The organism is Vibrio sp. 661 (assembly GCF_033339315.1).
In the GTDB taxonomy this organism is placed as follows: domain Bacteria; phylum Pseudomonadota; class Gammaproteobacteria; order Enterobacterales; family Vibrionaceae; genus Vibrio; species Vibrio alginolyticus.
Genome location: NZ_JAWOUJ010000002.1, coordinates 344839 through 402509, shown reverse-complemented (window position 1 = coordinate 402509; position 57671 = coordinate 344839). Strand labels below are relative to the sequence as shown.

At 44.4% G+C, this 57671-nt stretch carries 51 protein-coding genes (2 of these 51 only partly in view); 27 read left to right on the top strand and 24 right to left on the bottom strand.

The genetic code is table 11. The features are described from left to right. Positions 1-747, top strand: the end of a protein-coding gene (locus tag R7P69_RS06120; RefSeq protein WP_017819913.1) for an AAA family ATPase. The gene continues 2427 nt to the left of window position 1, outside the view; the window shows 747 of its 3174 coding nt (coding positions 2428-3174); its start codon lies off the left edge, out of view; it ends in the stop codon at positions 745-747. A gap of 134 nt (positions 748-881) precedes the next feature. On the opposite strand, the gene R7P69_RS06115 is transcribed toward R7P69_RS06120, so the two are convergent. Next, positions 882-1355, bottom strand: a complete 474-nt coding sequence (locus R7P69_RS06115) for a DUF1842 domain-containing protein (RefSeq protein WP_005373450.1) — start codon at positions 1353-1355, stop codon at positions 882-884. A gap of 283 nt (positions 1356-1638) precedes the next feature. Here R7P69_RS06115 and R7P69_RS06110 point away from each other — a divergent pair, with 283 nt between their 5' ends. From R7P69_RS06110 to R7P69_RS06100, 3 genes are all read left to right on the top strand, one after another. Continuing rightward, positions 1639-3330 carry an FAD-binding oxidoreductase gene (locus R7P69_RS06110; protein WP_005373452.1) on the top strand — a complete coding sequence of 564 codons (1692 nt, stop codon included), beginning with the start codon at positions 1639-1641 and terminating at the stop codon, positions 3328-3330. Positions 3331-3417: 87 nt separating this feature from the next. Further along, complete coding sequence (locus R7P69_RS06105) at positions 3418-3744, top strand: hypothetical protein (RefSeq protein ID WP_005373454.1); 327 nt, start codon at positions 3418-3420, stop codon at positions 3742-3744. Positions 3745-4215: 471 nt separating this feature from the next. Next, positions 4216-5505, top strand: coding sequence for a linear amide C-N hydrolase (locus tag R7P69_RS06100; protein WP_238952732.1), 1290 nt, complete (start codon positions 4216-4218; stop codon positions 5503-5505). A 147-nt stretch (positions 5506-5652) separates the two neighbouring features. On the opposite strand, the gene R7P69_RS06095 is transcribed toward R7P69_RS06100, so the two are convergent. The 5 genes from R7P69_RS06095 to R7P69_RS06075 all read right to left on the bottom strand — a co-directional run bounded on the left by R7P69_RS06095 (position 5653) and on the right by R7P69_RS06075 (position 11478). Beyond that, on the bottom strand, positions 5653-6696 hold the full coding sequence (locus R7P69_RS06095; protein ID WP_005373458.1) for a GMP reductase: 1044 nt from the start codon (positions 6694-6696) through the stop codon (positions 5653-5655). 436 nt (positions 6697-7132) lie between these two features. Next, the gene (locus R7P69_RS06090; RefSeq protein ID WP_206970297.1) at positions 7133-8674 is read right to left on the bottom strand and encodes an NAD(P)H-hydrate dehydratase; all 1542 of its coding nucleotides are present in this window, start codon (positions 8672-8674) and stop codon (positions 7133-7135) included. A gap of 86 nt (positions 8675-8760) precedes the next feature. Beyond that, on the bottom strand, positions 8761-9198 hold the full coding sequence (locus R7P69_RS06085; protein WP_005373463.1) for a PAS domain-containing protein: 438 nt from the start codon (positions 9196-9198) through the stop codon (positions 8761-8763). Then, positions 9198-10202, bottom strand: a complete 1005-nt coding sequence (locus tag R7P69_RS06080) for a response regulator (protein ID WP_005373466.1) — start codon at positions 10200-10202, stop codon at positions 9198-9200. Before R7P69_RS06080 ends, R7P69_RS06085 begins: the two co-directional genes overlap by 1 nt. A gap of 367 nt (positions 10203-10569) precedes the next feature. Further along, positions 10570-11478, bottom strand: coding sequence for an aldo/keto reductase (locus tag R7P69_RS06075; RefSeq protein WP_005387688.1), 909 nt, complete (start codon positions 11476-11478; stop codon positions 10570-10572). Positions 11479-11573: 95 nt separating this feature from the next. Between R7P69_RS06075 and R7P69_RS06070 the strand changes: the two genes are divergently transcribed. Next, positions 11574-11987, top strand: a complete 414-nt coding sequence (locus R7P69_RS06070; RefSeq protein ID WP_318121493.1) for a helix-turn-helix transcriptional regulator — start codon at positions 11574-11576, stop codon at positions 11985-11987. Here R7P69_RS06070 and R7P69_RS06065 read toward each other — a convergent pair. Further along, entirely contained in the window at positions 11968-12582 is a 615-nt protein-coding gene (locus R7P69_RS06065; RefSeq protein ID WP_080996737.1) for a hypothetical protein, read from the bottom strand. The genes R7P69_RS06070 and R7P69_RS06065 overlap by 20 nt on opposite strands. Before the next feature lie 456 nt (positions 12583-13038). Here R7P69_RS06065 and clcA point away from each other — a divergent pair, with 456 nt between their 5' ends. Both clcA and R7P69_RS06055 read left to right on the top strand, forming a co-directional pair. After that, the gene (clcA, locus tag R7P69_RS06060; protein WP_258619314.1) at positions 13039-14442 is read left to right on the top strand and encodes a H(+)/Cl(-) exchange transporter ClcA; all 1404 of its coding nucleotides are present in this window, start codon (positions 13039-13041) and stop codon (positions 14440-14442) included. A 261-nt stretch (positions 14443-14703) separates the two neighbouring features. Next, complete coding sequence (locus tag R7P69_RS06055) at positions 14704-15651, top strand: TDT family transporter (protein WP_017819907.1); 948 nt, start codon at positions 14704-14706, stop codon at positions 15649-15651. Between the two features lie 44 nt (positions 15652-15695). On the opposite strand, the gene folE is transcribed toward R7P69_RS06055, so the two are convergent. Continuing rightward, positions 15696-16349 (bottom strand): GTP cyclohydrolase I FolE, encoded by a 654-nt coding sequence (gene folE, locus R7P69_RS06050; RefSeq protein ID WP_005373478.1) that lies wholly within the window; start codon positions 16347-16349, stop codon positions 15696-15698. Positions 16350-16636: 287 nt separating this feature from the next. On the opposite strand from folE, the gene moeA reads away from it, so the two are divergent. The 5 genes from moeA (at position 16637) to R7P69_RS06025 (ending at position 22379) form a co-directional block, all read left to right on the top strand. After that, entirely contained in the window at positions 16637-17872 is a 1236-nt protein-coding gene (moeA, locus tag R7P69_RS06045; protein WP_017635208.1) for a molybdopterin molybdotransferase MoeA, read from the top strand. 9 nt (positions 17873-17881) lie between these two features. Then, positions 17882-18631, top strand: a complete 750-nt coding sequence (gene moeB, locus R7P69_RS06040; RefSeq protein WP_054574696.1) for a molybdopterin-synthase adenylyltransferase MoeB — start codon at positions 17882-17884, stop codon at positions 18629-18631. A gap of 175 nt (positions 18632-18806) precedes the next feature. Further along, complete coding sequence (locus tag R7P69_RS06035) at positions 18807-20912, top strand: LruC domain-containing protein (RefSeq protein WP_318121488.1); 2106 nt, start codon at positions 18807-18809, stop codon at positions 20910-20912. A 12-nt stretch (positions 20913-20924) separates the two neighbouring features. Beyond that, a complete protein-coding gene (locus tag R7P69_RS06030; RefSeq protein ID WP_104976219.1) occupies positions 20925-21419 on the top strand; it encodes a hypothetical protein in 495 nt (164 codons plus the stop codon). Between the two features lie 129 nt (positions 21420-21548). After that, entirely contained in the window at positions 21549-22379 is an 831-nt protein-coding gene (locus R7P69_RS06025; RefSeq protein ID WP_258619312.1) for a sulfurtransferase, read from the top strand. Between the two features lie 165 nt (positions 22380-22544). Here R7P69_RS06025 and R7P69_RS06020 read toward each other — a convergent pair whose 3' ends face one another. Further along, positions 22545-23546 (bottom strand): sugar-binding transcriptional regulator, encoded by a 1002-nt coding sequence (locus R7P69_RS06020; RefSeq protein WP_005387670.1) that lies wholly within the window; start codon positions 23544-23546, stop codon positions 22545-22547. A gap of 466 nt (positions 23547-24012) precedes the next feature. Between R7P69_RS06020 and tal the strand changes: the two genes are divergently transcribed. Continuing rightward, positions 24013-24963, top strand: coding sequence for a transaldolase (tal, locus tag R7P69_RS06015; protein WP_005373488.1), 951 nt, complete (start codon positions 24013-24015; stop codon positions 24961-24963). Between the two features lie 125 nt (positions 24964-25088). Continuing rightward, a complete protein-coding gene (tkt, locus tag R7P69_RS06010; protein WP_258487907.1) occupies positions 25089-27080 on the top strand; it encodes a transketolase in 1992 nt (663 codons plus the stop codon). Between the two features lie 141 nt (positions 27081-27221). On the opposite strand, the gene R7P69_RS06005 is transcribed toward tkt, so the two are convergent. From R7P69_RS06005 to aroG, 3 genes are all read right to left on the bottom strand, one after another. After that, positions 27222-28784, bottom strand: a complete 1563-nt coding sequence (locus R7P69_RS06005) for a methyl-accepting chemotaxis protein (RefSeq protein ID WP_017819900.1) — start codon at positions 28782-28784, stop codon at positions 27222-27224. A 209-nt stretch (positions 28785-28993) separates the two neighbouring features. Then, complete coding sequence (locus R7P69_RS06000) at positions 28994-30166, bottom strand: MFS transporter (protein WP_021035943.1); 1173 nt, start codon at positions 30164-30166, stop codon at positions 28994-28996. 159 nt (positions 30167-30325) lie between these two features. Then, positions 30326-31378: a 3-deoxy-7-phosphoheptulonate synthase AroG gene (gene aroG / locus R7P69_RS05995; protein WP_017635200.1), complete on the bottom strand. Its 1053-nt coding sequence runs from the start codon at positions 31376-31378 to the stop codon at positions 30326-30328. 459 nt (positions 31379-31837) lie between these two features. Between aroG and R7P69_RS05990 the strand changes: the two genes are divergently transcribed. Continuing rightward, on the top strand, positions 31838-32830 hold the full coding sequence (locus tag R7P69_RS05990; RefSeq protein ID WP_017819897.1) for an OmpA family protein: 993 nt from the start codon (positions 31838-31840) through the stop codon (positions 32828-32830). Between the two features lie 88 nt (positions 32831-32918). Here R7P69_RS05990 and R7P69_RS05985 read toward each other — a convergent pair whose 3' ends face one another. Then, complete coding sequence (locus tag R7P69_RS05985; RefSeq protein ID WP_017819896.1) at positions 32919-33521, bottom strand: beta-phosphoglucomutase family hydrolase; 603 nt, start codon at positions 33519-33521, stop codon at positions 32919-32921. A gap of 76 nt (positions 33522-33597) precedes the next feature. Between R7P69_RS05985 and arfB the strand changes: the two genes are divergently transcribed. Both arfB and R7P69_RS05975 read left to right on the top strand, forming a co-directional pair. Next, positions 33598-34011 carry an alternative ribosome rescue aminoacyl-tRNA hydrolase ArfB gene (arfB, locus tag R7P69_RS05980; protein ID WP_238952734.1) on the top strand — a complete coding sequence of 138 codons (414 nt, stop codon included), beginning with the start codon at positions 33598-33600 and terminating at the stop codon, positions 34009-34011. Positions 34012-34111: 100 nt separating this feature from the next. After that, positions 34112-35881 (top strand): methyl-accepting chemotaxis protein, encoded by a 1770-nt coding sequence (locus tag R7P69_RS05975; protein ID WP_025767924.1) that lies wholly within the window; start codon positions 34112-34114, stop codon positions 35879-35881. Positions 35882-35970: 89 nt separating this feature from the next. On the opposite strand, the gene vmeZ is transcribed toward R7P69_RS05975, so the two are convergent. Both vmeZ and vmeY read right to left on the bottom strand, forming a co-directional pair. Beyond that, on the bottom strand, positions 35971-39123 hold the full coding sequence (gene vmeZ, locus R7P69_RS05970; RefSeq protein ID WP_238952735.1) for a multidrug efflux RND transporter permease subunit VmeZ: 3153 nt from the start codon (positions 39121-39123) through the stop codon (positions 35971-35973). Between the two features lie 8 nt (positions 39124-39131). After that, the gene (vmeY, locus tag R7P69_RS05965; protein WP_238952736.1) at positions 39132-40259 is read right to left on the bottom strand and encodes a multidrug efflux RND transporter periplasmic adaptor subunit VmeY; all 1128 of its coding nucleotides are present in this window, start codon (positions 40257-40259) and stop codon (positions 39132-39134) included. A gap of 419 nt (positions 40260-40678) precedes the next feature. On the opposite strand from vmeY, the gene R7P69_RS05960 reads away from it, so the two are divergent. Continuing rightward, the gene (locus tag R7P69_RS05960; protein WP_005373515.1) at positions 40679-41143 is read left to right on the top strand and encodes a dCMP deaminase family protein; all 465 of its coding nucleotides are present in this window, start codon (positions 40679-40681) and stop codon (positions 41141-41143) included. An 82-nt stretch (positions 41144-41225) separates the two neighbouring features. Here R7P69_RS05960 and pepT read toward each other — a convergent pair whose 3' ends face one another. After that, positions 41226-42455 (bottom strand): peptidase T, encoded by a 1230-nt coding sequence (pepT, locus tag R7P69_RS05955; protein WP_031781280.1) that lies wholly within the window; start codon positions 42453-42455, stop codon positions 41226-41228. Between the two features lie 170 nt (positions 42456-42625). Further along, positions 42626-43489, bottom strand: a complete 864-nt coding sequence (locus R7P69_RS05950) for a DUF6279 family lipoprotein (protein ID WP_054574706.1) — start codon at positions 43487-43489, stop codon at positions 42626-42628. A 261-nt stretch (positions 43490-43750) separates the two neighbouring features. Here R7P69_RS05950 and R7P69_RS05945 point away from each other — a divergent pair, with 261 nt between their 5' ends. Next, the gene (locus R7P69_RS05945; RefSeq protein ID WP_005373524.1) at positions 43751-43924 is read left to right on the top strand and encodes a hypothetical protein; all 174 of its coding nucleotides are present in this window, start codon (positions 43751-43753) and stop codon (positions 43922-43924) included. A 91-nt stretch (positions 43925-44015) separates the two neighbouring features. Here R7P69_RS05945 and R7P69_RS05940 read toward each other — a convergent pair whose 3' ends face one another. Both R7P69_RS05940 and narQ read right to left on the bottom strand, forming a co-directional pair. After that, positions 44016-44630 (bottom strand): response regulator, encoded by a 615-nt coding sequence (locus tag R7P69_RS05940; protein ID WP_031777156.1) that lies wholly within the window; start codon positions 44628-44630, stop codon positions 44016-44018. Between the two features lie 4 nt (positions 44631-44634). Next, entirely contained in the window at positions 44635-46371 is a 1737-nt protein-coding gene (narQ, locus tag R7P69_RS05935; RefSeq protein ID WP_238952802.1) for a nitrate/nitrite two-component system sensor histidine kinase NarQ, read from the bottom strand. Positions 46372-46618: 247 nt separating this feature from the next. Between narQ and napF the strand changes: the two genes are divergently transcribed. The 6 genes from napF (at position 46619) to R7P69_RS05905 (ending at position 51233) form a co-directional block, all read left to right on the top strand. Next, on the top strand, positions 46619-47104 hold the full coding sequence (gene napF / locus R7P69_RS05930) for a ferredoxin-type protein NapF (RefSeq protein ID WP_081107471.1): 486 nt from the start codon (positions 46619-46621) through the stop codon (positions 47102-47104). Positions 47105-47151: 47 nt separating this feature from the next. Then, positions 47152-47460 carry a chaperone NapD gene (locus R7P69_RS05925; protein WP_005373535.1) on the top strand — a complete coding sequence of 103 codons (309 nt, stop codon included), beginning with the start codon at positions 47152-47154 and terminating at the stop codon, positions 47458-47460. After that, positions 47457-49946 carry a periplasmic nitrate reductase subunit alpha gene (napA, locus tag R7P69_RS05920; protein ID WP_005389060.1) on the top strand — a complete coding sequence of 830 codons (2490 nt, stop codon included), beginning with the start codon at positions 47457-47459 and terminating at the stop codon, positions 49944-49946. The genes R7P69_RS05925 and napA overlap by 4 nt, the downstream gene beginning before the upstream one ends. A gap of 78 nt (positions 49947-50024) precedes the next feature. Next, positions 50025-50480, top strand: a complete 456-nt coding sequence (locus R7P69_RS05915; RefSeq protein ID WP_005389061.1) for a nitrate reductase cytochrome c-type subunit — start codon at positions 50025-50027, stop codon at positions 50478-50480. A 28-nt stretch (positions 50481-50508) separates the two neighbouring features. Beyond that, positions 50509-51087: a NapC/NirT family cytochrome c gene (locus R7P69_RS05910; protein WP_005373542.1), complete on the top strand. Its 579-nt coding sequence runs from the start codon at positions 50509-50511 to the stop codon at positions 51085-51087. A gap of 11 nt (positions 51088-51098) precedes the next feature. After that, positions 51099-51233 carry a TIGR02808 family protein gene (locus tag R7P69_RS05905; RefSeq protein WP_005373546.1) on the top strand — a complete coding sequence of 45 codons (135 nt, stop codon included), beginning with the start codon at positions 51099-51101 and terminating at the stop codon, positions 51231-51233. A 170-nt stretch (positions 51234-51403) separates the two neighbouring features. On the opposite strand, the gene phaC is transcribed toward R7P69_RS05905, so the two are convergent. The 4 genes from phaC to R7P69_RS05885 all read right to left on the bottom strand — a co-directional run bounded on the left by phaC (position 51404) and on the right by R7P69_RS05885 (position 55599). Next, a complete protein-coding gene (gene phaC, locus R7P69_RS05900; protein WP_017819891.1) occupies positions 51404-53179 on the bottom strand; it encodes a class I poly(R)-hydroxyalkanoic acid synthase in 1776 nt (591 codons plus the stop codon). Positions 53180-53245: 66 nt separating this feature from the next. Next, positions 53246-53593 (bottom strand): phasin family protein, encoded by a 348-nt coding sequence (locus tag R7P69_RS05895; protein ID WP_005373550.1) that lies wholly within the window; start codon positions 53591-53593, stop codon positions 53246-53248. Positions 53594-53637: 44 nt separating this feature from the next. Continuing rightward, entirely contained in the window at positions 53638-54846 is a 1209-nt protein-coding gene (locus R7P69_RS05890; protein WP_005373553.1) for an acetyl-CoA C-acetyltransferase, read from the bottom strand. 12 nt (positions 54847-54858) lie between these two features. Next, positions 54859-55599 carry an SDR family oxidoreductase gene (locus tag R7P69_RS05885; RefSeq protein WP_005373555.1) on the bottom strand — a complete coding sequence of 247 codons (741 nt, stop codon included), beginning with the start codon at positions 55597-55599 and terminating at the stop codon, positions 54859-54861. Positions 55600-56338: 739 nt separating this feature from the next. On the opposite strand from R7P69_RS05885, the gene R7P69_RS05880 reads away from it, so the two are divergent. Both R7P69_RS05880 and R7P69_RS05875 read left to right on the top strand, forming a co-directional pair. Next, positions 56339-56959, top strand: coding sequence for a LysE family translocator (locus R7P69_RS05880; protein WP_021035942.1), 621 nt, complete (start codon positions 56339-56341; stop codon positions 56957-56959). A 15-nt stretch (positions 56960-56974) separates the two neighbouring features. Then, positions 56975-57241 carry a hypothetical protein gene (locus R7P69_RS05875; RefSeq protein WP_017635186.1) on the top strand — a complete coding sequence of 89 codons (267 nt, stop codon included), beginning with the start codon at positions 56975-56977 and terminating at the stop codon, positions 57239-57241. Between the two features lie 58 nt (positions 57242-57299). Here the strand turns inward: R7P69_RS05875 and secF are convergent, their stop codons facing one another. After that, positions 57300-57671: the end of a protein translocase subunit SecF gene (gene secF, locus R7P69_RS05870; RefSeq protein WP_054577769.1), read on the bottom strand. Its footprint extends 531 nt past the window's final position; 372 of the gene's 903 nt are visible here — the last part of the coding sequence; its start codon lies beyond the right edge, outside the window; its stop codon occupies positions 57300-57302.

Here is a 57671-nt window from a genome sequence, read left to right as displayed (position 1 = left end):
TACATGCTGGCAACAGTGATGATCTATCAACTGCAATCTGACGAAGCACTAAAACAGGCTCAGCATGCCTCGAATCTTGCCTATCTCACGGCAAACCGCCGAGCAGAAATTGTTTCTAGGCTTACGGCTGCATGGATCTTTCTCGACCGTAATGTCTTGGTGCAAGCTGAAAACGAAATCTCGACCGCTCTACAACTTTCAAAACAGCTTAATGCTCATCGATTTGTCGCTTTTCTTTTGGAGTCCAGTGCAAGATTGCACTGGTATCAGGGAAAAGAGGAGAAAGCCCTTTCGGACATCGACACGGCTCTAGATCTTGTTCATATCAATAAGCTACACAATTTTATTGGTCCTTGGCTCGTATCTACCAAGGCACTTATTTGTGGCGATGAATCAACGGCCCTCTCCGCTTTGCGCACTGGTGAGGCTTGGCTAGAATCTACCTGTGTTGGTCATAACTATTTACGCTTTTACCAACAAGGAATCCAAGTAGCGTGGCAGTATAAGCAGCCTACGCTACTTCGAAAATATCGCGATAAGCTGTCTAACTTCACCCAAGAAGATCCGCATCCATGGGGTGATTTTTATATTGAACAAGCGAATCTGATGCTTGCCTTACTCGACCAGTCCAGCTCCGTCTCTGAGTTGTTAAACTTCAATCAGGCCGCGCGTAAGCATCAACTGAATCAGGCTCAAATAAGTGTTGATGAGCTCGACCATTGGCTCTCCACATCTACTCAACCATGAAATATTCAATAAACGAAGAAAGTCGATTAATTGCACCGTCAAGTCATCGTGTTTACTCGATTTACCTCGTCAAACACAGATATTCGAAACCATCGAATATCTGTGTTTTGGCACAGTGTCATCGCTGATGAGATTTATGCTGGCGCAAGATCATTTTGCTCCACCTTAAAGTTCTCGATGCTAGGAACATGCTCAGGCAAAAGTAGAGTAACGCGTTGATTTGCTGCTTCAATCCATTTACCTGAACTATTTTTATATCGATAGAATGCCACGCCTGACTTCCAATCATCATTAAGTAGGAGGTTGAGCGTTACGTTATGAAGATCAGCTCCTAAAGGAGCAATGCCTAGATAAGGCTGGTAGCCCTGCAACGTCACCATGATATGACAATCACGCATCGTGCATTGATAGTTGAAACTACCATTGAGATCAGACACCACATTTAACGGTGGGTTAACTGCCTGAAAGATATGTCCTTTACCCACTATTGATTTGTCTTCGCTGGCCACGAGTAGATTAACATCGAAGCTCACTCCTCCAGGTAAGCCGTTACCAATTTGATAATGAGCAGTAAAAATTGCTTGTGATTCTTTTGAGTCCATTTTCATTGTGTTCTCCAACTGAATTTATTGTCGTTAGTGACCCATTCAATGTAGATAACACGTCATTCTGGTTCAGTATCAATTTAGGCTCAGATCTACTTGACTACATAAATTATCCACGGTCACGCAGATGCCGATCGTTCTTTTCATCAACCAGATATTGTTGCTCTCTCGCTGATGCTTTTGGCGATTTGTACAGAACAACTGATACCAAACTGATATGGTGAATGTATGCATTTGGTTTAATATTTGAACAACTATTCAATACATAAGCCAAATGGAAAAAATAATGGAACATGAATGGATGCAGGGAACTAAAGAAAACCAAGTGGTAGAACAGCACCCTAACCCTCAAATACAACGCCTCGCTGTACTTAGCGCGTACTCAATCTCAGTCAATAATGCCAAACTGTTTATTCAGAAAATGGATAAGTGCGGTTTTCCTAAAGAACGATTACTGACACCTCTTGAAAACACGGTTTCACCGGTTCCCGGTTTGAACCAATATCAAGTCGAGTCACTCATCTTCAATACTCGCTATCAACACCAACCCTTTGTCATTGTCATGTGCGAAAGTACGCAAGAAGTTCAGCAAGCCTATCTAACAGCAACTCAATTCAATCTCCCGATTCGTGTTCGCTCAGGAGGGCATGATCACGCAGGTGAATGCAGTGGTGACAACGTCATTTTGATTGACGTGAGCAGAATTAAGACCTTCCAATTGTGTGACAATATTGCCACCATTGGTGCTGGCTATCGCTTCTATCAACTGACACCAAAACTTGCAGAGCATGATCGAATGATTGCACATGGAACCTGTGCCACAGTTGGGTTGACTGGCTATATTCAAGGCGGAGGATGGGGCCCTTGGACGCGAAAATACGGCATGTGTTGTGAGCACCTAGTGAGTGCAACCGTGGTATTGGGTGATGGTACGATCACAGAAGTCTCAGCAGAGTCCAACCCTCACCTATTTTGGGCACTAAGAGGCGGCGGAGGCATGAGCTATGGCATTGTTACCGAGCTACGCGTAAAAACATTCCCTTTACCCAAAGAGATCCACCGCTTCGAGCTTCAGTGGAACCTCTATCCAAAAATCAACGGTATGCTTCAGCCAATACCAACGCACCCTACCATAGATGTGCTAAAAAATTGGGAGCAGGCTATAAAAAGCCTCGATACGCCTAAACTTCTTGGCACCAACTTGCAAATTGATGCTCTGCCTGAATCATCTAACCACTGTGATATTGAAACCATCAGCCATCACTGCACCATGTATGGCTACTGGGAAGGAACAGAACAAGATCTTCACCAATTTATAGCCGTTCAATTTGGCGCTTGCTTCCCTGATTTAGTTCAAGTCTATGAAGCACATGGCACTGACTTTGACGGGAAGAAATACGATCACTCCCTGATGAGCACATGGGGGCGCGATTCTTTGTGTCAAAACGGTTCTCCTTTCCCTCCCGATTATGACGCCCCAGCACCTCACAAAATCACTTCGCGATTGGTGTCAGAGCGAGGTCTTAAACCAGAAGGCTATACTGCACTTTTGCAAAGCTTAACTTCACCTTTGATAAAGCCAGAAAACCGCGATCAAGGGCTATTTAGTTACGTAACCTTAGGGGCGATCACTGGCGGTTTTTATCATCACTCAGACGACCTTGAAGACATATCTTTCCCCTACCGCCAGTGTCAATATACAGTCCAATACCAAACCTGGTGGAATGAAGAGATAAAGCAAAAACTAGAACTACAAAATAACCCAGTACTTGTTGATGTAAACAGAGCCATGGACTGGATTGATAAAGCCAGAGAAGCTGATATACCGGGAACCTATGGTGCCTTCATCAGCTTTAAAGATCCGGCAATTCCGACAAGCGTTTATTTTGATCGAAGCTACCGCGACTTAATCGGTATAAAAGAAAAATATGCTAAGGATAAGTTTAATCACCTTAGAACTAATAAGACCATCATTTAACATCAATATGCATCTTAAAAAGCATATATTAACAGAACGCCATTTGGCCGTTCTATCACGTATAGAAATTAAAAAAGAGGAAAAATTATGACAACTAAGGGTTCATTTTACGTTAAAAATAACTCCAACGATAAAATCACCGGATATGTGAGATTTAAAGACTCTCCGGAAATGGAGGTTCATTTCGACTTGAATATTGGCGAACAATCTGAATCTGCTAGTTTTGAATCCGGTGCCGCTACCCATGACTCCTGGTATTACAGTTTCAAAAAGGCAGGTAAAACCTATACTGGGGACAAGTCCTGTGCATACTATGCAAAAGATGAAAATAAAGGCCCCGTCGTTGTAGAAATCTTTAATGATAATTTAAAAATATCTCCACCACTTAGCGGTTCTTGTGAGAAAACTTTATAGCTGCTCACCTGATTCATCACTTCGCCCGAGACAGTTGCACAACTTCTCGGGCAGTTTCATTTCTCGGTATTTGGATTGAAGACTCTCCCCATTTTCAATCACAATCTGAAATTGTTAACTTTATGTTCTCACTTTATATCACCACTGCAAGATAATCGAATAAATACAAATCACTTTTAAAATAAACTTTAAATCTAGAGTAACCAAGATTGAAAAAATAAATATATTATTAATTTCTAAGATCAAAGAGTTTTACTTAATACATCACTTTTTATTTTAACTCTATCAACTGATACTAAACTGCTACTGACGTTTTTTGATTGAATGCTTAACTTAATAGCATGCGCTTATCTCAATGGCTAAAACCATTACTAAAGCGCAATTCATCTATATCCACGTAATCTCTAAGCATTTGATTCAGAGGGTTTCTTGGATATTCATCATTCAAGATAAACAACGGAAAGCATGGCTATGTGTACAGATGTTAATATCAATTATGGTTGCAACAACCAAACCTTATCCGCTAGAACCATGGAGTTTGCAGTTAACCTTCAGACCGAGATTTGGTTTAGAGCCCAACAAACTTACCAAATTACGACCTTTACTTCCGACGGAAAAGCCGACCGTGTTTTCAATGGTCAGCCGCCAAAACTTCACAGTAAAGAATGTGAGTTTCGAGCAAATTGGCAGGGAGAGTTGAGCTTCATACACTGCAATGCCATTACCCGGTATAATAACCCTCTTTTAACAGCTGATGGCATTAATGAATCTGGCCTTTCTGTTGGGTCACTGTACTTGCCCATTCTCAATCAAAATGTATCGACCTCTCACATCCCTGATGATGCCTTTGCATTAGGCAGCGGCCTGTTTGGTACTTTTATCTTGTCTACGTTTAATACTGTGGACGAGATGGTGACCTACTTCACCACCCACCCCGTTTACGTGTTTAACTCGACTATTTCAACTGGTGAAACAGAGAGTGACAACATGGCTTTGGACCAGCATTTCGTGATTCACGATGCAAATAATGACAGTGCCGTCATTGAGTTTCTTAACGGTAATATGCATATCTATCGAGCATTCAAAGAAAGCGATATGTTCAGCAAAGAGGAAAATCAGCAAGCACGCTATCAATGTACCGAATACGACTTTGATGATTATAAAGTGGTTGTGGACCACTCCTACGTTGGAGTAATGACTAACTGCCCAAATTACCATTGGCATGTCAATCACCTCTCTTATTTTTCCAATTTGCGCAACTACAACCCAGAACCGAACAATGAAGCAACCATGCAACGTCATGTCCAAGTGCCTGGCCCACTTCAATCAATCAATGGCGCTGGCTTGATGGGTCTACCCGCCGACCCAACACCGCCGTCTCGATTTGTACAAACCTATGCAATTAAGCAGTTAAGCGAACAACCAACTAACTTCGACGAAGCCTTCTCACTCGGACAAAAGCTACTTAATCGCGTTGATATACCTTTGGGCATCATGGCGAATGAGTTTGAGACATCCGATAACCCTGAAGTCTTTTTTAGTGATATTACCCAATGGAGCGTTATTAGACATAACAGTCATCAATCACCCGCGTTCTATCTGCGTACTTACGGAGACATGACTTGGCGAGTCGCTAATGTCAAAGACTATATTGGGTTAAATAGAGACTGTCAGATTTCAAGCGTTTTACAGCTCATGCCAGTTACAACATCATTACCGTTTGAACAAGTCGAATCTCGACAAACTATTAAAATCGCTTAGAGTTAATTTTGAAGCGCAAACAAATGAGAAGCAAAAAGCCAGAGTAAGAAATCAATCTCACTCTGGCTCATAGCTGCATATAGTATAGTTTTATCTGCTATAGATATAACGTATGGTTGCTTTTTACACTTGTTACATACAGTCGATTTACTCTTTACCGAACACGTTGTTCTCTTGTTCTTGAACGCGGATGAATGTAGTACGCTTGGTTAGCTCTTTAAGCTTTGCTGCACCTACGTATGTACATGTTGAGCGAACGCCGCCAAGGATGTCTTGAATAGTGCCGTGAACGCTACCACGGTATGGCAATAATACGGTTTTACCTTCGGCCGCACGGTAGCCAGCGACACCACCTGAGTGCTTGTCCATCGCGCTCTTCGACGACATGCCATAGAATTTCATGAACTTCTCGCCGTCTTTCTCGATCACTTCGCCGCCTGACTCTTCGTGACCCGCTAGCATCCCACCTAGCATTACGAAATCCGCGCCACCACCGAATGCTTTCGCTACGTCACCCGCACAAGAACAGCCACCGTCACCGACGATCATGCCACCAAGGCCGTGGGCTGCATCACCACACTCGATGATTGCAGAAAGCTGCGGGTAACCAACACCCGTTTTTACACGAGTTGTACATACAGAGCCTGGTCCGATACCCACTTTAACGATGTCTGCACCAGCTAGGATTAGCTCTTCACACATATCACCAGTAACCACGTTGCCTGCAGAAATGACCTTGTCTGGGAACTCTGCTCGCACGCGTTCAACATACTCGACCAAATGCTCTGAGTAACCATTTGCAATATCGATACAAATGAAAATAAATTCATCTGAAAGCGCCATGATGTCTTTGGTTTTTTGGAAGTCTGCGTCAGATGTCCCAGTAGACACCATAACGTTATTCATGGTTACTTTATCTGCTGATTTAGCAAACTCAGCCCAATCTTCTACCGTGTAATGTTTGTGAACAGCGGTCATTACACCATGCTCAGCCAGCGCTTTAGCCATTGCAAAGCTACCAACCGAATCCATGTTTGCTGCGATTACTGGCACACCAGACCATTGACGACCACTATGCTTGAATGTAAAATCGCGGGTTAAATTTACTTGAGAACGGCTCTTAAGGGTAGAACGTTTCGGGCGAAACAGTACATCTTTAAAACCTAACTTAAGTTCTTGTTCGATACGCATTGTGTAATTCCTTGATTCATATGTATATGTGTCATTTCAGAGTGCGTAGTGATTTCGTTGGCAGACGAGTTCACTGTTCTTCGGACACAAAAAAACCGGAGCGTTGGCAGACGCTCCGGTTTTCAGCATTATAGGCTGTGATTTATTTCCTACAAGTCTGATATTTGAATTTTTTTTGTGATACCATCTTGAAAATCGCATATCAAAAACGCTCCCCAAGTCACCAAAACCTCTTATTATTTATAACTATCAACAACTTGAGAAAGCACTTAAGTTAACCCATTGCGCAAACCTTTGCGTCATATCTTAAAAATTAAAACGCATCACCTCTCAAATCTGCCTAAAACTCAATCACCTAATACTAAGATGCCCTGCTAATTCGTAAAAAAGTACTCAAAAAAATCGACCAATTTTCTCAAAAATGCATGAAATCTAATTAAACTCGATAGAGCTCTTGGGTGATAGCGGTACGAAGAGTGCTAACGACATCACTTGCCAAAAGACCAATTTGACCATGCTGACTCACGTTTATATCGGCAGCATGACTGTGAAGTACCACACCTAAACGTGCGGCAACAGAAATTGGTAAACCTTTGGCTAGTAATGCACCAATGACTCCAGATAACACATCTCCCATTCCCCCCGTCGCCATTCCGGCGTTACCCGCTAGACAGACGTACATTCTCGTTCCATCGTAAATAAGCGTCCCCGCGCCTTTTAAAACCACTACACCGCCATAACGCTCTTGCAGTTGTCTTGCCGCAGAGTATCGGTCACTTTCTATTTGTTGAATGGTTACATTTAGTAGTCGAGCTGCCTCTCCAGGATGCGGCGTGATCACTCGATGGTTGTCGCAAACCAGAGTGCCATCGCACCGCTGGCTCAACATCGCTAGAATATTGAGGCCATCAGCATCAACAACTTTAGGTTTCTGCTCTTGAGCCAGATATTGATAGGCTTGATAAGCCCACTCATCATCTCCAAAGCCAGGACCAAACACTAATACGTCAGCCCAGCGAATGCGTTTAGTTAAGTCGTTCTCAGTATCCCTGAGTAAGTCAGCGGTGATGCTCTGGCTCATTACTTCTGGGCAACCAACCTGCAGTGGAATAAGGCTACTCGTGTGAGTAATTGCGGCAGTTAAACCCGCTCCGGCTCTAATCGCAGCGGAGGAACATAAACGAATCGCTCCAGACATCCCTTGGTTGCCACCAACACAAAGCAACTTCCCGTTGTCACCTTTATGGACTGTTGGATTTGGCTTGGGCATTAATCTTGAAACAACCTGATGATCAATACCTAATGCACTTTCTACTTCGATAGTATCAAACTTAGTATTGACGCCTAAACCACAAAAGTAGAGCTCGCCAACGCGATCTCTCGCTTGTCCAGTGCATAAGCCTTGCTTAACCCCAATGAAGGTTACAGTATGCTCGGCACGAATAGCATCACCTAAAACTGCACCTGTATTAGCACACAGACCAGAAGGAACGTCGACTGCAATCACAGGGGCATGAATTTGATTAATTTGGTCAATATAGCGACGATACTCCGAACGAACCTCACCGCTTAAACCAGTACCTAACATGGCATCAATGATCACATCCGCCTCTAGCAATGCGGTATTCCATTCATCCCAATCATTGTTAACACCGTCGATTGACTGCCAATCTTGGTATGCGCGCAAAGCATCACCTTTTAGCGCAGATACATCACCAATTTGGAAAACATGTACATTGAGTTGAGCTTGTTTCGCAAGAGATGCAAATACGTAACCATCGCCACCGTTATTCCCTTTACCGCAAATCACTAAGATATTTTTTGATTTAGGATACAGATGTAAAAAGCGCTCATACACGGCCATACCAGCGCGTTGCATTAAGCTATACATAGAAACACCAGCCATTTGCGCAGCCAGCGTTTCACCGTTTTTTACTTGCTCTGCGGTGTAGAGTTTTAGGGCGAGATTAAAGTCCATATTCACGTTCTACGCATTGGGAAACACAATTATAAGTATACAAAAAAGCCAAGGCGGACCTTGGCTTTTGAGAAAGTTTTTTATCGCTATTGATTCTGAGACATCAGAGCTTCAGCCGTCGCGTCTTGTATAGACAAAAACAACGAGTTGATTTTTCCAGTCGGTGTGCGCATTGGGTTCAACGTAACATTCTGGTACATAAACTCCGCTTGCTGCGTGACTGGTCGAACATTGCGACAGCAAAATAAGTAAGGTCGTTGTCGCCATGTGATGAAGCTGCGACAGCCTAGGTCATACACTGGTTTTGTTTTTAATTTAAACCACTCCTGTGGGATTTCAGGGAAGATATCAAATATAGAACGACCTATCGCATCATGAGACTGCAAACCACTGTGATGAGTCATAAACCCATTCCAGACCTGTACATTGTAATCTCGATCAATGACCACTAAGCCCATGTCGACGTTTTGTACCATATCCACCATCCAATGGAATTGTTCAAACTCTGCTGGCATATTCAACATTAGAACTCCTCCATTAGATAAGACAGTTTGTTATCAAGCAGCGGCAAGGATTCATCCACAAACATAAACAACAAGTCACAACGAATCGACGTCCCTTCAATGTTGTAGCTCACTTCGAATGTCATCGTGCGGCTGAATGCTCCAGTTGTAGATTCAATGATCGAGTCAATTGAGATATGTTGACCAAGGAGTACTGGTGGACTTTGGAAGAATCGGACTTCAGACTGCTCGCCTAAACCATTTAAGAACGACCCCACCAAAATATTAGAAATATCCATTAGCAGCTCAAGCTCTTCTAGCTCTTCGCTGTCTGCTGGTACTTTCATCAACTTTTTGAGATCAGATACGCTTGAATCACTCAAAATCACTAGCGCTTCGCCAGCAATACCTTCGCCACAAAATCCCTGACAAACGCCCGATACGTTGTCATGCGACGCCAAGTCGCGTAGCGCCATGTGAAGTTCGCTCACTTCAAAGATATTGACGTTCGGCAGAGGTAGTTGCACAAACACGTCAAAGTGACGCGCCAACGCATCGGCTGCTCGACCAATTGAAACGTTAGCCACTTCCATGTAAATATCGCGACGACGTAAAATCGGTAACTCAATAGAGACAGGCGTGATAATTTGAGGACGAGGTTCTGGCTCGACCAACTCTTTAAGCGCCTTCTTGAGTTCATCTTTGGCGATCGGTTTTTGAATAAACGCTTTTGCACCCAGTGCGAACACGCGCTCTTTCGCTTTAGGTTGGATATCCCCCGACACAACAACCACCGGAGTTTTATCCCCCAACCGTTGCATGTGCTCTAGTGTTTCAAAGCCATCCATTTCTGGCATGGTCAAATCAAGAAACATCAATTTAAACTCGTTTTTTTCGAGTTCTTCTAGCGCGTTTTTTCCGTGGATAGCAAACGTAATATCGGCATTCAATGTGGCTGGTAGTGATCTCGCCATCTGTTTGCGTGCTAACGCTGAATCATCACAGATGAGTACGGGAAAAGACATTCAATCACCTTTTTATATTCCACAATCTGCGCCGGAGTCTAACAGATTGTTACAGCATGTAATACGAGAAAACTGACGAGTTTTTTATTTCTTTATTATTCAATAAGCATACGCAATATGAATGAATGAGTGAACAAAATGACTAAAAAGCAAGCATCACATTCGCTGTTTAGTGACATAAAACAAACATGGGTAAAACTCCTCCACCCAAAGTAAGCAAAAAGTTGCAGCTAACATCCAAAGCCCATTTTTGCTCGAATTTCATTCTTTCCATTTCCATAATGGGTAAACAGTAACGCGCTAAAACTAAAAAGGCACCCTGCTAGAGGATGCCTTTAATAACAATTTCATCGATAAGATATCAATTCTATGGCACACCATGACCTTTAGAAGCCACCCATACGCGATACCATTGCTCTCGAGTAAGTTCGATGTTCAATGCATTAACTGCAGTTTGCACACGCTCGATTTTACCAGAGCCAATGATTGGAATAGGGTTAGATGGCAAACGACGTACCCAGGCATAAATTACTTGGTCAATACTCGCTGCGCCCACTTCTTCACGAATTGCTTCTAATTCGTTACGGACACGAACAGCTTGCTCACTGTCACCACTAAAAATTGAACCTCCACCGAGGCAAGACCAAGCCATTGGTCGCGTACGCAACATTTGCATTTGGTCAAGCGTTCCATCGTGAGCAACCTCAAAGTTAAGTGGGTTGATTTCCACTTGGTTAGTAACCAACGGCTTACCTAAGCGAGATTGCAGCAGTTCAAACTGGCGTGGAGTGAAGTTAGACACGCCAAAGTGCTTCACTTTGCCGACTTTATGAAGCTCAGAAAATGCTTCTGCAACCTCGTCTGCATCCATTAACACGTCAGGACGATGAATTAAAAGTACGTCGATTTCATCCACATTCAAACGTTCTAGCGAGTTGTTCACCGATTGGTAGATATGTGCTGAGCTCGTGTCGTAGTGATTGATCTTACGCTCTGGCGTTTTATCGCCACACAAATTGATGTCGCATTTCGTCACGATCTGAATTTGCTCACGAACACTCTTGTCTAAAGCTAACGCTTCACCAAACAACGCCTCACACTCGTAATTACCGTAGATGTCGGCGTGATCGACTGTCGTAATGCCTAACTCAATGTGTTGCTTAAGAAATGACAAACGCTCTTGAGCCGTCATTCCCCACTCAACTGCACGCCAATATCCTTGAACCAGCTCTGAGAACTCTGGGCCTTTTGGTGCAGTTACTACTTTTGCAACCATGGGTTTTCTCCTTCAATTGATCTGCATTCATCGTAGTCTTGTTTTCGTACCGGCTCAACGGGTAAACTTTCGCAATTCGAACTGGAGTACGAAATATGTCTTTTGCCCAACGCCTAGCCACCCTGATCGGAGAAGAAAGCATCAGCGGGTTCGCACGACGCGTCGATGTGTCTGAAGCTTTAATACGCAAATACCTTAAAGGCAGTGAACCTAGCCTAACTAAAGCAAATCAAATTGCAATGCGCGCCAATTGCTCTCTCGAATGGTTAGCAACGGGATGCGGTTATTTATATCGCCGTGCTGAAGTCGTGGATATGGATGCGTACAAACTTGCCTTTCAACACATTATGAATCAGCCGTTGTCAGACGATGCAGAAGAGCTACACCGCAAGCTAATTGCAGGATATCAATACCTGCGCGCTCACAAAAAATCGGATGGTTTTTTGGATGAATCTGCAATGGCGACCTTCCTATCTCTCCATAAAGAATCTAAAAACGAGTCACTTTGACCTCGATAATTTCGCCATCACTGCGCAAGTGCACATTTAAGGACGGTGATGGCGTCAGAAACTCGTCCGGCTTTACCCAAAGCAAACTTCGAATCGTTTCTTGTGGATAGCGGTTCATCAACAAAATAACTTCTTTATCGACAAGCTCGGAAGATTTCTTTTCCAGAGCTTCAACGACATCATATTGCTCTTTTCCGATAGTGACTCTGCGTAAAACTAACCCATCCTTTCTTAAGTTGAGAAGTAAGTCATTCAGACGCTGCCACTCGTATTCAGTAAGAAACGAGAACTGAGCACTTTCTCTTCTCAAAATCACTTCACCATACAAGTGCTGCTGGTAGTACGAAAAATCATCCAAACAAAATGCGTTGATAAACGTTGAGTTGTCTCGCAACTGCACTTCGCAACCATACCAGCTTCCACTTTTTTCTATACGTTCTTTTAGATTGGAATATGGCATTGCTGACAACGTGTCTTGCCACCAGCTCGGCGTTGAAAGTGCCGGAAACGTTACCGAACAACAACATAAAGAAAGTAAGAGTCGAAGATAAAAGCGCATGCACTGCTCTAGTTGGTTGACATCGAACCAAGACATTACTAACTGCAAGAAAATGTTCAAGAGAAAAATAGTGGCAGGTGGTGATGAAAGTTATAACGCAGAAATTAAGAAGGCGCACATGTGCGTGCGCCTCTACCTCGTTACTCAATCGTGAGTGTGCGAATCGGCGATGTCTATTGATGCATCCCGAACATAAAACGAGGACTTACCGTAGGGTTTGAATCCATCCAAATTGTGTGTAAAACCTCACATCCCTCCTTCTGAAGCAGTCATGTTGCTTTACATTTAAAGCATGGTTCATTTTTCTCAAAAAACAAGTTTTTTATCCTAAATTATGAGAGCAATAGCACAATCTGAGTGAATGAATAATATCGCGACACTTCGAACACTCAATAGTGAAAAGCTAAATTGCATCTTTATTGATTAGGTCTAGACTCTGCGAAGCGTATACTTTCTTTCGTCCCTTCCCCCCAGCAACAGGAGAGCTTTTTAATGACCAAACGCGAGAGAATTGTGAAATCTGTGTTGGCGCACGTACCGAAAGATGCGATTAACCAGTTTGTCTCTCGAGGGTCAACATCATTTTCTGTTCTCATTATGGCCGCCATTGTGGGTACGTTGGCTGGTTTTGTCGGTACGTATTTCGAGCTTGCCGTTCATTTCGTTTCTGAAACACGAACAGAATGGTTAAGAAGCGAAATTGGTAATGTTCTACCATTGTGGCTGGCAGCGGTTCTCATTAGCGCACTTTTAGCTTTTATTGGCTATTTTCTTGTGCACCGCTTTGCGCCAGAAGCGGCAGGCTCTGGTATTCCTGAAATCGAAGGGGCAATGGATAATATTCGTCCAGTGCGCTGGTGGCGAGTTCTACCAGTAAAATTCTTCGGCGGCATGGGCGCACTTGGCTCAGGTATGGTGCTGGGTCGTGAAGGCCCAACCGTTCAAATGGGGGGCGCTGTTGGTCGAATGGTGACCGATATATTCCGGGTAAAGGATGACGATACCCGCCACTCCCTGCTCGCTTCTGGTGCTGCTGGCGGTTTGGCTGCGGCTTTTAATGCCCCACTCGCAGGCATTATGTTCGTTGTGGAGGAAATGCGACCTCAGTTTCGCTACTCTTTGATCTCAATTCGCGCAGTGATCATTTCTGCCATTATGGCGAACATAGTGTTTCGCGCCATCAACGGGCAAGACGCCGTTATCATTATGCCGCAATACCAGTCGCCAGAGCTTCAAACTCTATGGCTGTTTTTATTGCTTGGCGCATTGTTTGGCGTGTTTGGCGTGATCTTCAATAAACTGATTACCGTGGCACAAGACAGTTTTGTCGCAATTCACAAAAACGATCGTAAGCGCTACTTGATTGTGGGTTCGCTACTGGGAGGCGTGTTTGGTTTGCTTCTTTTGTACGTACCCCAACTAACTGGTGGTGGTATCGGCCTTATTCCTGACATTACTAACGGTAACTACTCGGTATCTATTTTAGTTTTGCTTTTCTTTGGTCGCGTAATTACAACCCTGCTCTGTTTTGGTTCTGGTGCGCCGGGAGGCATCTTTGCACCTATGCTTGCTCTGGGAACCTTATTTGGCTATGCGTTCGGAGCAAGTGCTGATGTCTTACTCCCTGCGCTTGATATCGAGCCTGGTGTATTTGCGATTGCGGGCATGGGTGCCCTGTTTGCAGCAACGGTACGTGCACCGATTACAGGTATTCTGTTAGTGATTGAAATGACGAATAACTACTACTTAATCCTGCCATTGATCATTACTTGTTTGGGCGCTGTGATTATTGCTCAATTGTTGGGTGGACAACCTATTTACAGCCAGCTGCTGCATCGCACAATCAAAAACGAAAAGTTACGCCAACAGGATCTACCGGAGAATCAATCAACATAACATTCTCTTTGTTATCACTTCGCTCCAGACTATCGAAGGGTTTGGAGCGATAAACTCTGCATTTTTACATCTTTTCCCAAATATTCGATACCAAACTCACAAAATTATCATTCTCTGATATTTGCTCACCACCTTTCATGAGAAACCCCTCTCCATACTTGTTAGTATTCGCTACTTAAATAGAGCATTTCATCCAAATCGTCATGTTTCGTTTCATTCAGGCAAAAATCAAATGGAGTAGATTTGAACTGGAGAAGACTTGTGCAGTTTTATAGTGTCCCGCCGTCTCAAGCCGCGTTGGCACTAGGTATGATAGGTTTAGGGCAAGCTTGGGCACTCTATGTTCCTGAGATTGGTGAACCGATACGTCCATTTTTGGCGTCACTCGGCGCACTTTTACTCGCCCCTGTACTCATAAAATATGCCGCTAATCCACGATTATTCATGGTCGACATTCGTCACCCGCTGAGTGGTAGTTTAATGGCACCAATGAGTATGGCGTTACTGATCCTTGCAGATTATCTTGCCGCTGTAGCGCCTATCATCGCTTATCCACTTTGGTTTATGGCGCTTTTGCTGCATTTTACTATGATGGTGCTGTTTTTTAGCTTTCAGCTAATGAACTTCAAAATGTCCAATATCGTACCGAGTTGGTTTCTTTATCCGGTGGGGCTGATCAGTAGTTCACTAGCCGGTTCTCAACTAGGTCACAACTTATTCTCCGAAACGTTAGCGATGATGTGCATCGGCATTTATTTCTTCATGCTGCCACTCGTGTTGTATCGTTTGGTGTTTTTCGGCTCTCTACCAAGGCGAGCAAGACCGACCCTCGCGATTATGGCCGCGCCGGTAAACTTGTCATTAGCAGCATACTTGGTGAACTTTCCCTTGCCTGATCCGATACTGACAGGCGCATTGGCCGGGATCGCCATCACTATGACGTTATTGATCTACTTATGTTACTTCCGCTTACTTCGCTTGAAGTTTCAACCTTCTATCGCGGCAGTAACCTTTCCTTCCGTGATCAGCGCCATCGCAATGCATCGCTTGACCTCTTTTTTCGCCGAATCGCACCCTCACTGGCACTGGCTACACGACTTTGGTTTTCTAGAGCTCAGTATCGCGACTGTATTGGTTGTTTGGGTATCGGCAGGTTACGTCAAAATGTATTGGCCAGAAATCATGAAGTCATTTTCTAAACAAGTATAAAAAAGGATGGCGTTTGCCATCCTCTTAGAAACTTGCTTAGTTACCTAGCGTAAACCGTGCAGAAATTCGGCACGCGTTGCTGGGTTGCTCTTGAAGATGCCACCCAATGCAGTTGTTGTCGTTTCGCTAGTTGCATCCATCACACCGCGAGATTTCACGCAGTAGTGTGTTGCGTCAATCGTCACTGCCACATCATCGGACTCAAGCAGCGTTTGAAGTGCAACAAGAATTTGCTGAGTCATACGCTCTTGAACTTGTGGACGCTGGGCAAAGAAGCGAACGATACGGTTGATCTTTGACAGGCCAATGATCTTGCCACGTGGAATGTAAGCCACAGCAGCCTTGCCATCGATGGTCACAAGGTGGTGTTCACAAGTACTGGTCACTGTGATGTCCTTCACGCGAACCATCTCGCTCACGTTCATCTTGTTCTCAATCACCGTGATTTTAGGAAAGTTGGAGTAATCCAGACCAGAGAAGATTTCGTCAACGTACATCTTAGCAATGCGGTGAGGGGTTTCTTCTAGGCTATCGTCAGTGAGGTCAAGTTGAAGTAGACCTAAGATCTCACGCATGTGGTGTTCGATCTTCTCTTTCTTCTCTTCACGACTTACGTTGTTTGGACGCATTGGCGTTTCCAAACCGCGTTGCTCTAGCGCTTCTTTTACTAACTTCGCTGACTCGCTAAGACCTGACATTCCACTTCCTCTTTTGTTTTACTTCAGCCTTCGTACAAACCCAATCAAAATTGCATTCATACTTTTCGCTTTGAGTTGCTCAGTTCGTGTCTTTACACCAAGTCACATCAGATGAAGGTACTGAGCTGATTTTCTTGAGCTCCGCAGGTTTTTTACCCCTTTTGGATGGCTGACAAGGATACTCGGATTTTTGAATAATTACACCCATATTTTATAGGTGGACATTCTTACTCAGTCCCCTTTTATGGTAAAGTTGCCACAAAACAAAAGAACACAGGATTTTCTCAATGGGCTGCTGCGACGCACCTGGCTTGATGCCAATTGAAGAAGCGATGGACAAAATGTTATCGCGAATCAAACCTATCCAAACAACGCTTTCTCTTCCACTTGCTGAAGCACTCGGTTTTGTACTGGCAGAAGACATTTTGTCTCCTATTCACGTACCACCATTCGATAACTCAGCAATGGATGGCTACGCTATTCGCATTCAAGATCTTGAGTCATCTTCTGTATTGCCTCTGGCAGGTAAATCATTTGCAGGACAACCTTTTGAAGGTGAATGGCCTCAAGGTACCTGTGTTCGCATCATGACTGGCGCAAAAATCCCACAGGGTTGTGATGCCGTTATCATGCAAGAAAACACTGAAGTAACAGATGCTGGCATTCAGTTCAACCAAACCGACGTGAAGCCACAAAACAACATCCGCCCAACAGGTGACGACATCAAACAAGGCGACATCGTACTGGCAAAAGGTGCACGTTTGACACCTCGCGATATTCCGATGATTGCGTCGCTTGGTGTTAGCCATGTGACAGTAGTACGTAAGCCAAAAGTTGCTTTCTTCTCTACTGGTGATGAACTTAAACCACTGGGCGAACCGCTAGACGAAGGTCAGATCTACGACAGCAACCGTTACGGTATTAAACCACTTATCGAGAACTTCGGTTGTGAAGCCGTTGATCTTGGTATCATTCCAGATTGCCCAGAGACTCTGAAAGCGACCTTTGAGCAAGCGCAAACATTGGCAGATGTGGTCGTGACCTCAGGCGGTGTCAGTGTAGGCGAAGCAGATTACACCAAAGACATTCTTGAAGAACTTGGTGAAATTGGCTTCTGGAAGCTAGCAATCAAGCCGGGTAAACCTTTCGCATTTGGCAAGCTAAGCACTGCTTGGTTCTGTGGTCTGCCAGGTAACCCGGTTTCTGCAGTTCTTACTATGTACGTGCTTGTTCAACCAATGCTGGCAAAACTTGCAGGTCATACCGAATGGAAAGCACCCGAGTCTATTCCAGCAACAACCAAAACCGCATTTAAGAAAGCGCCAGGTCGTACCGATTATCAACGTGGTATCTACACATTGGAAGATGGTAAGTTTGTGGTTGAAACAACCGGCAACCAGAGCTCTGGCGCGTTCCGCTCAATGAGCCTAGCGAACTGCTTTGTTGTATTGGAACGCGAACGCGGCCGAGTTGAAGTGGGCGAAACGGTTCAGATTCAACTATTCAACTCAACCCTTTACTAGGAAGTCGTTGTGGATATTCTTTCCGATCAGGAAATGCTGCGTTACAACCGCCAAATCATTCTTCGTCAGTTTGACTTTGAAGGACAAGAAGCACTCAAACAAGCATCGGTATTGATGCTTGGTGCTGGCGGTTTAGGCTGCGCATCAAGCCAATATTTGGCCACTGCTGGTGTCGGTAAAATCACACTGATTGATGATGATATCGTCGAATTGTCTAACCTTCAGCGCCAAGTGCTGCACCACGATGCAGATATTGGTCGTAAGAAGGTAGAATCAGCGGCAGATGCACTACGCGAACTTAATCCGCACATCATTGTAGATACCATCGCAAAACGTCTTGATGATACAGCGTTAGAAAGCCTGATTAAGCAACACACTATTGTTGTCGATGCATCAGATAACGTCGATACGCGCAATCAACTTAACCGCCTATGTTTTGCGACTAAAACACCGCTAATTTCAGGCGCGGCTATTCGTATGGAAGGCCAAGTGAGTGTGTTTACTTACGACGACCCAACTCAACCATGTTACCAGTGCTTAAGTGCCCTCTTCGGCAGCAGTGCGTTAAGTTGTGTCGAAGCCGGAGTCATGGCTCCTGTTGTGGGTATTGTTGGCGCAGTACAAGCGATGGAGACGATCAAAGTGATTGCTGATTACGGCCAACCAAAGAAAGGCAAAATTCTGATTTTGGACGCGCTCAGCATGTCTTGGCGAGAAATGAATCTGATGAAAATGCCAACCTGTCCGGTTTGTAGTTAGTTCTATACCTCTAATCATTCCCAAAAAGCCCAACTCGATGTTGGGCTTTTTCTCATTTTGACAATCAGATTTACAACCCTTCTTCTTACAAATCTTAGCTCTATAAAATTCAACAAGTTAAAAGTTGGCACATTCCTTTCATTGCATATATCACGAACCAATGAGAGGGCGAATTATGAAAAGGACATCACTACTACTTGGGTCTCTAATAGCGAGCGCTTACGCACAAGCGGCGCCATTTGATACGTGCCCAAGCCAAGCATACCTATTCCAATCAACCCCGGTTCAAATCTATGGCGTCAATTTGGTCACAGGCTCTACGACTCTTTTAGAGGACGACACAGGTTTGGCTTCGGGCATCAACGGTGTAGGCTTTAACTTCACTGACCGTTATATCTACGGCTACGACACCACAAACAAAAAGATTGTTCGTCTTGGTCAAGACTTCCAAGCAGAGACACTTGATGTTTCGGGTCTTCCTACCGACCACACGTTTTACGTAGGTGACGTTTACAACCACGTCTACTACTTGTACCGCAAAGGCAAAGGACTTTTCTCCATTGACCTTTCTCCGCTCGATTCTGATCCAAATGCGACATTGAGCATCGTGAAAATTAGCTCAACAGCGACAGTGAACCTAACCGACTTTGCATTCCATCCAGGTGATGGCTCCCTTTACGGCATCGACAACAACTCTGGTGTGCTATATCAGTTCAACCCATCAAACGGTAGCGCAACTGCGATAGGTGACACAGGTGAGAAAGGCACATTTGGTGCTGGCTACTTCGATGTAAACGGCAACTACTACGTATCACGTAACCAAGATGGCAAAATCTATCGCGTTGACCTTTCGGAAGATAACGCAGCCAATATCGCAGCAGGTATCGTTCCTGCGGTTGAGTTTGTATCCAACGGTCCAAGCTCAAGCCAAAATGACGGTGCACGTTGTGCAAATGCTCCGGTGATTAACGAAGACGAGCCAATTGATTTCGGTGATGCTCCAGACAGCTACCACACAACACTTGCGTCAAACGGTCCTCGTCACGAAGTGGACGGTGTAACTTGGCTTGGTTCCGTCGCTCCAGATGGTGATGCCGACGGACAGGCAAACGATAACTCTGTGGGCACAGCCGATGAAGATGGTGTTGGTTTTGTATCCGCACTTGATCCAGGCTTAAGCTCAATTGTGAATGTGACAGCTTCTACTTCTGGCTACCTATCAGCATGGTTTGACTGGAACCGCGATGGTGACTTTGATGATGAAGGCGAACAGGTCTTTACTGACCAATTACTGTCTGCGGGTAATAATCCCCTACCGTTTGTCGTTTCAACCGCTGCAACGGAAGGTTCAAGCTGGAGTCGATTCCGCTTTAGCCAACAAACCGGATTAAACTACGATGGTGGTTCGACATCTGGTGAGGTGGAAGATTACCCAATTACTATCACTGGTAATGGCTACTCAGTGGAATATTTCCCGAGTGCAGAAGATTACGCCACCGTGGCTTATGAAGATAATTGGCCATACACCGCAGACTACGACATGAACGATGTGGTCGTGAAATTCCGCATCACTGAAACCAGTCTTGCTGGTCATGTTGAGAATATTCAGATTACAGGTGACCTAGCGGCTTACGGCGCAAGCTACAAAAATGGCTTCGCAATCCGACTACCGGGTGTATTGAGAAGCTCGATTGAAAATGGATTAACGACGCTATCCTTCAATGGTGTAGAGCAAGCATCTAATGGCTTGGAAAGTATTTCTGATGAAGCCATTTTCATCATCAGTGAAGACTTAAGCACACACGCGGCGAGCAGCTGTAGCTACTTCCGTACCGAGTCTGGCTGTGATGATAACGTTTCACTCACCTTTACCTTGAATGTGTACTTCACCGAAGGCTCTGACCGTTCAGCCATTCAAGCCATGCCATACGACCCGTTCATCTTCGCAACGCCGGGGACTTACCATGGCGACGGGATTACCTTCCAACCAGGTCGTAAATGGGAAGTTCACTTAGCAGACCAAGCACCAACAGAACAGTTTGATGACCAAAACCTCTTCGGTGTCGGCGTCGATGCAAGTGACCCTGCACAAGGTGTGTACTTCAAAACAGCAAACAACTTACCTTGGGCACTGTTGATAGTAGAGGATTGGGATTGGCCGCTAGAGCGTGTAGACATGGTCGATGCATACCCTCAATTCCAAACTTGGGCTGAGTCTGGTGGCGAACTAAGCACAGATTGGCACACCGCTCCAACACCTAACAAATGCTACATTCCATAGGGAGATAACATTATGAAAGCACTTATCACAATCATCATGGGATTAGCACTATCAGCTTGTGGCGGTGGCGGCGGTGGTGGTAACAGTACACCACCTCCACCAGCTCAAACGACCGTTGTAGAGGAAGACACTACCCAACAGGAAGAAACAACCGTAGAAGAGACTACCGTAACTGTAGAAGATGCAACCATGCAGGACCTAGTAGTACCGGATGGCTTTAGCTACAACCCAGTGACGGAAGGTACGCTCAATGTAGACATCAGTGGTTTCTCTTCTCAACGAGCGCACCTAAGCGTGTACAAAGAGTTCGTCGAGAACAGTTCAGGTAACTACGATGCAAAATACCCAAGCAAAGTCGCATCGGTTCCACTCAACAATGGTACAGCAAATGTCGACTTTAATGTTTCTGATAGCCAAGGTAGCCTACTTGTTGAAATTTGGTTCTATGACGGCAGCGACCCAATTCAGAAAGTCATTACTTCAGGAGACAACACTTGGACCATGTAACTGGGTAAATCGAAAGCTGTCTTTCAGAACAAATCTTCAATCTTTAACTTAAAAATCGCATCGTTCTTTTGAACATGCGATTTTTTTGTTGTAAAACAGTAAGATTATCCACCTAGCAAACTCAAGACAATGCAAGCACTGATTAGTACTGATGAACTCAATAGCCTTCTCGGCCAACCTAACGTCAAGCTCCTCGACGCTAGTATTGCGTTTCAAATCCCTTCTGAAGGCAAAAAGATTCAAGATAAGTGGATTCCAAATACTTTACGCTTCGATTACGACAATGACTTTTGCTTACCCGGTTCTTCCCTGCCGCATATGATGCCAACAGAAGAAGGCTTCAACCAAAGTGCGCAACAACTCTGTTTGAACAACGAAGATTTGATTGTGGTTTACGACAACTCTGGCACTTTAGCCGCGCCAAGAGCTTGGTGGATGTTCAAAGCTATGGGACATGATAATGTTCGAGTCTTAAATGGCGGTCTTCCTGCTTGGATTGAAGCCGGATTACCTGTTGAAAGTACCCTATCGCAACCAAGCGAAAGAGGTAACTTTGCGGGTAAGCTCAACCAAAATGCCTTTTTGAGTGCACAAGATGTTCTTGCTCATTCAACCAATAAAAGTGCCAACATCATCGATGCCAGAGCCAAAGCACGATTCCTTGGTGAAGTGCCTGAGCCACGAGAAGGTCTACGTAGTGGGCACATTCCAAATTCGGTTTGCTTACCGTTTCAAGAACTCTTGACCAACGGTCACATTAAACCAAACTCAGAGTTGCAACAGATATTTAGCGCACTAACGATAGATAGTGACAATTCGATTATTTTTAGTTGCGGTTCCGGTGTAACCGCATGCATTTTATTACTCGCGGCGTATCAAATTGGTCTAGACAATCTGTCGGTGTACGACGGTTCTTGGACCGAATGGGGTGCTGACCACTCTCTACCTATCGAGCGTTAAGACAAGTGTCTGTTTAACAAAGTATCTTACGTTTATCTAAAGATGGTGTGTTCCAATAAACTAAACGCAGCTTCTAAACCAAACTTGTCATTTCGAAATAGAAACTGGCTATGAGTGATTTGTCACCCCTCATAGCCTGACTACATCAAAAGCCGACTATTTCCGTTAGCGTTCAGATGTCGCGTTGCCGTGCATTTGCTCATCTAAGTTGAGCACGGTTAATGCGTTGCTAACGCTCGTGGCGATCACGTCTATCGCTCCAGTTCTTAATGCTCCGAGTAGAGCGAGTGGCTTGCTGTTCTCAGCTGCGATCGCAATGACTTCCGAGATCGGCCGAAACTCTTCAATACCAAGTCCAATTACTCGGTCACTCATTACCGTGTTCGCTACATTACCGTGAATATCAAAGAAGTCATAACCTGCAAAATCCCCTACCACACCTTGTTGAAGTCTCGACTGAACCACTTCATCAGGCGTAAACCAACCTAAGTCGACCATGTAACTGTTTTCGCTCATGTCACCAATACCAACCAAAGCGACATCGGCTTTACGTGCTAGGTCGAGCGTTTGTTTCACGGTTGCATTTTGCATAAAGGCCAACTTCTGTTCTCTGTTTTCTGCGTAAGCCGGCGCATAAAGTGTTTCAGAGGTTCCCCCATATTTCTTCGCCAACTGACGACAAATATGGTCGGCGTTATACATACCGCCACGCGGATGAATACCACCAATGCCACACACAAATTTACAATCACGCGGCGTAATAACACCAATATGGTGAGCGACAGACGACACGTTGCGCCCTTGTCCGACCGTCACCACCATGCCGTTTTTGAGCGTGCTAGTGAGATAATTGGACACCAATCCCGATACCTGTAGTCGTTGCGCTTCTTCATTCGGTTGATCAAGAGCAACAAGCGCGCGCTTAACGCCGAATCGTTCGATCAAACGTTGTTCGATCTTGGCGCTGAACACCGGATGATATTTAACGGTAATTTCAACAATGCCTTCATCACGCGCCTGCTTGAGCATTCGCCCAACCTTTGCGCGTGATATGGCAAATTTTCTCGATATCTCTTCCTGAGTCGCACCGTCTTGATAATACGCGACGGAAATCTCTGTCAACAAATCCGTGTTTTCAATGGAAATATCTTGATTAGAACTGCTCATGGTTTCTCTCGCCCTTTAAGAGGATCGATATTGTATGCAATAAGTGAACATATGCTCATTGACTTAGCATATGTTCTTTATCAATTTAAACGCTACATTTGCTCATCGCAATAACATTTTCTCACTACAATTTTTTACCCTCTTGGACAACGCTCAAGCTTTGAACAATAAGGGCAAACGTTTATTTGGGTTAACCACTAAACACACAGTAAAAAAACGTTGATGAAGTTCACTATAAGTCCATTTCAGCGATTGACTTTCAGCATAGATAGGATAAATATGGACACATCATTTACTCAGCTATCGATCAAATGTTCATAGCATTTGTTCGGTAACGAAATTTTCCGTAGTTGGCTGAGCAGATGTCTCATTAAATGCGATGAGACGGTTAGCTAACTCGCTTGCAAATGCACAAGCTGTGATAACAAAAATCACGCTTAAGCCCATTTAAATAGGATGATCGATTATGAGCAACAAGTTAGAGCAACTTCGTAAACTAACGACTGTAGTAGCAGACACTGGCGAGATTGATGCAATTAAAAAGTATCAGCCAGAAGACGCAACAACTAACCCTTCTCTTATCCTTAAAGCCGCTCAAATCGCAGAGTACGCACCTCTAATCGATGCTTCAATCGAATACGCTAAAGCACAGAGCAATGACAAAGCTCAACAAGTTCAAGACACTTGTGACATGCTTGCAGTAAACATCGGTAAAGAAATCCTAAAAACTATCCCAGGTCGTATCTCTACAGAAGTAGACGCTCGTCTATCTTACGATATGGAAGGCAGCGTAGCGAAAGCTCGTCAACTAGTGAAAATGTACAACGATGCTGGCATCACTAACGACCGTATCCTTATCAAACTGGCTTCAACTTGGGAAGGCATTCGCGCAGCTGAGATCCTAGAAAAAGAAGGCATCAACTGTAACCTAACGCTTCTATTCTCGTTCGCTCAAGCACGTGCTTGTGCAGAAGCGGGTGTATTCCTAATCTCGCCATTCGTTGGTCGTATCATGGACTGGTACAAAGCGAAAGAAGGCCGTGACTTCGAAGCTCAAGAAGATCCAGGCGTACTATCTGTAACTAAGATCTACAACTACTACAAAGAATACGGCTACAAAACTGTAGTTATGGGCGCAAGCTTCCGTAATATCGGTGAGATCTTAGAACTAGCTGGTTGTGACCGTCTAACTATCGCTCCTGCTCTACTTGCAGAACTAGAAGCAGCTGAAGGTGAAGTAGTTGAGAAACTAGTTGATTCTAAAGGCGCAGCTGAGCGTCCAGCACCAATGACTCACGCTGAATTCCTATGGGAACATAACCAAGACCCAATGGCTGTTGAGAAGCTGGCTGAAGGTATCCGCAACTTCGCCGTTGACCAAGGCAAACTAGAAGCGATGATCGAAGCTAAGCTTTAATTGCTTACCAAAAGCGAGTAGCCCGTCTACTCGCTTTTACCATCAGCACTATTTTCAAAAAATTCTATTTGAACTTGTTTCGGCGAGTTCCCTCTATTTAAATCAAATATCGAGAAGTAATCACTATGGATCGTAAACATCTAGCAAATGCAATCCGTGCGCTAAGCATGGATGGTGTTCAACAAGCTAACTCTGGTCACCCAGGTGCACCTATGGGTATGGCTGACATCGCTGAAGTTCTTTGGCGCTCTCATCTAAACCACAACCCATCAAACCCTGAGTGGGCAGACCGCGACCGTTTCGTACTGTCTAACGGCCACGGCTCAATGCTGATTTACTCTCTACTGCACCTTGCAGGTTACGAGTTGTCTATCGACGATCTGAAAAACTTCCGTCAGCTTCACTCTAAAACTCCTGGTCACCCAGAGTACGGTTACGCGCCAGGTATCGAGACCACAACGGGTCCGCTAGGTCAAGGCATCACTAACGCGGTTGGTATGGCTCTAGCTGAAAAAGCGCTAGCAGCGCAATTCAACAAAGAAGGCCACGACATCGTTGACCACTTCACTTACGTGTTCATGGGCGACGGCTGTCTGATGGAAGGTATTTCGCACGAGGCATGTTCTCTTGCAGGTACTCTAGGTCTAGGCAAGCTGATTGCATTCTGGGATGACAACGGCATCTCTATCGACGGTCACGTTGAAGGTTGGTTCTCTGACGACACACCTAAGCGTTTCGAAGCTTACGGTTGGCACGTAATCCCTGCAGTCGATGGTCACGATGCTGACGCAATCAACGCAGCAATTGAAGCGGCGAAAGCGGATCCACGTCCTACACTTATCTGTACTAAGACTATCATCGGTTTTGGTTCACCAAACAAATCTGGTTCACACGATTGTCACGGTTCGCCACTAGGCGCTGAAGAAATTGCAGCAACACGCAAAGAACTAGGTTGGGAGCACGGTCCTTTTGAAATTCCGCAAGAAGTCTACGCAGAATGGTCAGCGAAAGAAACAGGCGCAGCTAAGGAAGCAGCGTGGAACGAGAAATTTGCAGCTTATGAAGCAGCGTACCCTGAGCTGGCAGCTGAATTTAAACGCCGCGTAAACGGTGAGCTTCCTGCACAGTGGGAAGAGAAAGCAAGCCAAATCATTGCTGATCTTCAAGCTAACCCAGCAAACATTGCATCACGTAAAGCGTCTCAAAATGCTCTAGAAGCATTTGGTGCTCTACTACCAGAGTTCATGGGTGGCTCTGCTGACCTAGCACCTTCTAACCTAACAATGTGGTCTGGTTCTAAGTCTCTAGAAGCAAGCGACTTCTCTGGTAACTACATCCACTACGGCGTACGTGAATTCGGTATGACAGCGATCATGAACGGTATCGCGCTACACGGTGGTTTCGTTCCTTACGGCGCAACATTCCTAATGTTCATGGAGTACGCACGTAACGCAATGCGTATGGCTGCGCTGATGAAAATTCAGAACATCCAAGTGTACACGCATGACTCTATCGGTCTTGGCGAAGATGGTCCAACTCACCAACCAGTTGAGCAAATGGCATCGCTACGCCTAACACCAAACATGAGCACATGGCGTCCATGTGACCAAGTTGAGTCCGCTGTAGCTTGGAAACTAGCGATTGAACGTAAAGATGCACCGACAGCACTTATCTTCTCTCGTCAAAACCTTGCGCAACAAGAGCGCACAGCAGAACAAGTAGCAGACATCGCGAAAGGTGCTTACATTCTGAAAGATTGCGAAGGCAAGCCAGAGCTAATCCTTATCGCAACAGGTTCTGAAGTTGAACTAGCAGTAGAAGCAGCAGCACAGCTAACTGCTGAAGGTAAGAAAGTACGCGTTGTTTCAATGCCATCAACAGACGCATTCGACAAACAAGACGCCGCTTACCGTGAAGCTGTACTGCCATCAGACGTAACAGCGCGTATCGCAATTGAAGCAGGTATTGCTGACTTCTGGTACAAGTACGTAGGCTTCGACGGTCGCATCATTGGTATGACTTCATTCGGTGAATCTGCACCAGCCGGCGAACTATTCAAAATGTTTGGTTTCACGACTGAAAACGTAGTGAACACAGCAAAAGAGCTACTCGCGTAATTGCAGTAAAAAGATAATCAGTTTTCTCTATTGCGAATGTGAAAACTGAAAAGCCCCACCAGCAATGGCGGGGCTTTCTTTTATCTGGCTCCTATTCGCATAAACGCAGCCAGGACATAAACATCACAACTTTCGTTACGACTATTTGTCTTCAAATCGAAGTGCGAGCTGATAGAAATCTTGTACTTGGTCTTTCAACTGTCGGCTATTTTGCTCAACTGAATGTGTTGCTGCCAAGTTTTGTTCTGCGGTCGAAGCGATAGAATGAATGTGCTGGTTTACATCACTAGATAGCTTTAACTGGTTATTCGCCGCTTCTGCTACATCAACCATCAGCCCACTCATGGTTTGCATCATCTGTTCAACTTCAGACAAACGTAACGCACTTTGTTCTGCTACTTGAGAACAGGCATCGGTTTGCTCTTTGTTTGCCAGAATATCTTTCTGCCAACTTTGAATCGTTGCCAACATAGTGGAGATAGAGGCTTGGATTTGTTCAGTTGCATTGGATGTTCGCCCAGAAAGCGCGCGGACCTCATCAGCTACAACAGCAAAACCACGACCTTGCTCCCCTGCTCTTGCCGCTTCAATCGCCGCGTTGAGTGCCAGTAAATTGGTTTGCTCTGCGATCCCACCAATCTCTTCCATCAAATGGTTCACCTTCTGCGCCTGATCACTCAGTTGATACGTCGTTTCCGTCGCTTTTTCAGCTTGAAGGCTTAACTTCGCTAGATTGGTGTGCGTTTGATCGATGGTCTCCTTCGCCATCAAGCATGACTTCAATGTATCATCAATCAACATATGGGCATCATTGGTACTCGAAGAAACCGAATTTGCCGACGACTCCACCTCTTGGGTAGCATCTCGCACACGATGAATATCGGTATTTTGCTGATTTAATGCAGCCGAGACTTCTGCCGTTGTTTGACTAAGCTCTTCGGCGCAATGCTGCAAAGGCAATGCGGAGTCAGTCATCCTTCCTAACACGGTTCGAATTCTTGCGGATAGCATTTTGATATGGAAATCGGCAATCGAAAATGCCGTGTTACCGGAATAGATCAAGCGACTTACGCTGTCATATTGCTTTTGTAACTTTTTAAGTTGCTGAGGTGTATCAATTAACTCTTGGCGGAATAACAGAGCCAGAACACTTGCAGGTAACGCACTTGCAAGCCAAGCCAACGGCCCTTCAACAGACAACGCATATGCGGTTGCAGGTGCGGTTAGTGCACCAAGTAGAATCGCATAGCGAATGGTTTCATTGATTTTCAACGACCAAGTTCGACCAGACTTCTCTGCAGCACGCATGCTTTTGTAGGCTTTTGTCGCAATATCAACCCACTCTCGCTTTGGTTTCACGCGCACTGATTGATACCCAACAACATGGTTGTCTTCGTAGATAGGGGTGACATAAGCATCAACCCAATAGTAACCGCCAGACTTAGTGGCATTCTTAACCATTCCACGCCAGGCTTTACCTTGTTTAAGGCGTGCCCACATATCACCGAAAGCGGCTTTAGGCATATCATTATGACGAACTATATTGTGGTTCTGACCGACAAGTTCTTCGTGAGTGTATTCAGCAACGCGGCAAAAGGCTTCATTACAATATGTAATAACACCTTGTAAGTTCGTTGTTGAGACGAGTTCCTCAGACTCCCTCACGAGAGTTTCTTGAGCTTTATGAGAAATATTGGCTGACATAGACGAAACTTCTTTAGTTTTTATTGATTTTCGGCAAGATATATACAGGATTTTTATTTTTATTACAAAAAGTTAGATAAAAAGTCTTATCAAATCGACATTTTTATTGTGGGAATTCACATTATCGATAAAAAGATAAAGAAGAGATTGTTGATTTGAGCTAATAAACAAACCCGACACGATCGGCCGGGTTATATATTAAGCCTCAATTAAGCGGTTTGTGATTCTGGCTTTTTATTCGTTTTTAACGCAAACATCGCGATAACGAGTAACACAAATGGAAGAACATACAAATTAAGATTCTGCCAACCTACGGTAGACTCAAGCCAACCAGATAGTAATGCGGTGATGGTGACACAACTGAACACGAAGAATTCATTAAACGCTTGAGCCTTGCTTCTGTTTTTCGCTTCATAACTTTGACTAAACAGCCCGGTTGCTGCGATAAACATAAAGTTCCACCCTATTCCTAACAGGATTAAAGCAAGACTAAAATGCCAGATAGACACTCCATGTATATTAATTCCAATACAAGCAACAAATAGCAATCCACCCGCCAAAATCATATTCTTAGCGCCAAACCGCTCTATCAGACGGCCCGTGACAAACGCAGGTGCAAACATACCCAACACGTGCCATTCGATCACTCCCGCCGCTTTATCAAAATCAAAGCCACAACCAATCATCGCTAAAGGAGTTGCTGTCATTAAAATGTTCATCACCGCGTACGCAACCATTGCCGCGATAACTGCCAGCATGAAATTAGGTCGACGAATAATCAGTCTCAGCTTATCCGCCTTAGCGTGTAGCGCCTGCGTGTGTGCAGGTGGAAAACGAATGGTTTGTAGCACAACCAACGCGGTTATATAAAGCACGACAAGCACAGCAAATGCACTAATGTATAAGCCATCATCTGACCACTGCTGCGAGTACACGGCCAGATTAGGCCCAAGGATCGCCGCTAACACCCCACCCGCCATAGATATCGAAATCGCCCTATGCCTTGCCGACTCTTCACACACTTCAATGGCAGCAAACCTGTATAGAGTACCGAAACCTATACCAACACCAAGCAAAAACGTAGACATGCAGAACAGATAGAAGTTTTGTTGACTTAATGCATACGTCGCTAGACTAGCACCCAAAATGCCAATGACATTACCAAGGCTAAAACCAAGGCGACGCCCTAACTTGCCCATAATTAGCGACGCAGGAATTGTCGCGGCCATCAGTCCCAAAAACTGCAGTGCAACTGGTAATGTGATAAAACTTGATGACGGCGCAAGTGTTTTGCCAATAAGGGCAATAACAGATATGAGTAAAATATTCCCTGTCATTAATAAGGCTTGGCAGAGGGATAGAAGCCATACATTACGATTCAATTCCAAATTCCTTTTGGTTACAACGTATACAGATAACATATAGGAAAGCAGAAACAATAGAAAGATATGAGAGTAATTCTCAACAAAAAGAGCCAGAGGCATAGTACCTCTGGCTCTTCACTATTCACTTTTCGCTTTTAAAAAGTTTTTCTGTTGAGCTTACTTGTTGCGGCGCGCTTTTACTGCATCAGAAAGCTGACGAAGTACCGTTTCCGTATCTTCCCAACCAATACATGCATCAGTAATCGACTGACCATAAGTGGCTGCTTTGCCATCCACTAAGTCTTGGCGACCTTCAACTAAATGAGACTCGATCATCACACCAAAAATGGCTTCTTCGCCAGCAGAGATTTGTTCGGATACATCATCAGACACCAGCATTTGACGCTTGAACTGCTTCGAGCTGTTAGCATGGCTAAAATCAATCATCACTTTTTTCGGCAGACCTGCGGTGTCCAGCTCATCTTTAATTTGAGCTACATGTGCTGCACTGTAGTTTGGTTCTTTACCGCCACGTAGAATAATATGGCAGTCTGGATTACCAGCGGTTTCTACGATCGCGGAATGACCGTATTTTGTTACTGAAAGGAAGTGATGGGAAGCGCTTGCAGAACGAATCGCGTCGCTCGCTATTTTAATATTCCCGTCTGTACCGTTTTTGAAACCTACAGGACAAGAAAGACCAGAAGCTAGCTCGCGGTGAACCTGAGATTCTGTCGTACGAGCACCGATAGCGCCCCAACTGATCAAATCCGCCACGTACTGAGGTGTGATCATATCTAAGAATTCACTTGCCGTTGGCAAGCCCATATCGGTTAGATCAAGAAGAAGTTTACGTCCGATACGTAGACCATCATTTAGCTTATAGGTGTCATTTAAGTAAGGGTCATTGATAAGGCCTTTCCAACCAACGGTCGTACGCGGCTTTTCAAAATAAACTCGCATAACAACCTCAAGCTGCTCGCCCAGTTCATCACGTAATACTTTTAGCTTTTTACCGTACTCAACCGCGGCAGCCGGATCGTGAATAGAACACGGACCAACGATCACGAGTAATCGATCGTCTTTTCCTTCAAGAATATTGTGAATGGCGTTACGGCAATCAAAAGTGGTCGAAGAAGCGGTTTCAGTCGCTGGGAACTTCTCTAATACTGCAACAGGTGGCAATAACTCTTTTACTCTATTTATTCTTACATCATCAGTTTGAAACATTACTTCTACTTCCTGGTTTTATTTCCGCCCCCATTTTTACCAACTGAACTCATTGCAACATTGTTCACAAAGCGAGCAGCATCAAGGGCTGTGGTCATTTTCTGTCTAGCGTTTAAGTAACTTATCGGCTTAGGCGTAGACTTGCAATCAGTTTTTGCAAATAAATGCAAATAAAAGCCACCTGTTAACTACTGCGCACAATGTAAAGTAAAGTTTACGAAAAAAAGTTCAAAATAATCATCAATTTTCTTATGCACCAAAAAATCTTTACTACAATGTAAGAAATATCAGAAGTTTGTGAGGTATTTTTGGGTAGTAAATGTTGATCAAGTTCAAATATATTGTTGCTTGATATGAAATGATTAGAATATTAAACTAATTTCTTATAAACGCTGGTTTTTTCTAATTTTTTGATAAAACGAAGTAGAAGTTAATATGCAATCAATACAAGGAAACATTATGAACAAAGTAGCAATTGCAGTAGCAGCAGTGGTAGCTGGTAGTAGCGCGCTTTTAAACTCTGCTCAAGCTGAAATGTACATCGGGGGCAAAGTGGGCATGACTACACTTGACGACGCTTGCTATCTAAATAGCCCTTGTGATGATGAAGCGTTTGGTGCAGGACTACATATCGGTTATGACTTTACCGATATCATTGGGCTAGAGTACGGCGTAGACTTCTTAGGCGACTACAAAGCTAACTCGATGTCAGGGGCTAACACGGTTAATACGATTGACGGCAATCTAACGGCTTTAACACTTGCACCTAAATTCAACTGGCACTTAAACGACTCTTGGAATCTGTTTGCTAAGATCGGTGGTGCTTACATGATGTCTGATGACGAAACAGACTTTGTCCCAACAGGTTCTTTGGGTGCTGAATACTCGATCGATAGAAACTGGAGTGTTCGCGCTGAATACCAACGTTACCAAGACATGTCTGACGACGTGTGGGACGACATGGATGCTAACTTCTTTGGTATCGGTGTTAACTACAAATTCGCAGCAGCTCCAGTTGTTGCAGCAGTTGTAACGGAAGAAGTGATCGAGCCAGATCCAGAACCAGTGATGATGAGCAAGGTGCACAAAGAAGAGTACGGTACAGGTACGTTTGAATTCGATAGTGCTAAGTTAACAGAGTCCGTTTCTGAACGTCTGGACAACTTTGTTTCATTCTTGAACGAATATCCTCAAGCTCAAGTAGAGATTACTGGTTACACGGATAGCTCAGGCCCTGCGGCATACAACCAAAAACTGTCTGAGCGTCGTGCTCAATCTGTTGCTGATTACCTAACCGCAGCTGGCATTGGTTCAGATCGTTTGACAGTTAAAGGTATGGGTGAAGAAAACCCAGTTGCTGACAACAGCACTCGCGAAGGTCGTGAGAAAAACCGTCGCGTAGAAGTTGTGGTACCTTCATTTGAATACCAAGAGCTAGTTCAACCAGAATAAGCATCTATGATTCATGATCGATGATGTGGTAAAAATTAATGGGGTGCATTTGCACCCCATTTTGATCTCATATTAAGGGATATTGCCACTATGGTTTTGGGAAAAAGATCAACTCATTATCTTGCACCATAACGCAATCCATACCAGCTGCATGCGCCGCTCGCTTCCCCAACTCAGTATCCTCGAACACAAGACACTGTGACGCCTCCAAGTCGAGTTGTTCCGCGGCCACCAAAAAGGTATCTGGAAAGGGTTTATGGTTCTCTACATCACTCGCGGTTACTACAACATCTAACTTGTCTAATAAACCTGCATGACTTAATAAGCGCATGGCACTTTCTCGTTGGCTGCCAGTCCCGACTGCAATTTTCTTATGGCCTAAATATTCCTCTAACACGATGTTCGTGCAAGGAATAACGTCACCATGAAGCTCCATAGCAGCGAATGTTTCCATTTTAAATGTCGCGACAGTTTTAGGATCTAACGAAAGCTCATGCACACGATTTAGTTCCTCAACAATTTTAAAGCTCGGCATCCCTCCCAAACTGTGAAACCATTCCTGGCAAAACGGAAAATCAAAACGCTCAGCAGTTGCTTGCCAAGCTGCCAAGTGGGCTGGCATGGTATCGATTAGAGTACCATCCATATCAAATATGAATCCCTCATAGGGTCTAAAATCAATCGTGCTCATGTCTTTTCTTCTATTTGTGCATCTGTAATGTTAATTTATCAGCTCTTTCAATCGTCCTTACCGGCATTTACTTATCATGCTCAAAATTTCGAACTCCGTCACAATTCAAGAGTGGGAAATTCAATTATCCCCAATTAGAGCTCAAGGAAATGGTGGCCAGAACGTTAACAAGGTAGCGTCCGCTATACACCTGCGCTTTGATATCCGGCATTCAAGCTTACCTGACTTTTACAAAGAGCGATTACTTGCACTTTCTGATAGTCGTATAAGTAAAGATGGCGTGATCATCATCAAAGCGCAACAATTTCGGACACAAGAACAAAATAAGGAAGACGCCCTAAATCGGCTTCAAGCATTGATAAAAGCTGCCGCTTTACAGGATAAGAAGCGTATTAAAACGAAACCAACCCGCGCTTCTCAACGCCGACGACTTGATACAAAAAACAAGCACGGAGCGAAAAAACAGCAACGCAAAAAAGTGCTTTATTAGTGCATGTCGTTTTCTCGACATGTTAGTTGAACAACGTTTGCTAGCCCTTGGAAATCTCATTGGATTTCTCTTTTTAGTTACTTATTCAGGAAACAACAATATGACTATTAGGCAAAAACTCTACTTCCTCGGAGTTATCGCCATTTTAGGCATCGTGGCCCTTTTGGGTACGTCATCCCATTTTGAAAATAAGAGCAATGATCTTAATCACGCCATCAAACTCGTTGGTGATCTAGAAATACGCTTACTCAACTTACGCAGAAATGAAAAAGATTTCCTACTGCGTAGTAATGACAAATATCTAAATAAGTTTGACGCCAATGTTGACAAGTTTATAGACACAGAAAAAGAGCTTGCGAACATACTCAAGAGTAATGAATTACCTTCCAGTCAACAATTTAAGCAAGACTTGCTCGCATACCAAAGGGGCTTTCAGAATCTGGTCAGCGCTTACCAACGATACGGGCTTGATTCAAAGAGTGGGCTTCTCGCCGGTTACGAACAAGCACTATTAGAAGCTAAACAACGTTCAGACCACCAGCAGTTATTGGCATTAGTCCGTTTTGACTCTGCGGTAAAAGCAGGACTATTCAATAGTGACTTGCTTGAGGGGCAATATGCTCCGGAGCTTATCAAAACAGGTAAGCAATTGGCGGCCCAAAAGCAAGTTGTTGGGGTTGCTTATGACAAAGGCCTACTCGGTGAAACTCGCGCATTATCCCATGCCGTAGAAGAGCAATTTGAAACCTTTTCCACAGCCCTTAGCTCTGCTGCCGCACAACGTGATGAACAAATGTCGACCATCAAGCAGGTCATTACAGCTCTGATCTTAGTCGTTATTTTCGCATTGATTTGGCAAATTTCACGTTCAATCAATACGCGAGTGAATAGCTTACTTGGCACCATTCGAAGTATCAGCGAAACGAACAACATGGGACTTCGATCTGATTTGAAAGGTCAAGACGAGCTATTTGATATCAGTCATCACCTCAATGACCTATTGGATAAGCTTGAGCATCTAATTAGTAGTACCCAAGAAAAATCGGCGCAACTCACTGCAAGTACCGATAATATGCATCGTGAGTTAGAAGGCGTTATGGAGCAATTCCACACTCAAACTGACCACACTGCATCAATGGCGACGGCAGTTCAGCAAATGGTTGCCACAATAGGTGAAATCTCTGAAAGCACATCAGTTGCGGTAGAAGGCGTACATCAGGCAGCGAATAATGCCGAACAAGGTCGAGGAGTTGTTGAGGCGACGGTAACCAACATCGGTCAACTAACCACGATTTTATCAAACAGCCAGCAGTCGATTGGCTCGCTGAATCAGCATGTAGATAAAATTGGTGGTGCCGTGAACATCATCCAAGAAATTGCAGAGCAAACCAACCTACTAGCTCTCAACGCAGCAATTGAAGCCGCGCGAGCAGGCGAACAAGGCCGCGGGTTTGCAGTTGTCGCCGATGAAGTACGCGCCCTAGCTAGCCGAACTCATCAATCCACAGAGGAAATCACGCGGGTCGTTGCAGACATTCAAACTCAAATGTCTACAGTTGTTGCTGATATTGATCAATGTAACGATCAAGGGCAACAAACACTTAATGCTTCTGAAAAACTGGATTCTAGCCTGCAACAGATCATTACTGACATGCATTCAATTCAAGGTAATTCGGAGCGCATAGCTTCAGCAATTGAAGAACAAGGTATCGTGATGAACCAAGTTAGCGGTTCAATCACCGAGCTAAACGCAATATCTGAGAATAACATGCAATCCGCTCAGGAATGCTTGCATGAAGTGAACTCTGTCTCTGCTCAAGCTCATGATATGGATGAAGCCGTTGCACAATTCAAAACTGCGCTAAAATAACCCTTTTTCAAAATAGAAAGCCCGAGGCAATCATTGCTTCGGGCTTTTTTCAATTGTCACTTCGTGCTTACTGCGCACTTCGGATGTGATTATTCATCATCAAGAGGAACCAGCTTGGTGTTGCCACCATGAACTTTCTCACGCTGTCTTTGCACCAGAGCGTAGAAGCCTGGGATCAAGAATGTACCTGCTAGAAGCACACACAATAGACCACCAATCAGCGACACGCCGAGTGAGTTTTGACTCACGTGCCCCGCGCCAGCGGCAAAGATAAGCGGGAAGATACCCAAAATAAATGACCAAGATGTCATATTCACAGCGCGGAAACGTAAAGTGCCTCCTTTAACCGCTGCACTATCGATATCAGCATCTTTTTCTTCTCGCTCTTGCTTGGCGAACTCCACAATCAAAATTGCGTTTTTCGCCGCCAAGGCTATGAGCAAGACAAGACCAATTTGGGCATACAAGTTAAGCGGCGTGCCAGTTAGATTCAACGCAAGGAAGGAACCTAACGTTGCTACTGGGACCACCAAAATAATAGCCAGTGGAATACTCCAACTCTCATACTGAGCCACCATAAACAAGTAAATGAAGATCAAAGCCAGCGCAAACGCATAAATGGCTTGGTTACCCGCGAGCACTTCCTGATAAGCCATACCTGTCCATTCATACGTGTACCCTTGCGGAAGAACTTCAGCAGCAACGCGTTCCATTGCTGCAATCGCATCACCACTAGAGTAACCCGGAGCTGGTTGGCCTTGAATGATAGCACTGCGGTACATGTTGTAACGCCACGCCACATCAGGCTCAAACACTTGCTCGTAGCTCACTAGCGTACTTAACGGGACCATATCACCGTTCGAAGAACGAACATGGAAACGCTCTAGATCTTCCATGCTGCTACGGTGCTGGCTATCAGCTTGCATGGTTACGCGGAAGTTCTTACCAAACATGGTGAAGTCATTCACATAAAGCGAACCTAAGTTGCCTTGCAAGGTTTGGAAAATAGACGACAGCGAAATACCTAATTGCTGCGCTTTCTCACGATCGATATCAACGTAGTAGTGCGGAACATTCGCGCGGAACGTGCTAAACGTGTAGGCAATTTCAGGCGCTTGGTTAGCCGCTTGGATCATTTCTCCCATGACCATCGACAAGTCGGTACGACTTCGCCCTAGCGTGTCTTCAAGCACAAACTCAAAACCAGACGCAGCGCCCATACCTGGAACCGCCGGTGGTCCCATCGCAAAAACAACCGCTTGAGGTAACTCTGTCGCCGCTCGCCCGTTAATACGTGCCGCGATAGCATTAGCAGAGTGCTCTCCTTGCAGCGAGTTACGAGTATCCCAGTCATGCAATTTGATAAATACAGAAGCACCGTTTGATGCTGCTGCGCCTGTCATAAACGAGTAACCGTTCGCAACCGTCACACCATCCACACCAGGCTCTTCACCGATCATTGTCATTAAATCATTGGTGACTTCTTCAGTACGTGATAAAGAGGCTGAATCTGGTAGCTGTACGTTAACCAGCAAAATGCCTTTATCTTCTTGAGGAACAAACGCTGTAGAGGTGGTTTTCGCAAAGAAAGTGACCGCTGCGATAGCAACTATAAAGAACGTCACGAGCAGTAAAGACTTCTTCACCAAGAAACCTGCGATCTGGCCATAACGCGTAGTGATGCGCTCTAAGCCTCGGTTGAAAGCCTGGAACCAGTTAGCGGTATTGCCCCCACCCTGCTTCAATACCAGAGAACAAAGTGCTGGAGACAGCGTCAATGCATTGAGGGATGAAATCACAACCGAAATACAGATGGTCAAAGCGAACTGGCGATACATGATACCGGTGATACCTGGCAGCATGGCTACGGGTATGAATACCGCAAGTAGAACCAAGGTCGACGTGATGATTGGGCCCGTTACTTCTTTCATCGCTAGCAACGTCGCTTTACGCGGTGAGATGGTTGGGTCTTTCGCCATGGTAGTATCGACGTTTTCGATAACCAGAATCGCATCGTCCACCACGATACCAATCGCAAGGATCAAGCCAAACAAAGTAACCGTATTAATGGTGAAGCCCGTTGCCTGCATGATGGCAAACGTACCAATCAGAGAAACGGGGATCGCGACAACAGGAATCAACGTTGCACGCGCACTACCCAAGAACAAGTAAGTTACAGCAATCACCAATAGAATCGCTTCAATCAGTGTTTTTACTACCCCTTTGATCGATTCAGATACGAACACGGTTGTATCGTAGCTGGTCTCGTATTCCATTCCCTCTGGGAAGTTTTTGCTCAAGCCTTCAAGGAGCTCCATGACGGCCTGGCCACTTTCTAACGCATTCGCATCCGATTGAAGAGACAACGCAACGATTGACGCGTCCTGGCCACGGAACTTACCGTTACCATCGTAGAACTTTTTGCCTAGTTCAACGCGAGCAACATCTTTCAGATAAACCGTAGAGCCATTGGGATTAGCTCGAAGGACTACGTTCTCAAACTCACTCACGCTTTCCAAGCGACCTTTGGTCACAAGGTTAAACTGAACTTCTTGCGGATTGTTGTATGGTGCTGCACCTACACGCCCTGCCGCAACTTGAACGTTCTGTTCAGCCAAAGCGGCGTATACGTCTGACGTGGTTAGCTTAAGGTTGGCCATTTTTTCAGGATCTAACCAAACACGCATTGCATATTCGCCACCACCAATCACGTTAACTTCACTGATACCTTTCGCACGAGCCAACTGATCTTTTACATTCAAGTTAATGTAGTTAATCAAGAACTGATCATCGTATTTGCCATCAGGTGAATAGAAGTTAAGTACCATCAGCAAGTCAGGTGAACGCTTTTTCACCGTCACACCAACCATGCGAACTTCTTGAGGCAATTTTGACTCAATCTGTGACACGCGGTTTTGCACGTTAACTTGCGCCATATCTGGGTCGGTGCCGACATCGAACGTGACGTTTAGGCTGTAAGAGCCATCGTTCGCGCTCTTTGAAGACATGTATATCATATCCTCAACGCCGTTGACTGAGGTCTCTATGGGGTCCGCAATGGCCTGCTCGACAACTTCCGCACTCGCGCCGGTGTAGTAAGCCGAAACGCTTACTGATGGCGGGCTTATCTGTGGATACTCAGCCACTGGCAAAATCGCCAGTGAGATCGCGCCGGCTAGCGTTAATATGATCGAAATAACCAGCGCGAATTTAGGTCTCTGAATAAAGAAACGACTTAACATAGTGCCCCCTACTGCTTATCTTCAGCAGGTGCTTGAAGGCGCACTTCTACACCATTACGCACACGTTGTAGGCCTTGTGTAATAACCGTATCTTCCTGATCGAGCCCTTCTCGAATGATAATGCCTTGTTCAACCTGAGGGCCAAGCTCGACGTTACGACGCTCTGCCACACTTCCCTCAGCCATCACCATCACAAAGTCACCTTCTAAGTCAGTCTGTACGGCACGTCGTGGGATAACAATAACGTCTTTCGTGTTCTTATCTCTCAAGTTCACTTTGATGTGTTGACCCGGAAGTAACTTCTGCTCTGGGTTTGGCACTAGCGCGCGCATAGCAATCGTACCCGTTTTGGTGTCAATACGATTACCTAAGAAATCAAGCTTACCAAGATGCTCAAAAAACTGTCCATTTTCCAGTTCAAGCTGAACTTCAACGCGGTTTGATTCAGCCGAGCCATCACCTTTTACTTGATCCATACCCATAGCTAAACGCTCACGCTCACTCACACTAAATGAGGTATGAACTGGATCTAAACTCACCAGAGTTGTCAGCACGCCAGATGACGGAGAAACCAGATCACCCGTACTCACTTTGGTATCACTAATACGTCCGCTAAAAGGTGCTCGGATTTGAGTATAGGAAAGGTTAACTTCAGCAAGTTTAAGTTGAGCATTTGCCGCTTCTAGCTCTGCTCTCGCACTAAGAAGTGCCGCAGTTAAAGCATCAAACTCAGATTGAGAGATACTACCGCGAGGCAACAAGTTTTTACCTCGAGTATGATCTAATTCGGCTTTTTTTAGCGCCGCTTTAGCTTGTGCAAGTGCGGCTTTAGCACTCGCGACTTGGGCTTCAAAAGAAGATGGCTCGATAGAGTAAAGGAGCTGCCCTTTTTCTACCATTTGCCCCTCTTCAAAGTGACGAGCTTTTAAGTAGCCAGAAATCTGCGCGGTAATATTGGTATCTTCTACTGCTTCAATGCGACCGATATAAGACTTGCTCGGTTGGTAGTCGATAACCGTGACATCCTGAGTCACTACGAGAGGCGCTTGACCTTTCGTTTGGGCATTATTAGCTTCCCCGCATCCAGCGAGGATTGCTGTAGCCGCCATTAGTGCGACAAGTGGTTTCTTTTGCATGTATTTACCGTCTTTATAGAACAGGATATTGTTGAATTCCTATCAACCTTACTCCTTGCTGCCACTGAAAACTTCACTGAAAAGCGCCCAAGGTGTTTCTAAATGTAAACATGAGAAACAAAAGGAAAATAAAGTAATTTAGTTAACAGTGGTATTCAATGAGCAATATACATACAACTCAATCATAACTATTTAATATACGCCTTAGGAGATCGCGAATTTTAGCGTGTGCTTGGAAACACTAACGGGAGTATTGTATTCGGGCGTAAAGTGAGATTCAGTGCTCAAGATAAGAACGTTTTGTGGCTAAAAAGGTAAAAAGTGACGCCTTCATACTCAAGACCCCGATTTTGACTATTTTTTTAATATAAATGGGTTATCATTCAATTAATTCAACGCCTTCGACAGAGAGGATGACTATGATTTCTAAATGGGCGAAACGCTTTTACCAGATGGCAGAACTAGTGGCGTCTTGGAGTAAGGACCCATCAACACAAGTCGGTGCCGTTATTACTAAACAGAATCGCATTGTATCTGTTGGATTTAATGGCTATCCGCATGGTGTTTCTGACAGTGTCGACACCGATGAGCGCGAGTTGAAATACCTTAAAACACTGCACGCGGAAGAGAACGCAATTTTGTTCTCAAAACGTGACTTAGACGGATGTGATATTTGGGTAACGCATTTTCCTTGCCCTAACTGCGCGGCAAAGATCATTCAAACAGGGATCTCACACGTACACTGCCCTGAGCAGTCTGAAGACTTTTTATCTCGCTGGGGAGATAAAATCCAAGTCAGTCAAGATATGTTCGATCAAGCGGGTGTGAAAGTCGACTGGTTACCACTAGAAGACATTGAAATTGAAGACAAAGACGTGCGCTAGTATTCCATCTTAATAGTTAAATAGCCCAGGAAGATCTGGGCTATTTTGTTATTAAATCTGCAAGAGGTCTCGACGTAGTCTTTTAACTGTGTTTTTTCGCTGTGAGCTCAGCAATTTTGACAATAACGAGTACTGATTTTTCCATCATTTCAACAGAAATAAACTCATGAATTCCGTGGAAGTTAAAACCACCGGTGAAGATATTCGGGCACGGCAAACCCATAAAAGATAAACGAGCACCATCTGTACCACCACGAATAGGTTTTATAATCGGTTCCACATCACACGCTTCCATCGCTTGCTTTGCCAGCTCAATGATATGAGGGTAAGGCTCAACCATTTCTCTCATATTGTAATAGCTGTCTTTTATTTTTAGCTCTACAGAACCATGGCGTAAACCCGTGTTCATTTCATCGACGAGTTTCTGCATAAAGGCTTTTCGATCCTCAAGTCTTTGACGGTCAAAGTCTCTAATAATGTAACCTAGCTCGCTTCGTGCAACGCCCATTTCTGCCGATTTTAGATGGAAGAACCCTTCGTAACCTTCGGTTGTTTCCGGAGTTTGATCTTGGGGCATTTGAACTTGAAATTTCGCAGCCAAGTTCATCGCATTGACCATTTTGCCTTTTGCAGTACCTGGATGAACGCTAACACCATGAAAAATTACATCAGCGTTTGCTGCATTAAAGTTTTCGTATTCCAATTCACCTTGCGGGCCACCATCTATAGTGTATGCCCATTTCGCGCCAAATTTTTTAACATCAAACAAATCTGCACCACGACCGATTTCTTCATCCGGAGTAAAGCCGATACAAATGTCGCCGTGTGGAATGTCTGGGTTTTCCAGTAGCAGAGCTACCGCGGAAAGAATCTCTGCGATACCGGCTTTGTTATCCGCGCCAAGTAATGTAGTGCCATCGGTAGTAATAAGATTGTGGCCATGTAGGTGATGTAAATCTGGGTATTGCACGGGAGATAACACTTCATCCCCCAACCCTAATGCAATATCGCCACCCTGGTAATCTTCGATGAATTGCGGCTTTACGTTTTTGCCAGATGCATCCGGCGCGGTATCCATATGGGCAATGAAGCCGATAGGAGGAACCTCATAATCAACATTGGCTGGCAGTTTAGCCATCAAGTAGCCATTTTTATCCAAAGTCACGTCACTTAAACCAAGCTCGATCATCTCTTTTTTAAGTAACTCAGCAAACACAAGCTGACCAGGTGAACTTGGGCAAAGCGTCACATGTGGATTGGATTGGGTATCAAACGTGACGTATCGAAGAAATCTTTCAACTAAATGTTTCATATTTATTCTCATTGTTTTGTACGATGAGGCCTTATCACGCATTGATAAGCTGACGTTGCCTCATCAAACCTCACGCTATGTTACGCTCTTAGCTCAATAAGAATTTGCTTTGAATCATTTTTTGATAAGAAAGGCTTTTGCGCTTTGCTTTCGCTCATTGAAGCATGAATTTAATCTAAAAGTTCCTCAGCCAATACTCGCCACTCTTTAACCTTTTCACGAAAATGACGCCATTGCTTATCGGTCATCGAACGAGAAACATCTAATGTCAGTTGATCAACCAATGCAAAGTTAGAGTCAATATTCAGAGAAAGCTGCTCACTATAATAACTCTCTGGCTCGAACAAGAGTCGCATAAATATATCTTGATAAGTCACAACATTAGATTTGTTGTCGAACAAGTATTCGAGCTCTTGATATACCGTGGCTCGATAATCTCTCCATAAAGGGCTGTTTAAAATAACTTGCTGAGAAAATCTTTGAGCTAATTGACGCTGATTTCCTGATAGATTCCCCAGCCATTCTTCCATCCACTCTTCAGTGTTATCCAGAATAATTTCACGCACTTCGTCTTCTGTCTTATCGGCATATTTTGCGTTTCGCTCTTGATAATGTTCTTGTACATTACTCAAAAACTCGCGTTCTTGCTCTTTCGTTAATTGCAAACTTAACGCAAAAAGATCTGGTGCTGCTTTGCTGACCACTCTATCGTAATGCGCTCGCATTCTATCTCGATTTTTTTGTAAGTAATTTAAGGTGATATCGCTCGCTTTTAATCTCTCAAGGTCTTTTAAATGTTCGATATATAATGGTAACTCCTCTTTCTTGTGCCAGTCTGCCAACAATAATAAGCGCTCTTCCACTAGGACTTCTTGTTCCCCTTGCAACGAGACATAGTCCTCTAAGTAATCGAGCACGAACCAATCGATATTGCTGTATAAAAACTTTTTCGCACAACCGGCAAGCAGAAATACGAAACAAAATAGAAGGCCATAACGAAGCGCCTTATTAGATACATCCTTTAATTTAGTCACTTATTCGTATTCCCTTTTCTGTTGATTAAGTTCTATACTCAACCTGTATCACTTAGTATTGCGGCAAACTTACACCAGTGTGACAAATATTGATTGCCACCTTAATAATATATAGAGTTTGAAATTAACTTTTTGATCACAGCTATCCGCAAAAAAGTGAGTTAGAGCGCAATTATCGGCTAAAAAACGTACCGAACGACGCTCCCTATAACGGCATATAATTTGCATGGATGTTTTTTGGATGGTTTATGGAGGCGAAGTATGGCAGCCGCTGAGCAACTTGATACCAGTGTAGAATATGAGATTCGATATTTTGAACAGGGGAAAATGCACTGCATGAGAGTCATTGCTGAAAGCAAAAAAGTGGCTTATCAGTACTATTTGGAGTGTGGTAAGCACAACAGTGACTTGTACTCTATTCGCCCAGACAAGTAAAAAAACCGCCTAACAGGCGGTTTTTTTTATTCGTCAGAATCAATATAACTGTTTGATTTTATTTATTATTACAGATTCAAATCCAACAATGTTATTTGATGTCGCCAAAGCGCTCAAGATAAAGGACGGTTGCTGCAGTACGAGAAGGAACTTGAAGCTTTTTAAGTAAACTCTTCATATGTACTTTAACCGTAGACTCAGAGATAAAAAGACGATCGGCAATTTGCTTGTTGCGGAAACCTCTTGCCACCTCTCTTAAGATCTGCGATTCACGATCGGTCAGTGTATCAAACACGTCCTCTTGCTCTGAACGTTCACTCAAATACTTAGAAACTTCTTGGCTGTATGCCTTGTCCCCTTGGTGCGCTTGTTTTAGCAACTCAACCAACTCATCAGGCTCAGTGTCTTTCAATAAATAGCCATCGGCACCACTTCGAACTATTGCTTCTATATCTGCTGGGCTATCTGAAACGGTTAGAATGACAATTCTGGCTTCACAGCCATCTGCACGCAGTGCTTGCAAAGTATCAAGGCCAGACATGCCTTTCATATTAAGATCAAGAAGTACAAGATCCAGTTCTAGCTCATGCGCTTTCGCTACTGCATCCGCGCCATTACTTGCTTCTGCAATGACCTCAAACTCAGGCTCAAAGCTTAAAAGCTGGTGGATACCTCTTCGCATGAGTGGATGATCATCCACCAGCATTACTTTACACACTGTCACTGTTTACTTCCTTACTATGTTGGAATTCTAATTTTACGGTACAACCTTTGTTTATCGATGCTTCGATGTGCAGATCGGCATGCAGTCTAGCGGCCCGCTCTTGCATGATACTCATACCGTAATGATTTAATTTTTCGTCTTGATGTTCAAAGCCTATTCCATCGTCGCTAACGGTTGCTGTGACTTTTCCATCATTATCGAGACATTGAATGTGAATATTATCTGCTTGCGCATGTTTGATTGCATTAATTGCCGCTTCTCTTATCAACTGTAGTAAATGAACCTGCTGATGTGCATCCAGTTCAGTTGATGAAAGTCTATTTTTTAGCGTAATGTCCGCAGCAGTTTGTTCACTGAGCGTTTCAACCATGTCTTGCAATGCTTGGCCAAAACTGCCCTCTTTAATCGTAAGACGAAACGTCGTCAGTAACTCGCGTAACTGCGTATACGCGGCAGATAAGCCCGTATCTAGCTCAGCAATAACTTGATTAGCCTGCGCGATCGCCTTTTCGTCAGGCAAGTTCTTTACGCTTCTCTTTAACAAAGCGACCTGAATTTTTAAGTAAGAGAGTGCTTGAGCCAATGAATCATGCAACTCCCGAGCAATAGTGGCTCGCTCTTCCATCAGCAGAATTTGTTCTGCTTGGCGCTGCGCCCGATTGTAATACACGGCGCGTGATAAAATCTGCACGAAGTTGTCAATAAGAGCCTCGTTCGGACAAGGTAACCCTGCTTTCCAATATAAATAGCCCAAGTGCTCACCATCTAGCATCAGGGCTTTACCGTGGCAATCTTCATCACAATCTTGGCAGCATTCTTCTCCTTCCATCAATATCCAGCTCGGTTCTCCTAGCTGCTCGATTTCAAGTTTGACCGCTTTAATGCCCTCAAGACTGACGATATGCTGCAAAATCGCCTGGAAATTGTCTTGATTAATACGCGACGCCGTGAGTTCTTTTGACGAGTCGTACAGCACTTCTAAAGACTGGTTGGCATGCTGCAATTTACGTGTTTTCTCATCAACCGCTTGTTCTAATCCTCGGTACAACTTACCAAGGTCTGTCGCCATCCGGTTAAAGGTTCGAGTCAGTATTCCCATTTCATTATCGCTGGATACATTGAGCGATATATTGAATGAGCGATTTTTAATTTGCTCGCTAGCAAAAACTAAGGCACGCAGAGGCCGAACAACTTCGAGGCGCACAAAATGAACGACAAACATACTGACACAAAGGATGCCACCCAACCCTAACCCGCCGATCCAGGCTAAGTTAATCAGTTTTTGCTCCGAAAAGCTTTGCAGCTTAAATACAAACTCATCGATTTGTTCAACAAAACCGGCCACTAGGAGTTGATATTCTGCCGGGTTGTCTCCTCTAAGCACCGCCTTGAGTTCATGCCATCTGATAATAAGGCGGTAGTAATCGTGAGTGATGTCTTCAGGCACAGACCAATGCTGAAGCGCTTTCATTGAAGGTGAATATATCGAATTTTCAAATGCGTCAATATGTGAAGAATAGTCAACAGATTTAACCTGAATATCATTCGCTAGACGGTAGCTTTGCATTCGCATCGAGCCAGCAACATTGACGGCTTCAGCATCGTTCAAACTGGACGCTAACGTAAAAATCGCAAAACCAGTCGTAGCAACTGAGAGCAGCAAAATAAGAAGCATTGCGGACGCAATCGTGCGCGTCACCGACTTTTTCACATTTTTAAACAATCTGAGTTCCTCGCCCATTAACAATCCTATTTGTACGTGCAATGAACCCATTACCTTTCAACTTTATCAATATGTGATCACCTGCGACGGAATTTATTGATCCAAAACAATATTGCATACCATTTACCCCCTAAGAGGTATTTATACAAATATGTCAAAAACTACAATTTCGTTAGTTTAAATGACAGTTTATTAATGAAAATTGTGGACTATGCTTAGTTTGGGTTCCAAGTTTCGAGGTGACTAAGTGGTAGACCTTTCCAGAAGAAGACTCTTTGCAAGAAAAGCGCACCCCGACAACGTCGTACGTTTGCCTTGGTTAACTAAACCGCAACAGTTTACGGACGATTGCACTCGCTGCGGTAAATGCATTGAGGCCTGTGAAACAAAGATTATAACCAAAAGTGATGGCGGATTCCCCTCGGTCGATTTTTCCATCGATGAATGCACATTTTGCTATCAATGTGCAAACGCCTGTCCTGAGCCCCTTTTCTTGCCAGAAACAGAACAACCTTGGCAAGCAAAAGCAAGTATCAACGATAACTGCTTAGCAAAACAAAATGTCGAATGCCGAAGCTGTGGGGATATGTGCGACCCGATGGCGATTCAGTTCAAATTAGAACTGGGGAAAGTAGCACAACCCAATTTAGACCTTGATGAGTGTAACGGCTGCGGCGCCTGTGTTTCAGTGTGCCCGACTTCATCCATCAATGTGAGCAATACAACAGCCTAAGCCGAATGTCGTCGGCCAAAGGCAATAAAAATAAATGAGAGAGCTATATGTCACTAAATGAAGTGCATATTTCAAGTTTGGTAGTACATGTGCTGCCGGAACATTTGGACGAAATCAAACAAAAGATAGAAGCACACGAAAATGCGGAAATCTATGGTGACAGTCCTGAAGGCAAGATTATCGTCGTACTTGAAACTGAGAACCAAGGTTTCATCACAGACACTATCGATGCCATTAACAATTTACCGAACGTCTTAAGCACGGTATTGGTTTATCACCAAATCGAAACTGGGCTTGAAGAAACGGATGAAGAAGACACTGGAACACAACATTCCCAAATCGAGGGTGAAGTATGAAAATGACAAGACGTGCGTTTGTGAAAGCAAACGCGGCTGCATCAGCTGCTGCTGTCGCAGGTGTGACACTACCAGCATCTGCAGCCAACCTGATTGCAAGCTCTGATCAAACCAAAATCACATGGGACAAAGCACCTTGTCGTTTCTGTGGTACAGGCTGTTCTGTTCTTGTTGGCACTCAAAACGGCAAAGTGGTAGCAACACAGGGTGACCCAGAAGCACCAGTAAACAAAGGTCTGAACTGCATCAAAGGTTACTTCCTTTCTAAGATCATGTACGGTCAAGACCGTCTAACTCAACCGATGCTACGAATGAAAGATGGCAAATTCCACAAAGATGGTGAATTTACACCTATCTCTTGGGATGACGCTTTCGACATCATGGCTGAGAAATGGAAAGCTTCCCTCGAGAAAAAAGGCCCAACAAGCGTAGGTATGTTTGGCTCAGGCCAATGGACAGTAATGGAAGGCTACGCTGCATCAAAGTTAATGAAAGCAGGCTTCCGATCAAACAACATTGATCCAAACGCTCGCCACTGTATGGCTTCTGCCGTTGTAGGTTTCATGCGCGCATTCGGTATCGATGAGCCAATGGGTTGTTACGATGACTTTGAGAACGCAGACGCTTTCGTTCTTTGGGGCTCAAACATGGCAGAGATGCACCCGGTTCTATGGACTCGCATTACTGACCGCCGCCTAAGCCACCCTCACGTTAAAGTGAACGTGCTTTCTACTTACTACCATCGTTCATTTGAGTTGGCAGACCACGGCTACATTTTCAATCCTCAGTCTGACCTTGCAATTGCTAACTTCATCGCAAACTACATCATCGAAAACGATGCAGTAAACTGGGACTTCGTGAACAAACACACGAACTTCACTCAAGCAGACACTGACATCGGCTACGGTCTACGTGACGATGATCCGCTACAAAAAGCAGCGAAGAACCCGAACTCTGGCAAACTCACTTCTATCTCATTCGAAGAGTACAAGAAATCAGTAGCGCCATACACAGTAGAGAAAGCATCTGAAATCTCTGGTGTTGAGAAAGAGAAGCTTATCGAGCTTGCGAAGCAATACGCGGATCCAAACACGAAAGTGATGTCTCTATGGACAATGGGCATGAACCAGCATACTCGTGGTGTATGGATGAATAACTTGGTTTACAACATCCACCTACTAACCGGTAAGATCTCGACTCCGGGGAACAGTCCATTCTCACTAACGGGCCAACCATCAGCATGTGGTACCGCTCGTGAGGTTGGTACGTTTGCTCACCGCCTACCAGCGGACATGGTGGTTGCTAACCCTAAACACCGTAAGATTGCAGAAGACATCTGGAAACTGCCAGAAGGTACGATTCCACCAAAACCTGGCTTCCACGCCGTATTGCAAGACCGTATGCTGAATGACGGCGTTCTGAACTGTTACTGGGTTCAATGTAACAACAACATGCAAGCCGGTCCAAACATCAACACAGAACGTCTTCCAGGTTACCGCAACCCAGAAAACTTCATCGTTGTGTCTGACCCATACCCGACAGCAACAGCACAAGCAGCAGACCTTATTCTTCCTACCGCAATGTGGATTGAAAAAGAAGGTGCTTACGGTAACGCAGAGCGTCGTACTCAAGCTTGGTACCAACAAGTGGGCACAGTCGGTCAAGCAAAATCCGACCTGTGGCAGCTAATGGAGTTCTCGAAACGCTTCAAAATGGAAGAAGTGTGGCCTGAAGAGCTTCTAGCGAAAGCGCCTCAATACCGTGGTAAAACAATGTACGACGTACTTTACCGCAATGGTAACGTCGACAAATTCCCTATCGAAGAAGCTCGTGAACTGAATGACGATGCTCACCACTTCGGTTTCTATGTTCAAAAAGGTCTGTTTGAGGAATACGCAACATTTGGCCGTGGTCACGGGCATGATTTGGCTCCATACGACCGCTACCATCAAGTACGTGGTCTACGTTGGCCTGTTGTTGATGGTAAAGAAACACAGTGGCGCTTTAAAGAAGGTTCAGACCCATACGCAAAAGAAGGTTCTGGTTGGGACTTCTACGGCAATGCTGATGGCAAAGCGAAGATCATTTCCGCGCCATACGAAGCGCCACCAGAAGTACCGAACGATGAATTTGATATGTGGTTATGTACTGGTCGTGTTCTTGAGCATTGGCACACAGGCACCATGACTCGTCGTGTACCTGAATTATACAAAGCAGTACCAGACGCAGTGTGTTACATGCACCCAGAAGACGCAAAAGCACGCAATGTTCGTCGTGGTGAAGAAGTACTCATGGCAAACAAACGCGGTGAAGTACGCGTTCGTGTTGAAACTCGCGGTCGTAACCGTCCGCCAAAAGGCTTGGTATTCGTACCGTTCTTTGATGCACGTATTTTGATTAACAAGCTTATCCTAGATGCGACTGATCCACTGTCTAAACAGACAGACTTTAAGAAGTGCCCAGTCAAAATCACTAAGATTGCTTAACCTTCAGATACTGAATGCTACGGCCGTCATTATGGCGGCCTAATAAAGAATTTAAGCCATAAAGGCGGAGATGAAATGATGAAAAAATTACTTGTCGCAGTTTTATCTGTAGGTGCGTTAGTGACAGGCATTGCGCAAGCTGAGTTGGATAATCCAGGTGGTATTGGAGGTCTAGAATCTTTACGTGGAATGTCTCAATTGGAAGATACGCGTCCAGCAGACGAGTTCAAAGACTTCCCTAAAGATCAAATTGTTGAAGACAGCTATGTTTATCAACCACCGTTGATCCCACACAGCATTCGTCACTACGAAATTTCGTTAAATGCTAACAAGTGTCTTGCATGCCATAGCTGGAAAAATGCAAAAGAGTCAGGTGCGACTAAAATTAGCGTAACGCACTATGTAAACAGAGAAGATGCGGTACTGGCAGATATGTCTCCTCGTCGTTACTTCTGTTTGCAATGTCACGTTCCACAAACGGATGCAAAACCACTAGTGGAAAACGAGTTTAAGGCAGTCGATTCGCTTCAGTAATTGAAACGCGAGTACTAAGAGGTTACTTATGAAAATACTTAAAGCGTTTTGGAAGAGACTGTCGAGCCCGAGTAAAGCTGCCGCTGGTGTGGTTTTATTTCTAGGCTTCGCTGGTGGCCTTCTATTTTGGGGCGCATTCAACACAGGTATGGAAGCAACCAACACAGAAGAATTCTGTTCTGGCTGTCACGCGCCGATCGTTGCTGAAATTCAAGAAACAATTCACTACTCCAACCGTTCTGGTGTTCGTGCGATTTGTTCAGACTGTCACGTTCCTCATGAATGGACGGATAAGATCGTTCGTAAAGTACAGGCATCTAAAGAGCTATTTGCACACTTCGTAACGAAGACGATCGATACGCCAGAGAAGTTCCAAGAGCGTCGTGGACACCTCGCAGAGCGAGAGTGGGCACGTATGAAAAAGAATGACTCTCTTGAATGTCGTAACTGTCATGAGTTTGATTTCATGGATTACTCTCAGCAAGGATCACGTGCGGCAGAACAGCACTCCACCGCTCTCGCTTCAGGCGAGAAAACATGTGTAGACTGTCACAAAGGTATTGCGCACAAACTACCAGACATGAGCGGCGTTGAAGGCTGGCACTAAGGAGACTTACCATGAGTACATTAGAATCTGTAATTTGGCATATCCTTGGCTACAGTGCTATGCCAGTGATTATTCTTTCCGGCTTTGTGGCGGTAGCAGCAATCTCTCTCTGGCTGCTGTCATTTGGTAAGGATAAAGAGGTGTAACGTAACGCATCTCTACTCGTCAACTAGCCTATTTGTTGACACTGAGCGCCGAGCAAATGCTCGGCGCTTTTTATTTATTACTCAATGGTACTTGCCAACAATAAACAAGCAATCATACATAAAAAAAGCGACCATAAAGGCCGCTAAGATTTACTGCTATAGGGAGTTGTTTAAGATTCTTTTACTGGCAGAACCTGTTTGACGTATTGTCCTGGCGCCTCATCAATAACCGGATGGTTTTCTGAGCCAATAGGGAAAGGCTCAACTTGCTCTTTAGGGTTGAATTGGAGTAACCACTCGTTCCAGTGTGTCCACCACGATCCCTCTTTGTGTTCCGCGTTATTCAACCACTCATCAGCAGAGTCATCCAAATTATCGTTCAACCAATAACCATACTTATTTTTAGCTGGAGGATTCACGATGCCCGCAATATGACCAGACTCACCGAGGACAAATGTTTTGTTACCACCCGTGTTCAGCGCACCACGGTAAGTTCCCTGCCATAACGCAATATGGTCTTCTTTCGTTGACACAAAATAGCTAGGAATTTTGATCTTATTTAGATCAATCCATACTCCACCAATTTTGACGCCTTTATCTTGCACCAGCTTGTTCTCTAAATAGAGCTCGCGAAGCAAGAAATTGTGAGATGCAGCGCTGACGTTGGTGCTGTCACTATTCCAGTACAACAAGTCAAAATCGACTGGGCTATTGCCTTTCAAGTAGTTGTCTACGTAGTAGTTCCAGTACAAGCTGTTTTCACGCAGTAAACTAAACGTCACGCTTAAGGAACGGCCGTCCATATACCCTTTCGCGTTATTTTGCGCTTCAATTGCACTAACAATGGTGTCATTGATATACGCGCCGACTTCACCTGGTTGAGAGAAGTCGAGCAACGTGGTGAAGAAAGTGGCAGACTTAATGCGCTTCTTCATACGTTTTGCAGCGTAGTACGCAACCGTGCTTGCTAAAACAGTACCACCAATACAATAACCAGCAGCATTGATTTGCTCTTGTCCTGTTATATCTTCAATTGCAGCGACGGCTTTCACTACGCCTTCTGTCACGTAGTCACCAAACTCTATGTGCGCTTGTGCCTTGCCTGGATTGCGCCAAGACATCATAAATACACTGTGCCCCTGCTCTAACAACCATCGAACCATTGAGTTCTTTGCCGTTAAATCAAGGATGTAGTATTTATTGATGAAAGGTGGGACGATGAGCAGCGGCGTCGCATTCACTTTCTCTGTTAGAGGTCGATATTGAATCAACTCAAACAATTCGTTTTGAAAAACCACATTGCCCTGTGTCGTCGCAACGTCATCTCCCACGCGGAATGCATTGTTATTCGTCATACGAATTTTTAAAATGTCTGCGCTCGACTCAACGTCTTCTTTCAACTGCTCTAAGCCTGCCAGTAAGTTTTGACCGTTTTGCTCAAGTGTCAGCTTCAAAAGCTCTGGGTTAGTGGCGATGAAGTTGGAAGGAGAAAGGGCGTTAATGGCTTGGCGAGAGAAAAAAATAATACGTTCTTTCGTCTTTTCATCTAAGCCTTCCAAAGACTCGATGGTGTCCAGATAGGTCTTACTAAATAAAAGGTAGGATTGTTTGATGAAGCTATACATGGCTTCATTTTGCCACGCTTCGTTTGAGAAACGCTTATCCCCTTTTTCAGCTTCGACGATTTGTGCTTGGTTCCCTGCCAATGCAACATTCTGCCAAATTTGCAGCTGCTGTTCCCACCACTGTGCTTGTAGCTTTAAAATCGCAGCAGGCTGATTCGCAGCTTGTTCGAACAGTTTGGCAGTATCCTCAAAGTTCACTTCTTGCATGGCCTTGTTTAAAGGAGAGTTCACGACTGCCTTGTTCACTTCGAAATCATGCCACCACTGATGATTGGTTTCCTGAAGCTTCACAAGATAGTCCGAAAAGAAGTGTTGAAACATAGTCTTACTCCTATATTCGGAAAAAACAACGCCGCCCAAATCTAGGGGCGGCGAGAATCGGACAAATTACGCTGGAGTAACAGTCTTTAGATTTTCCGAAGTCATTTTCTCAACGTCTTCTTTGAACTCTTTTGCAATCGCTTGAAGCTTGTTGCTGTCATCCATCATTTGTTGAGAAAGTTTAGTAAGTACGCTTAGTTGCTGACTGTTGAAAGCAGTCAATGACGTTACGTCTTTGATTTCTGTCGCTGCTTTCATCTGGTTTAGACCCACTTCACTGTATGTGCGAATGGCGTTCAATTGAAGCTCGGTCAACACTTCTACGTTTTTTGTCACTAGCTTGTTGAACTTCAAGTAAGGTTCTAGATTTTTTTCAGTTTGATCGCTAAATGTTTTGAAGAAATCTGTGTACATGGTTTGTCTCCTAGAGAAAGAATTAAAAATGTCCGTTTAAATAATTACTTAACTGTCTTTACAACCACAGCCGTGCCCATGCCGCCGCCCACACAAAGTGAAGCAACGCCATATTGACCATTTTGCTTATGAAGCTCGTGAACCAGCGTGACTAAGATTCGGTTGCCAGAAGCACCAAGCGGGTGTCCTAGCGCGATAGCACCACCGTTAAAGTTCGCTTTATCTTGAATCGCGTTAACTGGAACTTGGTTTGTTTCCGCCAACTGATGAATCACGCCAAGTGCTTGCGCTGCAAATGCTTCGTTTAACTCGTAAACGTCGATGTCGTGTACACTGAGTTCTGCTTTTTCGAGTGCTTTATTGACCGACTCAACAGGACCTAGGCCCATGATCTTCGGATCAAGACCCGATTGCGCATAGCTTACGATCTCAGCAAGCGGCGTTAATCCATGCGCTTTAACTGCGCTTTCAGATGCAACGATAATCGCACTCGCGCCATCGTTAATACCTGATGCATTACCCGCAGTCACAGTGCCTTCGCGGTCAAAAGCAGGACGTAGCTTGCTTAAGGCTTCCATTGTCGCGTTCGCTTTTGGGTATTCATCCGTATCAAACATTACGGTTTCACGGCGTTGCTTTACTTCCACTGGCACAATTTCGTCTTGAAATTTGCCAGCTTCGATAGCGGCTACCGCTTTCTGTTGGCTAGACAGCGCGTATTCGTCTTGCTGCTGGCGAGTTAAGCCGATTTGTTTTGCTACGTTTTCTGCCGTCACACCCATGTGATATTGGTTGTATACATCGGTTAAACCGTCCGCTACGAGCAGATCTTTTAGCTCCAGATTGCCCATTTTGTTGCCATCACGAATGCTGCTTGGTGCGGCAAACGGAATCTGAGACATGACTTCAACACCCGCTGCAACAACGATCTCAGCATCGCCACTACGGATATGGGACACGGCATCCATGACCGTTTTCATGCCACTACCGCAAACCATGTTTACGCCATATGCAGGAACAGATTCAGGAATCCCCGCAAACAGTGCCGCTTGGCGGCCAACACCCATTCCTTGACCTGCACCAACAACGTTGCCAACAATCACTTCGTCAACCTTGTCGCCAGGTAACTTTGCCGCTTCCAACGCGCCTTTAATCGCTACTGCTGCCAGATCGCCAGCAGAAGTATTTTTCAGGCTGCCACCAAAAGCACCAATTGGAGTACGCTTCGCCGCTACGATAAATACTTTTTCCATCATCTTCTCTCCTTAGTGCATGTATAGGCCGCCGTTCACCGACAAAGTCTCTCCGGTGATGTAGGCGCCCGCATCGCTGACCAAGAAGCTCACTGATGCTGCAATTTCTTCTGGTGTCGCAAGACGTTTCATTGGAATTTGGTTCGTGATGGATTCCAGCACTTCTGGCTTCATTTGCTCAACCATTGGCGTACCCGTGTAACCCGGAGCGATAACATTAACTGTCACACCCGAGCGAGCACCTTCGTATGCTAAGGCTTTAGAGAAACCGATCATCCCAGCTTTCGCCGCCGAGTAGTTTGCTTGACCAAACTGCCCTTTAAGACCATTGACTGAAGAGATATTGATGACACGACCACCGCCTTTTTCGCACATTGCTGCAAAGAGGGGTTGCGTAACGTTGAATAAACTATTGAGGTTGGTATTGATGACATCATTCCAAGCTTGCGCAGTCATCTTTTTAAACACGCCATCACGTGTGATTCCTGCGTTGTTGACAACAACATCAATGGTTCCTTCCTCCCCAAGCAATTGCGCCAATTTCTCTGCACACTCTGTCGTGTTTGTTACATCCAACTCAAAAAGTCGAACCTGATCTTTGGTAAACCCTTTGCTGTTGAACCACTCCAGCGCACATTCGTAGTTACCTGTGAAATAAGTAGCGATTACACGGTAACCGTCATTGACTAATTGAGAGGAAATAGCAGAACCAATTCCGCCTTTTGATCCAGTGATCAAAGCGACTTTCTTCATTGAAGACTCCATTCTTAACGGCATTTAAAAAGCAAACTTAATACACTGATGAAATAGTTCACCAACTGACGTGTTTATTTATTCTTTTGACAACCAATCCCGTGCTGCCTTTATTTTAAGTTAACCTAGAAATATTACATTTCAAATAAAAAACTCACCCAATTGCATAAGATTGATTTAGATCTCATTACCCGTGAAATGTTATAAAATGGTTAACTTTACATAAGTCATTGTTTTAAATCACACTTCCACAAAAGCTACACCAAGAGAAATAGAAACATAATTATTAAATATCATGCACTTACATACAGAATGGTAGACGTTACATTATGTCATGATTTAAGATCTGAATTTTAAGCCTATATGATTACAACAAACTTGAGATTAGAATAATAATTCAATTATCAGTAAAAATAATTATCAAACATATCATTTAATTACTGCATTTAATGATAATTTAGTTATCAATTCGATTATTTTAATACAGTGATGATTAATACCGATAAAATATAATAAATTAAATATATTTAATCTAAAAATGATATAAGAGCTTGTCTCATACTGGTGCAATACGCACTATTATGACGCATAGATTAAAATATAATTTCATTTTAAATTTATATATTCGAAGAACATCAACTAGCTACTAGTGAAAGTAATCGTTCGCTTTGTAGTAGCATCCTTTTCCACTTTGCACTATCTTTGTGGCTTCTCTTTAATCACTAAATCATCAACAGATATGAATCTTGCATTGCTCAGTATGTTCATCCCTACTTTCTTTTTTGTCTCAATCACGCCTGGTATGTGCATGACTCTCGCCCTAACGTTAGGTATGAGTATCGGTTATCGTCGCACGTTATGGATGATGATAGGAGAACTTCTCGGTGTCGCGCTGGTGTCAGTCTCTGCGGTGTTAGGTATCGCTGCGATTATGCTCAATTATCCTTGGATGTTTATCGCGTTAAAGTTCATTGGTGGCGGTTATTTACTCTATCTTGGAGTTGAAATGTGGCGGTCGCGAGGGAAACTTGCGATTAATGTCGACAACTTAGAAACACCAAAGAGTGACAATATCGCACTTATCATGCAAGGCTTCGTTACCGCAATCGCAAACCCAAAAGGCTGGGCATTTATGATTTCTCTTTTACCGCCTTTTATAGACCAAAACGCAGCACTTGCACCGCAACTGATCATACTTGTCTCCATTATTTTACTGTTTGAGTTCATTTGCATGTCTCTGTACGCTACTGGTGGTAAAGGGTTGAAACACGTATTAGGTCAGTCTAAGAATGTACGCCTAATGAACCGTATCGCAGGCACTTTAATGATGGGAGTTGGTGTCTGGTTGCTACTAAGCTAAGGCAAACTGGAAACAATGAAAAATATTCTGAATAAAATCGCTAAAGTCATGGGTGAAGTATTGGACTTTCAAGCCCGAGTTTGGGTTGTGAACGTCTATAGCGGTGAGCATAAAGGCGAGTCTTATGTCGTTAATGAAGATGCTTTCTCTGTACCTCTTCAGTGGATGAAGAAGAAAGGCTACCAAGAGTCGATGTTGAATAAAGTCGAAGCAATGAAGCGCTCACAAGTCTTAGAGTTCGATTTGGGACTTGTGAAACATCGTCTGATGCGCGTGAAATAAGCACAAAAAAGCGCCACTCAAGATGAGTGGCGCAAGCACTTTTACCTTAAAAATAATGCTACGGCGCAGCGTCGATCTCAACTGGAAGATAATGTTTCGGCTCCAGTTTCAACCACTCCGGCAGCACAGTACCAATCGAAATCGAAGACCATGTACCCGACAGAACGCCAATAAACATGGCGGTTGAGAAACCAGCCAAAGGCGCTCCTCCCATAATCCATAATGCACCAACAGTGATCAATGTCGTACCAGATGTCACCATAGTGCGTGAAAACGTCGCGATAACAGCTTGGTCATTGATGTCTTCTGTTTTCCAACTCTGTTTCGCAATCAACAGCTCACGGATTCGGTCTGCAATGATGATAGAGTCATTCAATGAGTAACCTAAAATTGCTAACACCGCTGCAAAAACGGTTAAGTTGAACTCCAT

Coding starts and splice junctions, on each gene's coding strand:
- R7P69_RS05975 (WP_025767924.1), top strand. CDS start 34,112: ATGACTATTAGGCAAAAACTCTACTTCCTCGGAGTTATCGCCATTTTA.
- R7P69_RS06100 (WP_238952732.1), top strand. CDS start 4,216: ATGTGTACAGATGTTAATATCAATTATGGTTGCAACAACCAAACCTTA.
- R7P69_RS05940 (WP_031777156.1), bottom strand. CDS start 44,630: ATGCTGGTGGATGATCATCCACTCATGCGAAGAGGTATCCACCAGCTT.
- tal (WP_005373488.1), top strand. CDS start 24,013: ATGAGCAACAAGTTAGAGCAACTTCGTAAACTAACGACTGTAGTAGCA.
- R7P69_RS06105 (WP_005373454.1), top strand. CDS start 3,418: ATGACAACTAAGGGTTCATTTTACGTTAAAAATAACTCCAACGATAAA.
- R7P69_RS05895 (WP_005373550.1), bottom strand. CDS start 53,593: ATGTACACAGATTTCTTCAAAACATTTAGCGATCAAACTGAAAAAAAT.
- vmeZ (WP_238952735.1), bottom strand. CDS start 39,123: ATGTTAAGTCGTTTCTTTATTCAGAGACCTAAATTCGCGCTGGTTATT.
- R7P69_RS06085 (WP_005373463.1), bottom strand. CDS start 9,198: ATGTTGAATATGCCAGCAGAGTTTGAACAATTCCATTGGATGGTGGAT.
- napA (WP_005389060.1), top strand. CDS start 47,457: ATGAAAATGACAAGACGTGCGTTTGTGAAAGCAAACGCGGCTGCATCA.
- R7P69_RS06030 (WP_104976219.1), top strand. CDS start 20,925: ATGAAAGCACTTATCACAATCATCATGGGATTAGCACTATCAGCTTGT.
- aroG (WP_017635200.1), bottom strand. CDS start 31,378: ATGTTTCAAACTGATGATGTAAGAATAAATAGAGTAAAAGAGTTATTG.
- R7P69_RS06110 (WP_005373452.1), top strand. CDS start 1,639: ATGGAACATGAATGGATGCAGGGAACTAAAGAAAACCAAGTGGTAGAA.
- moeA (WP_017635208.1), top strand. CDS start 16,637: ATGGGCTGCTGCGACGCACCTGGCTTGATGCCAATTGAAGAAGCGATG.
- R7P69_RS05910 (WP_005373542.1), top strand. CDS start 50,509: ATGAAAATACTTAAAGCGTTTTGGAAGAGACTGTCGAGCCCGAGTAAA.
- R7P69_RS06025 (WP_258619312.1), top strand. CDS start 21,549: ATGCAAGCACTGATTAGTACTGATGAACTCAATAGCCTTCTCGGCCAA.
- R7P69_RS05925 (WP_005373535.1), top strand. CDS start 47,152: ATGTCACTAAATGAAGTGCATATTTCAAGTTTGGTAGTACATGTGCTG.
- R7P69_RS05945 (WP_005373524.1), top strand. CDS start 43,751: ATGGCAGCCGCTGAGCAACTTGATACCAGTGTAGAATATGAGATTCGA.
- R7P69_RS06070 (WP_318121493.1), top strand. CDS start 11,574: ATGTCTTTTGCCCAACGCCTAGCCACCCTGATCGGAGAAGAAAGCATC.
- R7P69_RS06080 (WP_005373466.1), bottom strand. CDS start 10,202: ATGTCTTTTCCCGTACTCATCTGTGATGATTCAGCGTTAGCACGCAAA.
- R7P69_RS05890 (WP_005373553.1), bottom strand. CDS start 54,846: ATGGAAAAAGTATTTATCGTAGCGGCGAAGCGTACTCCAATTGGTGCT.
- R7P69_RS05885 (WP_005373555.1), bottom strand. CDS start 55,599: ATGAAGAAAGTCGCTTTGATCACTGGATCAAAAGGCGGAATTGGTTCT.
- R7P69_RS06005 (WP_017819900.1), bottom strand. CDS start 28,784: ATGTCAGCCAATATTTCTCATAAAGCTCAAGAAACTCTCGTGAGGGAG.
- vmeY (WP_238952736.1), bottom strand. CDS start 40,259: ATGCAAAAGAAACCACTTGTCGCACTAATGGCGGCTACAGCAATCCTC.
- folE (WP_005373478.1), bottom strand. CDS start 16,349: ATGTCAGGTCTTAGCGAGTCAGCGAAGTTAGTAAAAGAAGCGCTAGAG.
- pepT (WP_031781280.1), bottom strand. CDS start 42,455: ATGAAACATTTAGTTGAAAGATTTCTTCGATACGTCACGTTTGATACC.
- R7P69_RS06095 (WP_005373458.1), bottom strand. CDS start 6,696: ATGCGTATCGAACAAGAACTTAAGTTAGGTTTTAAAGATGTACTGTTT.
- R7P69_RS05880 (WP_021035942.1), top strand. CDS start 56,339: ATGAATCTTGCATTGCTCAGTATGTTCATCCCTACTTTCTTTTTTGTC.
- tkt (WP_258487907.1), top strand. CDS start 25,089: ATGGATCGTAAACATCTAGCAAATGCAATCCGTGCGCTAAGCATGGAT.
- R7P69_RS06115 (WP_005373450.1), bottom strand. CDS start 1,355: ATGAAAATGGACTCAAAAGAATCACAAGCAATTTTTACTGCTCATTAT.
- R7P69_RS05915 (WP_005389061.1), top strand. CDS start 50,025: ATGAAAAAATTACTTGTCGCAGTTTTATCTGTAGGTGCGTTAGTGACA.
- R7P69_RS05985 (WP_017819896.1), bottom strand. CDS start 33,521: ATGAGCACGATTGATTTTAGACCCTATGAGGGATTCATATTTGATATG.
- R7P69_RS05905 (WP_005373546.1), top strand. CDS start 51,099: ATGAGTACATTAGAATCTGTAATTTGGCATATCCTTGGCTACAGTGCT.
- R7P69_RS06065 (WP_080996737.1), bottom strand. CDS start 12,582: ATGTCTTGGTTCGATGTCAACCAACTAGAGCAGTGCATGCGCTTTTAT.
- arfB (WP_238952734.1), top strand. CDS start 33,598: ATGCTCAAAATTTCGAACTCCGTCACAATTCAAGAGTGGGAAATTCAA.
- R7P69_RS05990 (WP_017819897.1), top strand. CDS start 31,838: ATGAACAAAGTAGCAATTGCAGTAGCAGCAGTGGTAGCTGGTAGTAGC.
- clcA (WP_258619314.1), top strand. CDS start 13,039: ATGACCAAACGCGAGAGAATTGTGAAATCTGTGTTGGCGCACGTACCG.
- R7P69_RS06075 (WP_005387688.1), bottom strand. CDS start 11,478: ATGGTTGCAAAAGTAGTAACTGCACCAAAAGGCCCAGAGTTCTCAGAG.
- R7P69_RS06090 (WP_206970297.1), bottom strand. CDS start 8,674: ATGGACTTTAATCTCGCCCTAAAACTCTACACCGCAGAGCAAGTAAAA.
- R7P69_RS06020 (WP_005387670.1), bottom strand. CDS start 23,546: ATGAGCAGTTCTAATCAAGATATTTCCATTGAAAACACGGATTTGTTG.
- R7P69_RS05960 (WP_005373515.1), top strand. CDS start 40,679: ATGATTTCTAAATGGGCGAAACGCTTTTACCAGATGGCAGAACTAGTG.
- R7P69_RS06035 (WP_318121488.1), top strand. CDS start 18,807: ATGAAAAGGACATCACTACTACTTGGGTCTCTAATAGCGAGCGCTTAC.
- R7P69_RS05875 (WP_017635186.1), top strand. CDS start 56,975: ATGAAAAATATTCTGAATAAAATCGCTAAAGTCATGGGTGAAGTATTG.
- phaC (WP_017819891.1), bottom strand. CDS start 53,179: ATGTTTCAACACTTCTTTTCGGACTATCTTGTGAAGCTTCAGGAAACC.